The following is a 51,342-nucleotide window of genomic DNA, read 5'->3' as shown; positions in this document are numbered from 1 at the left end:
GGTTGTCCGAGTCCGGTCGCCCTATTCAGAAGAACCCGCCTATGGCGGGTTTTTCGCTTTCTGGGGTGCGGATTCTCCATCGAACTGCGTTCGATTATTCGGCCCAAAGGCCTCACCCTACGGGCCAGCGCTGAAGCGCTGTTCAACGCGGCGCAAGCGCCGGTTGTCCGAGTCCGGGCACCATATTCAGAAGAACCCGCCTATGGCGGGTTTTTCGCTTTCTGGAGTACGGACTCTCCATCGAACTGCGTTCGATTATTCGGCCTGAAGACCTCACCCTGCGGGCCAGCGCTGAAGCGCTGTTCAACACGGCGCCAGCGCCGGTTGTCCGAGTCCGGTCGCCCTATTCAGAAGAACCCGCCTATGGCGGGTTTTTCGCTTTCTGGAGTACGGATTCCCCATCGCTTCATCCGATGGGGTGTAACTTCGCATTACAGGTGGACTCTCTCGAAAGAGCGCCCCCAATCCCCAACTACCCGAACGTCAAACGAACGCGCTCATATTCCGTGTTTATTGAGTGTTTTATTGTCGAACGGTGATGGGATACAGTTACGAACATATAACCGCATCCCATTGTTAAATAATAATATATTGCACAAAAACTAGGAACATTCCGAATAAAAACGACATTACTGTCAATTCATTCATATAGGGCTATGCTGAATTTTACCCATTGATAAGGCATTTTTAACCTATTCCGCTGCCAACACGAAATAATGGAGGATCCGGCGACAATGGCCATTGATATGTATATGAAAGTTGAAGGAATGACGGGCGAGTCCCAAGACAGCAATCATAAAGGATGGACCGACGTACTTTCGTTTAACTGGGGCGCTTCACAGCCAGGAAATATGGCTGTTGGCGGCGGGGGTGGCTCCGGAAAAGTGAATTATCAAGACCTCCGTATTCAAGCCCTTATCGACAAATCTACGCCCGCTATTCTCAAATATTGTTCCAGTGGAAAACATGTCGCGAAAATCGAGCTTTCCGTATGCAAAGCGGGCGGCAACCAGGTGGAGTATTCCAAAATCGTTCTCGAAGACGTTCTGGTGACGCAAACCGATTTTAACGGTGTAGGCCAAAATGATGCGATCGTGGTTGATTACGCCTTCCAGGCGTCAAAAGTCACCATGAGTTACTGGGAACAAGGCAGCAGCGGCACTAAAGGCGCGGAAAGCAAATCTGGTTGGGATATCAAGCAGAATAAAGAGAGCTAAGCGCATTCTGGCACCTAACAATACGTTAATGATCGGGTGATAAAATCATGGCAATGGATATGTTTTTAAAAGTTGAAGGCATTAATGGTGAATCGAAAAATGCGAATCACAAGCAATGGATCGATGTCTTTTCCTTTAACTGGGGCGCGCGACAGCCTGGCAATATGGCCGTTGGCGGCGGCGGCGGTGCGGGTAAAGTGAACTTTCGCGATCTGACCGTACAGGCTCTGATAGATAAAGCGACACCTGCCTTATTGAAATACTGCTCGGCCGGTAAACATCTCGCCAAGGTGCAGTTGTCTCTTTGCAAAGCCGGTGGGCAGGAAGTGGAATATACCCGCATTACCCTGGAAGATGTATTGGTGACTCATACCGACTTCATCGGTGTCGAGCACGGTTCCACGCTAGGCATTGAGTACTCTTTTCAGGCCGGTAAAGTATCGATGGAATACTGGGAGCAAGCGAAGCAAGGTAATAAAGGGGCTTCGGTGCAGATGGGCTGGGATATTAAGCAAAATAAAGAAAGCTAATCACATTACGGTGCATATCGTAATGACGGGGGCATTATGGCATTTCCTAAGTCACATGAAATTTTAGCTCTGACATCGCAACACGAATCGAATAATCGGGTGTCGGCCAACTTTTTGACCCGCGAGATTTTAAATGAGGCGCTGATCCTCGTCAGGTCTCTGTCACCAGAAGAAGTCTTTCGATTAACAAAAACGGAGACCGGCCAGATCGCGTTTACGCTGGGTGAACTCAAAGATGAAAACAACCGCCGGTTGACAGCCAACACTATTGAGTCAGGACAACGACCAGGCGGAAGAATTAATCACCTGGATAACCGAATTAATGTCTCTTTTCCCGGAACCTCATGGCAAATGGGAGCCCGTGTTCAGCATTTTGAGAATATCGCATCGAGTACCGTAGGCGGGGCCGGTCTGGTTTTGATCGCGGGATTATGGACGGGAGCCGGTTCTGGCGTTGGCAGCATTTTAGGCAGAAATGCCGCCCAGCTCGCTGTAGTGACAGGCACTTATTTGGGTAAACGCTTCGTGACCAATAAAACCATGGTCGTGAATCAGATGGCGGCGCATATCAAAAACCTTGCCGATATGTTTAACTCTACCCACAATGCCTTTAATGATTTCAAGTTTGAAAGCGCAGCCAAACGCGCACAATACAGCCCCGATCCTCAAGCAGAGTACCCTATTACATTTGAACAAAAAGTCACGGATAATAATGCAGTTCCTGCTAACTATGCCGAGGCCATTCAGGCCATCGTGCGCCGTTTTGTAACGGGAACCTACGAGCGTGTAGATATCGTCGGCCAGGGCGATATGTTTATAAAAGTTTTTTTCAGCGATGGGGAACTGGACATTTCGAAAGCCCAGTATGACTATCTCAGCAATTTGAAGCTCCCGTGATTGATCAACCTGGCAGGTCTTCACGCTTGTGGCGCAACGGTAGCCATTCAGTCCAGGGGGCAAAAATGCCTCGAGCTGACCAAAAGATTTTTATTGTCGGTAAGAATGGTCAATGATGATGACAAGGCAGATTGCCGGATCGGATTCAACCGTTGCGCCAGCGTGGCCAGGTTTTTCACACTCGCCTCGAGCAAGCGTCCTCTCCGGCCAGCCTTTGCCCGGCATTAATTAAACGAACCCTAACACCGGTAGTTAACGCGAACCATCCGCGCCCATAGGGTGATGCAACTCGGGGTAAAATATTGCCGTTCGGGGGGCAACAAGAAGAGATAAAGGTACAGAAGTGTGCGTATCACCTTAGTGAAAGAGTGTGATGCCCTGCCGCAAAAAAATAAAATAACACATTGAATTTAATGACAAAAACTAAATCACAACGCGCAGATTTCATAATTTCACTTCCGATTTCATCTTTGCAAAAAGCATCCTGCCTCTAATATCACGTTATTTCACCTTCCCCGTGCCTATTTTAAGGCTATTCTAAGCAACGAATACACCGATCCCGGCAATGCAATGGCATAGACACCAGAAAAGCAGATAAGAACTCATACGGTGGGCATCCTCCCTGGTGGCCGTTTTCATGGCTTGATGAATCAGGGAGAGATCGGATTTTTACTTAGGAATATTCATTAAATACACGCGCAAAACCTTCATAGGAATTTTCATGGAAAGAAATACACCCGTAGCCTTTACCTAATGCGCTACCGAATTCTAAACGGGCATTTAAAAGTGCGGTATTTTTGGCCTGCACACCGTTTAATTACATTTAATTCGTGAAGCTTACTTATAAGAAAAAGGCAGCCTGGTTGCTATAAGCCACCCTATCTGCGGCCGTATTTCTGGGTATTATTCTCATTATACTGGAGCTTATTAATGAATCAGCATTTGGATATCATCGGTATTGGCCTTGGCCCGTCGAATCTTAGCCTAGCAGCCTTAGGAAGTGAAATAGAGGGATTTACGGGACAATTCCTTGAACGCAAACCTCATTTCTCCTGGCACCCAGGGATGATCCTGGCGGACTGCAGTATGCAGACCAACTTTTTAAAAGATTTAGTGAGCGCGGTTGCCCCAACCAATCGCTACAGCTTTCTCAACTATCTGGTAAAAAACAGAAAATTTTATCGTTTCCTGACGACGGAGCAGCGCACCGCATCGCGCGAAGAGTTCGCCGATTACCTCACCTGGGCCGCCGCCGGGATGGGATCATTGGCATTCAATCAAGACGTTCAGCGGGTCGAATTTGACGATCGGCAGCGCCAGTTCGTGGTGACAACCTCGAATAAGGTCTTCCACGCCAGGCACGTAAGTATCGGTATTGGCAAGAAAATAAAGCTGCCTGATTGCGTGACAACGCAAAGCGATCGCTGTTTCCACGCCAGCGAAATGATGCTGCGCAACCCCGATCTGACCGGCAAACGCGTGGCGATCGTCGGTGGCGGCCAGAGCGGCGCAGACCTATTCCTCAATATTTTTAAAGGGGAATGGGGGCAACCGGAGCAGCTCGACTGGATATCGCGCCGCAACAACTATAATGCGCTCGATGAAGCGGCCTTTGCCAACGAATACTTCACGCCCGATTACGTCGAGAGCTTTTACTCACTGGATAGCGCGGCCAAACGGCATATGCTGGCCGAACAGAAAATGACCTCAGACGGCATCACCAGTGAGTCGCTGCTAGCGATTTATCGCGCCATGTACCACCGCTTCGACGTCCTGCGCGAGAAATTATGGGTGCGCCTGCTGCCCAGCCGTTCGCTGACGGCCGTGAAACACACGCTGGATAACGCCTACCAACTCGAAACGCGTCATCATCTCGATCACGGCGAAGAAGCCTTCAAGGCGGACGTGGTGATCTTTGCCACCGGTTATCAATCGGCCACGCCAGAGTTCCTTGAACCTTTGGCCCACCGCTTACTAACCACTGCGGAGGGCGAATACCGCATCGCCCCAGACTTTACCTTTGAGTGGGAAGGCCCGGCGGAGAACTGCTTATTCGCCATGAACGCCAGTATGCACAATCACGGCATTGCCGATCCGCAGTTGAGCCTGATGGCGTGGCGGTCGGCTCGCATTCTTAATCGGGCGTTAGACCACAAGCCATTTGATCTGGGAACAACGCCGACAGCCATTCAATGGCGCAGTGAAAGCGCACCACCCGCGTTTTAAATACAAGAACGACTTAATCATTGTCACTACGCTTTGATGGAATTACGTATATGAAAAGACAAGTCATTAAATTTATTACGAAGCAGCTGGCCGTATTGGCCCCCGAATTCAAGGCCAGATTGCTCTACAAAAAAGCATTTGGCAAACCGTTAAACTTGCAGGCGCCGTCCACCTGGAATGAAAAGATCAATCACCTGAAATTGAATGGCTATAGTCACAACGCGTTGGTGAAGCAGTGTGCAGATAAATATGCGGTAAGACAGTACATCAAAGATCAAGGGTGCGAAGAGATCCTTAATGAATTGTACTTTGCCTGTGATTCAGTAAACGATATTCCGTGGGACGCATTGCCGGATAAGTTTGTGATCAAAGGGAATCACGGTTCCGGGTATAACCTGATTTGCCAGAATAAAAAATTGCTGAATATCAAGAGCGCAAAAAAATTGATCGACGCTTGGATGAAAGACGATTATTGGAAAACTTATGTAGAGCTCAACTACAAAGGGATACAAAAAAAGATCATTGGGGAGAAATATATCGAATCGGCCAATGGTCACGGACCTGAAGACTATAAAATCTATTGTTTCCGCGGTGTACCTTACTGCACATTGCTGTGTGTCGGCAGAGAAACCGGGTCGCCGAAGTATTACTTCTTTGACAAAGATTTCAAGTTTCTGTGCTACAGCGATGACTGCCTGGCCTTGAGCCAGGAAGAAATAGACGCCTTCGTGAAGCCAGAAGGCTACGATGAGCTGTTTGAGTACGCCTCACGCTTGTCCGCGCCCTTCGAGTTTGTTCGCGTTGATTTCTACATCTCCAAAGGCCAGATCATTTTCGGCGAATTGACCTTTACCCCATCCGCCGGGCTGGATACGGATATTCTGCCGCCAACCGATGTTTTGCTTGGCGAGATGTTGACGTTGCAACAGCACTGATTTTCACCTGGTCCCACATCCCACAGTGAAGATCGGCTGCGCCTGAGGATAAATACCGGCCGGCCTTTTTGCAGCCCGCGGGCCGGTATTGCCCTGAGGGATATCGGGCCGATGACCTCGCCTGTTCATGCCACCGTTACAGCAAAATCTCTGCTGCCTATCCCTGGCAGCCCACACCCGACCCAAGTGCAATACGCCAGTCAGATCACATAACCATTTGAAAAACAATGGTATTAAATGATTAATAAGAATCACTTACATATTTATAATAAAATGTTCTATATGTATAGGAAGCTATAATATAAGATACAGGAAAGTTTCCCTGGTGTTGTTGTGTGTCTTTGCCCTATTTTATAGGGCTTTTTTCGCTAAAAATCGTTGATAACCGTGTGTTTTTACCTACCTTCACCATTTCCCCCTCCATAAAAACCATAACCATTTCTAATTAATTGTAATCCCTCTTATTCCTGACTTACCAATAATAACAATGAGTTGCTATTAACCTGGCAAAGCAACGGCTGGCAGCGCTTCGCGACCGGAATGCTCGCCCTAAAGGTAGGTTTTTACCGGGCGCGAACGGATGCTACTATCGGCCTTTTTCGAGGATGTTGATCCGCATGTTATTGTCCAACCGGCATTTTATCTCCGCGCTTCTGGCGCTCGCCATCGGCCTTTGGCTGCCGGGCTCCGTGATGGCCAGGCCCGATTTGGAACGCAAGATCGGCACTACCGTAGCCGATAGCGATACTGCGGATTACCGCTTCAGCGATCTGCGATTCACCTCCGCCGATGGCCAACGGCATTATCGTGTTCGCATCGCCCAACCGCGTCAGGCGCCTGTGCCAGACGGCTATCCAACGGTTTATTTCCTCGACGGCAATGCGGTGCTGATGGAGTTGAACGCCGCCTTACTGGCCAAATTGGCAGCAACGAAGCGGCCACCGGTGCTGGTGATGATCGGCTATGACAACGATCTGCGCATCGATGCCGCCGGCCGCACCTACGACTATACGCTCCCTCTGCCGGCAGGCATGAAGAAACCGCCGCGGGCCGTCGGGGGCGCGGATGCGTTCCTGCAATTGATTGAGACCCAGATCAAACCGGCGATCGCCGCCAAACTGGCGGTCGATCCTCAGCGGCAAACGCTGTGGGGGCACTCCTACGGCGGGCTCTTCGTTCTGCATACGTTGTTCACCCATCCCACCGCCTTTCAGCGCTACATCGCCGTGGAACCCTCGCTGTGGTGGGGCGACGGCATGATCCTGCAAGAAGCACAGCAGATGACAGAACGGCGCGCGGCGCCGGCGGCCAGGTTGCAACTGTGGGTTGGCCTGGCAGAACGCGATCGCGCTGCCCCGCCCGGCGTGAAGAGCCCCGCTCTGCCGGCGGACGCAACGCGTTTATTGGCCGAACACCTGGCACAGCTCGACGGTCTCACCGTCGGCTATCGCGAATGGCCTGCCCTGGGACACGGCGCCATGCTGGGTGCGGCCATCGAGCCGGCGCTGGGCAGCGTCATTGCAGAGGACTAAATCAGCGGATCAGAAGCTATCGGCCATATTTTCATCTGCGGCGCATATCTTCTGATAAGAAGAGTGTTTACTATCTGAGACAGAGAATGGCGGGCGCGGGTGGGGGCGTCAAAAAACAAAGTGGCTCCCCCGTCGGCAAGTGAGCTTGCTCTATCCGGTGGAGCCATACAGTACTGCAGTTTTCCCGGTGGGGCCCTGGTGAGGCGCAAGTAGGAAAAGATGGTGTTAGCAGGGCATTTCAGCGTTTTAATACCGCCTGTTTCACTATTTTCTTCTCCCTGTGGCACCTACTATAAGCGGCCTCTCACCTGGCGGAAAAGGGTGAAAACCACCCTTGAAATACATTAATGAAAGTGATATTAGAAGCGGTTAGGGCGAAAGCGCCTAGTTCAGTTTTGAATAATTAAATCAGGGAATTATATTAAAAATGAATATTAATATCACCGACAAACCCAACCCGCAGGATGAAGAGTTCGTTATCGACAGCCTCTGGGCTCACAACCATAAAACCCAGCCCGTAGACATTCACCCACTGTTCCTGACCGTCACTGACGACAACCAGCAGATCGTCGGTGGCCTGGTCGCACGCACCTGGTGGGGCGGCCTGGAAGTGCAGTATCTGTGGGTCGGCGATCAATGTCGCAAAAGCGGTTACGGCCGCCAGCTGATGCAACTGGCCGAAGAAGAAGCCCGCAAGCGCGGTTGCCATATGGCCTATGTCGATACTTTCGATTTCCAGGCCCGAGGCTTCTACGAAAAACTGGGCTACCGGGTCTACGGCGAGCTGGGCGACTACGCGCATCGCCACACCCGCCATTACCTGGCTAAAAGCCTGTAACGCGGCCTGAGCGGCGCAGAGGTAGGTATGGATTCATCGCATAAAAATAATGAATCTTATTTTAAGGGCCTCATCACCATGATGGAGCACCTGAGCGAGCCCTGGGGCATCAAAGACCAGCTGTCCCGCCACCTCTATATGAACCGTGCCGCTTATCTCTATACCAATACGCCGCTGAATTTCGACGTCGCCGGCAAATATGACCACGAATTCCCCGCCGACTGGGCCGACTCCGCCGCCGACTTTATCGAGCATGACAAGATGACCGAAGCAGCGCGCGATCGGGTCACGGTCATAGAAACCCACTACTGGTACGGCAAAGACAGCCTGACGCCGTTTATCAGCGAAAAGCTACCGGTGTACAACGATGACAAACAGGTGATTGGCGTGATCTGGAACGCCAAGCCGATGAACAGCCTGTCACCGCTGAAATACATCAATCAGCAAAAACCCAGCGTGTTGACCACCGAAGTCAATAACGAGCTGTTCACCCGTGCCGAACTCGATGTCATTTTTCTTATGCTGCAACGATTTACGGTAAAAGAGATCGCAAAAATCTATAACGTCAGCAATAAGACCATCGAAAACCGCATTTATAACATTTACCAGAAGGCCAACGTGCATACTCAGCAACAATTTGAGGAATACTGCAAATACGCCAATCTGGATAACTACATTCCCGATCGCCTGATAACCAAAGGCATTCAGTTTATTTGAACCGCAAGGAAGATCTCACCGTGATAAAGATCGAAGATTATCCGCTCACCCGGGTGCCGCAGGATAAAAGAGTCTCGTTTTTAAGCGTGGCCATCGTGCATATGGGCATGTTGACCGCGCTGGACCAGTTCATGCTCGGCGCCGTACTCGGCAACTCCATGACGCTGATTGACGCTTTCACCGCCATTTTCGTCGGCAGCCTGATCTTCGGCGTGGTGACCTACGGCCTGGGGCTGGCGGGCATGCGTGAAGGCATTTCCGGCAGCCTGCTGGCGCGCTGGTGCGGCTTCGGCCGTCTGGGCTCGGTGCTGATCGGCGTGGTGGTGGCCGTCAGCCTGCTGGGATGGTTCGGCATTCAGAACGCCATTTTCGCCAAGTCGCTCGACTTCGCGCTCGGCAATAAGCTGGGCTTTGGCTTGGCCGCCGGGCTCTCGGGCACGCTGTTGACTATCCTGGTGGCATTCGGTTTCAAGGCGCTGCGCATCGCCGCACGTATCGCGGTGCCGATGTTCATCATGCTGGTGGCCTTTATTTCAGTGACCGCGCTTTCCGGGCATAACCTGCAGGAGATCATCCAGCTGGCGCCGCCGGGTGAACCGCTGACCATCAGCGCCGGCATCACCATCGTCGTCGGCGGCGCCATCGTGGCCAGCCTGATGACCCCCGATCTGACCCGTTACTCCAAAAACGGCAAGCACGTGCTCGGCGTCACGCTCTTCACCATCATCGCCGGCGAGTTCGTGGTAAACGGCCTGGCGATCCTGATCGCCAAAACCCTGGGCACCGCGGATGTAGTCACCATCATGTCACAAGCGGCCGGCGGCGCCGGTTTGCTGGTAGTGGTGTTCTCCACCCTGCGCGTCAACGATCTCAACCTGTATTCCTCTTCGCTGGGCATCGTCAACGCGGTGGAAGGCATCACCGGCAAAAAGCTGAAGTACACCTACACCACGTTGGTGATCGGGATTCTGGGCACTACGCTGTCGGTGCTGGGCATTCTCGACCGCTTCGTCGACTTCCTGACGGTGCTTGGCGTGGTCTTCCCGCCGATTATCGGCATCATGTTGGTGGACTATTACCTGCTGCGCAGCCACCGCAAGATCCTGGACGAGAGCCGCCGCACGGGCCAGTTGCCGAACGAAACGCCAACCATCGGCTGGGCGGCGATCGTCGCCAGCATCGCCGGCGGCGCCGTTGGCCTGGCGACCGAATGGGGCGTACCGACCATCAATTCCCTGGTAGCGGCCAGCCTGCTGTATTGGGTGCTTAAACTGGCCTTCAGTCGGGCGCAAAAACCGCTGGCCTCGCAGAAGTCTCTCTGATTTTCGCGCACGCGGTAATGCACTCCTCCGGTATCGGGGGAGTGTTTGACGCTCGAAAAGGGGATTCAATGCAAAAGATGGGGCCGATCGCGCAGACAAACGGCCGTGGTGTTTAGGGTCCCTGGTGTCGGTAGCAAGCTATCCATTTATGCTCAGAGTGTGGCAATGCCCCCTCTGAGCTTTTTATTATAAAAACTGTCGGCTTCCGTATTTTGATCGTAAAGAAAAACTTCAGCTTGCATGAACAGTAGCCCATGAAATCGGCTTTGGTCAACATAAAAGTAAACATAAAACCGGCTTTTGTGTTCACTTTTCTATAAGTAAAACCTAATCAATTGATTTGCACGGCTTTATCTTTCTCGCAGAGGAAGCAGGCTACCCCCGCTGACATCACTGCGCTAAACGGCTGACGGTAAACAATAATTACCGCTAATAATCAGTTCGTTACCCGCTCGTCTGCGCCTTTTTATCTGGACAACGCCAATGCGTAAGATATAGTGAAGCCTGCGTAATGTTTGTAAGGACAGCCAATGAAAACCACCAACGCACAGCGCAAAATCAACATCATTAAAAATATTGAATATCTGATGCGTACCCGCGGTGAAACCAAGGCTTCCTTTTCCAATCGCAGCGGCCTGACGCGCACTACCCTCTACAAAATTCTTGACGGAAGAGTGAACAACGTTCAGCAATCCACCGTGAATCGGATCTCCGACTTCTTCGGTGTCTCCTGTGAAGAGATCGAAGACTACGATCTGGAAAAACTGGAGCTGCTCAACGAAACGCTGTCCACCGAAGGCAACAAGAACCCTTCCGCCATTCCGGTGATCCCCCAGTCGCGCTATCTGGCCGTCTCGCAGCGCAAGATCGGGCAGCTGGTCACCGAGTTTCCTCTGACTTATTTCTTCGGCGATGAGTCGAACATGTTGGCAATGAAAATAGAGACCGAAATTAAAGGGTCATTTATTCCCGGCGAGGTCATCATCATCAAAAGGCCGCCGGTACTGATTTGCGATTCACCTTTGCTGTATCACTCGGGAAAACGCGGCTTCTTTGTGGTTGACGACAAAGACAGCGAAAGCATGGACAAACGCCCTCAGGACACCGTGCAATTCCTGGGTTACATCGTTGGAGAAAGGTTATAAATGGAACCGAATCAGAAGTTCAAGCTGTTGGGCTTCACCCGGCATGGCACCATCGCGGCCAATGTCATGGTATTGGCCACCGGCAAAACCATTACCATGGGGCTGAATGAGCTGGCCGACAGCGAAATATCAGAAGATCTGAGCCGGCACGAGCTGCAGGCGCTGTACCGCAAACTCTATGGCGATAACCAACAAAAAACCGCCTACGAGCTCAGCGATCGCCACGAACGCTCCTGGTACGCCTACCTGATTATTACCGTGGCGCTCAGCGTGATTTATATTTTCTCAACGCTGTGCGGCGTCAAGCCGATCCAAATCCCGGTGCTGAATCTCATCACGCCGCCGGCGATCTTCATCTACCCGCTCACGTTCATTCTGGTGGACATACTTAACGAATTCTATGGGTTGCGGCTGGCTCGGCGCACCATCATCATCTCGTTTATCGCCAACCTGACCTTCGTCCTGGGGGTCTGGGTAACAACGCTGGTGCCGAGTATTCCGCAGTGGGAGTACAGCGAGACCTACAACGGCATCGTGCACAGCATCATGGCGGTGCTGGTGGCCTCGTCGGCGGCCTATCTGATCTCCGAGAACGTCAACTCCTACCTGCTCTGCAAAATCAAAGAGTTGACCAACTCCCGCTACCTGTTTGTGCGCGTGATCACCAGTACCGTAGTGGCGTCGGCCATCGACAGCGTGGTGTTCTGTACGCTGGCGTTCTACAACGTGCTGAGCTGGGACATCATCAAAACCATGATCCTGTCGCAGTTCCTGATCAAGGTGGTTTACGCCCTGCTGGGCGTCGGGCCGATCTACGCCACCCGCAGTCTGTTTAACCGCTACATCAATACCGAACAAGCAAAGGGCAATGAATATGCATATCCAAAAGCAAGATAAGATCACCCATCTTGGCGCGAACTCCGATTATCCGGATCAATATGCACCCGCATTGCTCGAAGCCCTGCCGCGCGCGCGCGGCCGCGATCTGATCGGCGTGGACGAGCAGCAGCTGCCATTCAGCGGCTTCGATCTGTGGACCGCCTTCGAGTTGTCGTGGCTCAACGGCAAGGGCAAACCGGTGGTGGGCATCGGCGAATTTACCTTCCCGCACTCTTCTTCCAACCTGATCGAATCCAAATCGTTCAAGCTGTATCTCAACAGCTTCAACCAAACGCGCTTCGACAGCGTGGAACAGGTGAGCGCCGCCATGCAGAAGGATCTGTCGCAGGCGGCCAATGGCCAGGTCACCGTCAAGCTTTATCCGGGTTTGGAAGGTTACCCCGCGCAGATCGATCGTCTGCCGGGCATCAACATCGACGATCTGGATATCGCGGTCGACGACTTCGCCTTCAAACCGGAATACCTGAGCGGCGCGGCCGATCAAGGGGAGCACGTAGCGGAGACGCTGTCTTCCAATCTGCTGAAATCCAACTGCCTGGTCACCAACCAGCCGGACTGGGGCAGCGTGGTGATCCACTATGAAGGCCGCAAAATCGATCGCGAAAGCCTGCTGCGCTACCTGATCTCCTTCCGCCAGCACAACGAATTCCACGAGCAGTGCGTCGAGCGCATTTTCAACGACATCAAGCAGAGCTGCCGCCCGGAAAAACTCAGCGTGTTCGCGCGTTACACCCGCCGCGGCGGCCTGGACATCAACCCCTTCCGCAGCGATTTCGAAACGGCGCCAGCGCTCGGCCGCCTGATCAGGCAGTAAGCGTTACTCCCCAATGCTCCCGCCAGGGAGCATTGTTTCCTCGCTTTCATCTCCCTGTTATTTTTCGCCATTATCGTCGTCAGCGGCTATCTTCAAAGCACACTGACGGAGATTAACGACGCATGCCTGACCTTTCTCGCAGAGACCTACTGCGGGCCGCCGCCATTGGATCGGCTTTCACGCTGTTGCCCGCCTCGATTCGCAAAGCGCTGGCCATTCCCGCCAATAACCGCACCGGCACCCTGCGCGACGTCGAACACGTGGTGATCCTGATGCAGGAGAATCGCTCTTTCGACCACTACTTCGGCACCCTGCCGGGTGTACGCGGCTTCAGCGATCGCTTTACCATCCCATTGCCCGGCGATCGCCTCGTCTGGCAGCAGCAGGGCGCCGAGCGGCTGGTGCTGCCCTACCATCTGGACAGCAAACGCGGCAACGCCCAGCGCGTCACCGGCACGCCGCACTCGTGGGTGGATGAGCAAGCCGCCTGGGATCACGGCCGCATGAGCGCCTGGCCCACCTACAAAACGCCGGCCTCGATGGGCTACTACCGCCAGCAGGAGCTGCCGTTCCAGTTCGCACTGGCCAACGCCTTTACCCTGTGCGACGCCTATCACTGCGCTATCCACGCCGGCACCAACACCAACCGGCTGTTCCACTGGACCGGCACCAACGGCCCGTCCGCCGCCGACGTGGCGGTGGTGGTCAACGAGTGGGACAGCCCCGGCCCGGCGGAGATCGGCTACCAATGGACAACCTATCCGGAACGGCTGGAGGCGAGCGGCGTCAGCTGGAAGGTGTACCAATTCCTGCCGGACAACTTTACCGACAACCCGCTGGCGGGCTTCCGCCAATACCGCGCCGCCAGCATTCAGGTGGGCAACCCGGCGCGGCCGCCGAAAGGCTTCAACGCCTTCGTGCCTTATCGCGACGAGCTCAACGCGACCGCGCCGCTGTACAAGGGCAACGGCAACACCCTGCCGGCCGCCGACGGCAACGATCTGGACGCCATGCTGGCCGGATTCCGTGCCGACGTGCAGCAGGGCAAACTGCCGCAGGTCAGTTGGATCATCGCGCCGGCGGCCTATTCGGAACATCCCGATCCCTCCAGCCCGGTGCAGGGCAGCTGGTTCACGCAAGAGATCCTCAACGCGCTGACCGATAACCCGGAGGTGTGGAGCAAAACCGTCCTGCTGGTCAACTACGACGAAAACGACGGCTTTTTCGATCATATGCCTTCGCCTTCCGCGCCGTCGCTGCGCGAAGACGGCAGCTTCGCCGGTAAATCGACGGTGCCGTTCGATACCGAGATCTTCCAGCACGTGGCGCCGCCCGGCTCGCAGGATCAGCCGCCGCCGGACGGCCGCATCTACGGCCCCGGCCCGCGGGTGCCGATGCTGGTGCTATCGCCCTGGAGCCGCGGCGGCTGGGTCAATTCGCAGGTCTTCGATCACACCTCGGTGCTGCAATTCCTGGAAAAGCGCTTTCAGGTGCATGAACCCAACATCAGCGCCTGGCGCCGCGCGGTGTGTGGCGATCTCACCTCAGCGTTCAATTTTGTCGACCCTAACGGCGAAGCGCTGCCAAGCCTGCCCGCCACCAGCCGCCACGCCGCCGATGGCCTGCGCCAGCGCCAGGAACAGCTGCCGCAGGTGCCGCTGCCATCGCCCGCCCACCAGCGTTTGCCGCACCAACGCCGCCTGGCGCGCCCTTCCCGCGCACTGCCCTACCAGCTGCACGTCGAGGCCACCGTCGCGACCGAGCAGCGCCGCGTGACGTTGAACCTGTTCAATACCGGCGAGCAGGGAGCGGTATTTCACGTCTACGACCGGCGAGACCTGACGCAAATCCCGCGCCGCTATACCGTCGAGGCCGGCAAGGCGGTCAGCGACGACTGGCAGGCGGACAATGAGTACCATCTATGGCTGCTCGGCCCCAACGGCTTTCATCGCGAGCTGCGCGGCGTCCTGAGTCGGCCGCAGCCGGAAGTGCGTTTGCGCCCAACGGGCCGCAGCCTGCAGCTGCAGTTGAATAATCCGGGCACCGAAGCGATAGCGGTCACCCTCGAACGCTGCCCTTACACTCAGCAAGGCCCGTGGCCTATTACGCTGCCTGCGGGCGGCAGCCACCAGCAAACGTTTGACGCCCGCACCAGCGGCGGCTGGTATGATCTTACGCTGCGAGGCCCCGGCTGGCTGCGTCGCCTGGCGGGGCGGCTGGAGGACGGTGAGCACAGCGTCAGCGACCCGCTGATGGGCCAGGGATGATCTATCGGCATCAAGGGAGTTCAAAAAGCGAAAGGATATCGCTTATCATTGCGTTCTCGTTCTTCGCCGATTACCCAAGGATCTTCATGCCCGCTGTTCTTATCGCTAAAGCCGGCCGCTGGTTGGCCGCCTGTGTGTTGCTGTTGGCCGGCACCGCTCAAGCCGCGCCGATCGTCGTCACCGATGTCGCCGGCCGCCAGGTCACCCTGCCGCAACCGGCCAAACGCGTTATCCTGGCCGATGCCCGTGCGCTGCTGGCGCTGAATATTCTGCATCCGCAGGAGCCGCTGAAAAACATCATCGCCTGGGACAACTCGCTGAAGGTCAAAGCGCCGGATCTGGTGGAGGCCTACGCGAAAAAATTCCCGCAGGTCATGCAGATCCCCACCTTCGACAACCCCTACACCAGTGATTTCAGCGTGGAAAGCGCGGTGGTGCGCCAACCGGATCTGATCATTTTCGACATCGGCCTGCTGAGCAAATTGAAAGACAGCGGCGTGCTGACCCAGCTGGAAAAAGTCGGCATCCCGGTGCTGATCATCGATTTTCGCCAGCAGCCGCTGACCAACACCGTCGCCAGCATGGCGCTGTTGGGAAAAGTGTTTGACGAGCAGCCCAACGCCGATGCTTTTATCCGCCTCTATCAGCAACGCCTCGAACTGGTGCGCCAGCGGGTCGCCACGCTGAAACCGGAGCAGCGCCCCAGCGTCTTCATCGAGCGCAGCGCCGGCATCAAAGGCGAACAGTGCTGCAACACCTTCGGCAAAGGCAGCTTCGGCCAGTTCATCGATACCGCCGGCGGCAACAATATCGGCAGCAAGCTGTTTTCAGACATGGGCGGAGAAGTGAACGTCGAGCAGGTGATCAGCAGCAACCCGGATTTCTATCTGCTGACCGGCGCCGACTGGAGCCGTGGCCATCGCGGCACGCTGGCGGTACCGCTGGGTTACACCACCGATATGGCCACCAGCCAAAAGAAACTGGCGCATCTGCTGGATCGTACCGGTATTAACGTGCTGAAAGCGGTGAAAGAAAAACGCGTGATGGCGATTTATCATCAATTTTACGACACACCGCTCAACTTTATCGCGGTTGAAGCGATCGCCAAATTCCTGCACCCGGCGCTGTTTAAAGATATTGATCCGCAAGCGGATATCGAAATGGTGCACCAGAAATTCACCGCGCTGGATTACAGCGGCGTCTTCTGGCTTACGCCACAATAACCTCCCGCAGGGCCCGCCAGTCGGGTCCTGTTTCCCGCATTCATTATTTAGTTACCCACTTAACTATCCCGTAACAATTCTATTTACTTGCCAATAATTATCATTAAGATTGTCTTTTCTAAAAAAACACATCCGGGTCTGAAACTCTTAAGGCATTATTATGTCACCTCTTTTTCGGCTTTCCCTGCTGACGGCTTCCATCGCCGTCGCATTCCCTGTCCTTGCTACTGATAACTCATCTCAGAACGATACCGACACCGTGACCGTCGTCGGCAACTGGCTGGACAACCCTGATACCAGTTCGGTGCTGCTCAACCATCCGGGCGCGCGTTCCATCGTCACCCAGCAGCAGATGCATGAGCAAGGCGACCAAACCATCGCCGACAGCCTGCGCGGTGTGCCCGGCGTGCAGGTGCGCGACAGCAACGGCACCGGCGGCAGCGATATTTCGCTCAACGTCGGCGTGCGCGGCCTGACATCGCGTCTTTCTCCGCGCTCCACCATTCTGATGGATGGCGTCCCGCTGGCGGTTGCGCCTTACGGCCAGCCGCAGCTGTCGATGGCGCCGCTATCGATCGGTAACCTGCAATCGGTGGACGTGGTGCGCGGCGGCGGTGCGGTGCGCTACGGGCCGCAAAACGTCGGCGGCGTGATCAACTTCGTTACCCGCGACATTCCCAAAACGTTTGGCGGCACCGCCAGCGTACAAACCCAGGGCGCCAGCCACGGCGGCCTGAAGACCCTGACCAGCGCCTCCGTGGGCGGCACCGCAGACAACGGCCTCGGCGCCGAGCTGCTCTATTCCGGCCTGCACGGCCAGGGCTACCGCGACAACAACGACAACACCGACATCGACGATTTCATGCTGAAAACGCGTTATGCGTTCACCGATCGCGACGAACTGCTGGCCAATTTCCACTACTACGACGCCAAAGCCGGCATGCCGGGCGGGCTGAGCAGCGCGCAATACGCGCAGAACCCGTTCCAGTCCACGCGGCCGTGGGATCAGTTCGAAGGCCGCCGCAAGGATATGTCGTTCAAATACAAACATCAGGAAGACGACAAGCAGTTCGAAGTGTTGACCTACTTCACCGACAGCTACCGCGGCAGCAACATCGAATCGGAAGGCACCGGCAAAAACGCGGGCCAGCGGCGCATGGTCTCCTATCCGCGCCACTATTCAACCTGGGCGATCGAACCAAGCTATTCGCAGCTGTTTCGCTTCTGGAATATGGCGCACGAGATCACCCTCGGTTACCGCTACCTGAATGAAACCATGGACGAAAAAGCATCGCGTTCCGCCTGGTATAATCCGGCGAATATCGGCTCGACGCCGGATACCCCGGACTATTACCAGCATACCTCCGGCGGTACCGCAGCCAACGCGTTCTATATCGACGACACCATTAACGTCGGCAACTGGACGGTCACGCCGGGCCTGCGTTATGAAAGCATTCGCACCCACGTGGACGATTCGTTCAACAACATCAGCCGCGAGAAAAGCTACAGCGAGCCGCTGCCGTCATTGAACGTGATGTACCACCTGTCCGACGCCTGGAAACTGTTCGCCAACGCCAACACCTCGTTCGGCAGCATGCAGTATTTCCAACTGACCAAAGGCGGCAACGGCAACCAGCCGGCGCCGGGGCTGACGGCGGAAAAAGCGCGCACCTATGAGTTCGGCACCCGCTACGACGACACCGTGGTCAAGGCCGAGGCCACGCTGTTCTACATCGACTTCGATAACCAGCTGCAGTACATCAGCAACGACGTGGGCTGGACCAACATGGGCGCCACCAAGCACAAAGGCATCGAGCTGGCGCTCAGCTACGATCTCAGCGAGCTGAATCGGGCGCTCGACGGCGCCAGCGTCTACACCAGCTATACCTACACCAAAGCCAGCACCGACAAGGGCGACTTCGCCGGTAAAGATCTGCCGTTCTACTCGCGCCAGGTCTATACCGTCGGCACGCGTTACGCCACCGGCAGCTGGGTATGGAATCTGGACGGTTATGCGCAGTCGAAACAGCATTCGCCGGGCACCGGGCCGGAGTACATCACGCAGGAAAGCGCCGATGGCCAGTTCGGCAACATCGCCGGTTACATGGTGTGGAATATGCGCGGGGAATATAACTTCGGGCCGCAGCTGTCGAACCTGACGCTGGGCGCCGGGGTAAAAAACCTGTTCGATCAGCGCTACTTTACCCGCTCCAACGACAATAACTTCGGCAAGTACGTCGGCGAACCACGCACCTTCTTCGTGCAGGGGTCGATCGCCTTCTGATACCCAGGCCCCCGATGGGGCCTCGGTATCACCGACAATAAAGACGAAACAGGCGCGCCAAGTGCGCGCCCATCGGCGTCAGGGTGGTGTCCTTGCGTTGGATAAGATAAAACGTCGCTTTCGGCAGACTCTCTTCCAGCTCAAGCGGCACCAAATGCTTGCCCAGAATCGGATCCGAAATCACGTCCACCGACAGAATGCTAACAAAATCGCTCTGCGCCACCAGGCTGGTACAGGCCATAAAGGTCTCACAGGTTACGCTGATCGACGGCGCCATGCCCAAGTCCCCGAACAGATCGTGCAATAGCCGGTAATAACTGCCTTTCGGCGTCGGCATGGTCCAGTCGCAGTGCTGCAGCTGTTTCAGCGAGGTTGCCCCCTCCATCGGATGCCCTTTGCGCACCACCACCCGATACTCTTTTTCCATCAGCCGTTCGTACTGCAACTCGTTGTCGAGGCTGCTGGGGTAATAGGTATTGACGGTAAAATCCAGCTCGCCCTGACGCAGTTCAGGGATCATCGACACCAGCTGCCCCTCGACGATGCGCACCTTCACGTTGGGATACTCACGATGAAACTGAGTGACCACCTGCGGCATCACAGTACGCGCAATGCTGCCACCAACGCCGATATTCACCGTGCCGCCCGCCAACCCCAGCCGCTGCTGGATATCTTCCTGCGCCACCCGCAGCTCCTCAAGGATCAGGCTGGCATGCTGGAAAAAGTTATCGCCACAGTCGGTCAATACCACACCCTGGCTACGGCGAATAAACAACTTGGCGCCCAGCACCTCTTCCAGCTCCTGAATGGCTTTGGTCAGTGCAGGCTGGGAAAGGCGTGAGGTACGGCTAGCGGCGCGGATGCTGCCCTGGCGGCTAACGTCCACAAATGCACGTAATTGGTGCAATTTTATCGAGGCTGGCATAGGCGAAAGGCGATAACCGTTATTTATCAATAGCAAGATATTGGCATCTTATTTAGCCAGATTCCATTGTGTACATTCGGAAAAAACATAATAAATAACCAAATTCTTATTTCGCTTAATTAAGCGCATTTTCTGCGCCAATAAGCGCCATTCACGGCAGTTAGTAACCAAATACACCTTTTTATTTGCAAGAGCATCACCGTCTGATTTCAGTTCAGAGCATAACTGCTGCCTGGAGCGATCCAGCGCGCGATAACTTATGAGATATCACTATGACTAATTCGCTTTCGATGTTGGTGGCCGATCTGTACCCGCAATTGCAGGCCTGGCGCCGCGACTTCCACCGCTATGCCGAATCCGGCTGGTTTGAGTTCCGCACCGCCACCCTGGTGGCGGAAGAACTCGATCGGCTGGGTTACCGCCTGCAGCTAGGCCGCGAGGTCATCAAGGCCGAGGCGCGCATGGGACTGCCCTCGTCCGATGAGCTGGAGGCGCAGGAACTGCGCGCCCGCAATCAGGGCGCGTTGGAAAAATGGTTGCCGCATTTTTCCGGCGGCTTCGCCGGCATCGTCGCAACGCTCGATACCGGCCGCCCCGGCCCGACTATCGCCTACCGCGTGGATATGGACGCCCTCGATCTCAACGAATTGCTGGAACCCGAACACCTGCCGTTCAGTGAAGGCTTCGCCTCTTGCAACAGCGGCATGATGCATGCATGCGGTCATGACGGCCATACCACCATCGGCCTGGGGCTGGCGCACGTGTTCAAAAGCCTGGAGTCCCTGCTTAGCGGCACCGTCAAATTGATCTTCCAGCCGGCGGAGGAAGGCACACGCGGCGCAAAATCGATGGTGGAGGCCGGCGTGGTGGACGACGTCGATTTCTTCACCGCGGTGCATATCGGCACCGGCGTGCCGGCCGGTGAGCTGGTATGTGGCAGCGACAGCTTTATGGCCACCAGCAAGCTGGACGTTACCTTCCGCGGCGTCGCCTCCCACGCCGGCGCCAAGCCGGAAGACGGTCGCAACGCACTGCTGGCGGCGGCGCAGGCTGCGCTAGGGCTTTACGCCATCCCGCGCCACAGCGAAGGCAGCTCACGCATCAATGTCGGCGTGCTGCAGGCCGGCACCGGCCGCAACGTGATCGCCGATCGGGCGTTTATGAAGGTGGAGACGCGCGGCGCCACCAATGAGATCAATACGTTCGTCTATCAGCAGGCCCTGAACGCCATCGAAGGCGCCGCCAAAATGCACGGCGTCGCCTGCGACATCGCGCTGATGGGCGCGGCGCAGAGCAGCAAACCGACCCAACCGTGGGTGGATTATATCCGCCGCCAGGCGCAGCAGATAACCGAGCTGACCTCGGTGGTCGATCGCCGCGAACAGGCGGCGGGTTCAGAAGACGCCACCTACATGATGGAACGGGTGAAATCCCGCGGCGGCCAGGCCTCATACGTCATTTTCGGCACCGAGCTGAGCGCCGGGCACCATAACGAGAAATTCGACTTCAACGAACAGGTGATGGCGGTGGCGGTGAAAACGCTGGCGTCGCTGGCGCTGAACCTGCCGACATTCGGGAGCGGAGCATGAGCAACTCAGAACTGCAGGCATTTATCGACGACTACATTGACCAACGTCAACCCCGCTTCAGCACGCTGAGCGACGCGATTTGGGATCACCCGGAAACGCGCTTCAACGAGACCTATTCCGCCACGTTGCTGGCCGATGCGCTGGAACAGGAAGGCTTCTCGGTCGAACGCGGCGTGGGCGACATCGAGACGGCGTTTATCGCCAGCTACGGCAGCGGCCACCCGGTTATCGCGCTGCTGGGCGAGTACGACGCGCTGGCCGGGCTGAGCCAGCAGGCGGGCTGCGCCACGCCGCAGCCGCTGGTGGAAAACGGCAACGGCCATGGCTGCGGCCACAACCTGCTGGGCACCGCGGCGCTGGCGGGCGCCTTCGCCGCCAAGGCGTGGATGCAGCAGAACCGGCTGACCGGCACCCTGCGCTTCTACGGCTGCCCGGGCGAAGAAGGCGGCTCCGGCAAAACCTTTATGGTGCGCGAAGGCCTGTTCGACGACGTCGACGCCGCCCTCACCTGGCACCCGGAAGGCTTCAGCGGCATGTTCAACACCAGCACGCTGGCCAACATTCAGGCGGCGTTTCACTTCAAGGGCGTCGCCGCCCATGCCGCCAACTCGCCACACCTGGGGCGCAGCGCGCTGGACGCGGTGACGCTGATGAATACCGGCGCCAACTTCCTGCGCGAACATATCGTGCAGGAAGCGCGGCTGCACTACGCGGTCACCCACACCGGCGGCAGCTCCCCCAACGTGGTGCAGGCCGACGCCGAGGTGTTGTACCTGATCCGCGCGCCGCAGCTCGACCAGGCGCAGGACATTTACCAACGGGTGATTAACATCGCCAAGGGCGCAGCGCTGATGACTGACACCCAGATGGACGTGCGCTTCGACAAGGCCTGCTCCAACTATGTGCCGAACCGCAGTCTTGAACGCGCGATGTATCAAAACCTGTGTGATTTCGGTCTGCCCGAGTACAGCGACGCCGAACGCCGCTTCGCCGAGGAAATCCGCCAGACGCTGAGCCACGACGATCTGCGCAACGCCAAACTCAACATAGCCCGCACCGGCGGCGCAGCCGGGCGCGAGTGGGTACAACTGCTGGGAGATAAGGTGCTGATGGACGAGGTCGCTCCTTATGTGGAGTCCGACGACCTGCTGTACGGTTCTACCGACGTTGGCGACGTGAGCTGGGTGGCGCCAACCGCCCAATGCTTTAGCCCCTGTTTCGCACTCGGCACTCCTCTGCACACCTGGCAACTGGTGGCGCAGGGCCGCACCGCTATCGCCCATAAGGGCATGTGCCTGGCCGGCAAGGTGATGGCGGCGACCGCCATCGATCTGCTGAGCGACAGCGCCCTGCTGGCGAGCTGCCGCAGCGAGTTTGAGCACCAACGCGCCGAACAGCCGTATCGATGCCCTATCCCACAAGGGGTAAAACCCTCCCCATTGAAATAGCATGAACAGACAGGGCCCGGTTCACCGGGCCACTAAGCATAATTATAAATAAATCAAATAATAACAATCACACAACAGAGCAAACACAGAGGGTAAAATCATGAGTGAGGCCACAACGCCAATCAATAAAAGCCCCGGACGCGTTTTTTACTGGGTGGAACGCATAGGCAATAAGATCCCTAATCCGTTTTTACTGTTCGTCTATTTGATCCTGGTGCTTATGCTGGCCACCGCGCTATTTTCCTGGCTCGACGTGGCGGTGAAAAATCCGGCCACCGGCGAGCTCATCAAGGTGAATAATCTGATGAGCGTGGCGGGCATGCAGTGGATATTTCCCAACATCATCCATAACTTCAGCAGCTTTGCGCCGCTGGGGGCTATTTTGGCGCTGGTGATAGGCGCCGGCCTGGCGGAAAAGGTCGGCCTGCTGCAGGCGCTGATGTACAAAATGGCCTCGCGCGTCAGCGCCCGCTACGCCAGTTATATGGTGCTGTTTATCGCCTTCTTCAGTCATATATCGTCGGACGCCGCGCTGGTGGTGATGCCGCCCCTTGGCGCACTGATGTTCGTGGCGGTGGGCCGCCACCCAATAGCCGGACTGCTGGCGGCGATCGCCGGCGTCGCCTCCGGCTTTACCGCCAACCTGTTGATCGTCACCACCGACGTATTGCTTTCCGGTATCAGTACCGAAGCCACCAAAGCGGTGGATGGCGCGGTTCACGTCAGCGTGATCGACAACTGGTACTTTATGGCCACCTCAGTGGTCGTGCTGACCATCGCAGGCGCGCTGCTCACCGACAAATTTATCGAGCCCCGTCTGCCGAAGTGGCAAGGCAGCGCCGAAGACAAAATCGCAGCGCTGACCCCGCTGCAAAACCGGGGGCTGATGATGAGCGGTATCGCCGCGCTGGTGTTTATCGCCATCATCGCCGCTCTGGTGGTGCCGGAGGCCGCGCCGCTGCGTGACCCAAACACCGGTTCGGTGATCCCTTCCCCGTTCATCAAGGGTATCGTGCCGATCATCATCCTGTTTTTCTTCACCGTCGCCATTACCTATGGCGTAGTCACCAAACAGATCCGTCGGCCGGACGATATTCCCCATCACTTGCTCGATCCGATGAAAAGCATGGCGGGTTTTATCGTGATGGTATTTCCGCTGTCGCAGTTCGTGGCGTTCTTTAACTGGAGCAACATGGGCAAGTTTATGGCCGTCGGCCTGACCGATATGCTGGAAGCCGCCGGCATGAGTGGCGCACCGGCATTTCTCGGCCTGATGTTCCTCTCCGCCTTCCTGTGCATGTTCATCGCCAGCGGCTCGGCGATCTGGTCAATTTTAGCGCCGATCTTCGTGCCGATGTTTATGCTGCTCGGTTTCCACCCGGCGTTCGCCCAGATGATCTTTCGCATCGCCGACTCTGCGGTGCTGCCGCTGGCGCCGATGTCGCCGTTCCTGCCGCTGTTCCTCGGCTTCCTGCAGCGCTACCGCAAAGACGCGCAGCTCGGCACCTATTACGTGCTGATCCTGCCCTATCCTTTGGTGTTCTTCAGCGTGTGGATTTTGCTGCTGCTGGTCTGGTATGCGCTAGGCTTGCCAATCGGTCCCGGCGTCTATCCGAAGCTGGGCTAAACGCTCTGCTATCTCGCCCCGCGCTGGTTCGCGGGGCAGATTCCCTCCCCCCAAGCCCAGTAGAAAGATTGATCTTCCTCACTGCCCAAGCGGCTCTGAGGATTATTTCATTGCCTTGCTAAATCGGTTCTTCTATTTTAGCTAACCATCTGACAACGACAAAAATAGGGATTAAGCATGATGAATCGCGTATGGGTACTGGGCGACGCCGTGATCGACCTGGTGCCGGAAAATGCCAACGGTTATCTCAAATGCCCCGGCGGCGCGCCGGCGAATGTGGCGGTGGGTATCGCCCGGCTCGGTGGCGACAGCGCTTTTATCGGGCGTGTGGGGCAAGACGGCTTCGGCGCCTTTCTGCAGCAGGTACTGAGCGATGAAGGGGTGGATATCGGTCATATGAGACCGGATCCCGACCACCACACTTCCACGGTGGTGGTGGATCTCGATCTGCAGGGTGAGCGCTCATTCACGTTTATGGTGCAGCCCAGCGCCGATCTGTTTTTGCAGCCCGACGATCTGCCGGCTTTCCAACGGGGCGAATGGCTGCACCTCTGCTCCATCGCGCTTTCACAAGAACCCAGCCGCAGCGCGGCCTTTGCGGCGATGGAACGCATTCGGGCGGCCGGTGGCCGGGTCAGTTTCGATCCCAACATCCGCGAAGAGGTCTGGCGCCAGCCGGAAGCGCTGCGCCCCTGCCTGCAAAAGGCGCTGTTGCTGGCGGACGTGGTGAAACTGTCGCGCGAAGAGCTGGCTTTCATCAGCCACCTTGACGATGTAGAGAACGGCATCCGCTGGATGATGCAAACCTACCCGACACGCCTGCTGCTGGTGACGCTGGGCGGCGACGGCGTCTGCGTACACGATGGGCATCGCCTGCGCCATTTCCGCGCGCCGTCGATCGTGCCGGTCGATACCACCGGCGCCGGCGACGCGTTTGTCGCCGGTCTGTTAGCGGCGCTGGCACGCCTTCACGAATTGCCGCAGGAAACGCAGTGGCCGGCGGTTATCGCCCAGGCTCAGGCCTGCGGCGCACTGGCCACCACCGCCAAAGGCGCCATGACCGCCCTGCCCCGCGCCGAAGAGCTCACCGCTTTTCTGCGCTGATCCCCTGCATCCACGGCGATCCCCTGGGCGCCGTGGTCTTTTACTCCCCACGATTTGCGCACTCGATCACAATAGCTGAATCGGGTTAGCAAACTTGATTGCCAGCCCGCTTCTTGATCGTTATCTTTCGCCTTGAAAAACCGGTTTAGCAATTTAGCAAAAAATAATAACAACCCTTACCCGGATGATAGACGATGATGAAAAAACTCAGCTATTTGGCGATAACAACAGGGCTTTTCCTCTCTGCTTCCAATGCAGCGGCCTCGGGCAGCGGCAGCATCGAGGCGCGCCTCAACGCGCTGGAACAGCGCCTGGCGCAGGCGGAACGGCGCGCCGCACAGGCTGAAACCCGCGCGACGGCGGCGGAACGCCGGGCGCAACAGCTGGAGCAGCGCACCGCCAACACGGAACGGCAAACCGCGCAGATTGCGCAGATTGCGCAGCATACCGCCGCGCCGCAAACGCCAATTGCCCCGATCAGCGCACTGAAACTGAATGGATTCAATGATCTGAAACTGTACGGCGACGTGGAGTTCAATCTGGACGGCGCCAGCCGCAGCGGCCAGCTGACGTCGCTGAAAGGCAGCGACCACAAAGACTGGAAGCCTGGCAACAAAGAACGCTGGGATATCAACGGCCGCATTCTGGTCGGGCTGGACGGCTACCGCCGCAATCCGGACGGCAACTTCTCCGGCTTCAGCGTGCAACCGCTGGCAGACATGAGCGGCAAAATGAACCTGGATGACGCCGCCTTCTTCTTCGGCAATGAAAAGAACTGGCAAACCAAAATCGGCCGCTTCGAAGCCTACGACATGTTCCCGCTGAATCAGGACACTTTCATTCAATACTCCGGCAATACCGCCAACGATCTGTACGCCGACGGCTTCGGCTATATCTACATGATGAAAGAAGGCCGCGGCCGCAGCAGCAGCGGCGGCAACCTGATGTTGAGCAAATACGCCGGTGATGTCTATTTCGAGCTGAACACGCTGGTGGAGGACGGCACTTCGCTGTTCCAGGACAGCCGCTATCACGGCAACGCCCTGGACAATAAGAAAAACGTCGCCTATTTGCGCCCGGTGATCGCCTGGAAAAAAGACGCCTTCAGCATCGCGGCGGCAATGGAAAGCAACGTGGTAAATAACGCCTACGGGTATCAGGACAGCCAGGGCCGCTTCGTCGATCAGTCCAAGCGCAACGGTTACGGCATGACGATGAGCTGGAACAACAGCGCCGCCAACCCGGATAACGGCGTGGTGGCCAACCTGAGCACCGCCTATCTGGATGCCTCAGGCGAGCAAGACTTCACCGCCGGCGTGAACGTGCTGTGGCGGCGCTTCGAACTGGGTTATATCTATGCCCATAACAATATCAAAGAGTTCAATACCGCCGGGATCGCCGCCGATATCCACAACCCGCTCAGCGAACCGGGCAACTACGACATCCATACCGTTCACGCGTCGTATCAGATACCTAACATTATGAATATGAAGAATTTCAATCTGTATTTAGGCGCCTATGTGTCGCTGCTGGAAGCCAACGCCGACAACAAGATCGCCAACGGCGACAACGATCAACGTTACGGCATGCGCGCCAGATTCAAGTATTTCTTCTGACATCGATTCACGACGCTGCGTCGCAAACTGCGCGGCGGCATTTTTATTTAGCAAGGGGACAACATGGACATTACCGCAACCGCCAACGCGCTGTTGCCGCTGCTCGGCGGTAAAGAGAACATCGCCAGCGCCGCCCACTGCGCCACGCGCCTGCGTCTGGTGCTGGTGGACGACAGCAAGGTGGACAAAGAGGCCATCGGCAAACTGGACGGCGTCAAAGGCTGCTTCAGCAACGCCGGTCAAATCCAGGTAATCTTCGGCACCGGGCTGGTCAACAAGGTGCATGCGGAATTCATCAAGGCAGCGGGCGTCAGCGAATCCAGCAAGGCCGAAGCCGCCGATATCGCGGCGAAAAAGCTCAACCCGCTGCAGCGCATCGCCCGCCTGCTGTCGAACATCTTCGTGCCAATCATCCCGGCGATCGTCGCTTCCGGCCTGTTGATGGGGCTGCTCGGCATGGTGAAAACCTACGGCTGGGCCGATGCCAACAGCGCGCTGTTCATCATGCTGGATATGTTCAGCTCGGCGGCGTTCATTATCCTGCCGATTCTGATCGGCTTCACCGCCGCACGCGAATTCGGCGGCAATCCCTACCTGGGCGCCACGCTCGGCGGCATTTTGACGCATCCGGCGCTGACCAACGCCTGGGGCGTCGCGGGAGGGTTCCACACCATGAACTTCTTCGGTCTGGACATCGCCATGATCGGCTATCAGGGCACCGTGTTCCCGGTGCTGCTGACGGTGTGGTTCATGAGCCTGTTGGAGAAACGGCTGCGCAAGGTGATCCCCAACGCGCTCGATCTGATCCTGACGCCGTTCCTGACGGTGGTCATCTCAGGCTTTGTCGCCCTGCTGTTTATCGGCCCCGCCGGCCGCGCGCTGGGTGACGGCATCTCCTTCGTGCTCAGCACGCTGATTGCCCATGCGGGGTGGTTCGCCGGGCTGCTGTTCGGCGGCCTCTATTCCGCTATCGTCATCACCGGTATTCACCACAGTTTCCACGCGGTAGAGGCCGGGCTGCTCGGCAACCCCACTATCGGCGTCAACTTCCTGCTGCCGATCTGGTCGATGGCCAACATCGCTCAGGGCGGCGCCTGCCTGGCGGTGTATTTCAAAACCCGCGACGCCAAAATCAAAGCCATCGCGGTGCCTTCCGCCTTTTCCGCCATGCTCGGCATCACTGAGGCTGCGCTGTTTGGTATCAACCTGCGCTTCGTGAAACCCTTCCTGGCAGCGCTGGCGGGCGGTGCGCTCGGCGGCGCCTGGGTGGTGGCCAATCACGTCGGTATGAACGCGGTCGGGCTGACGGCGATCCCTGGCATGGCGATTGTGCAGGCCAGTTCGTTGGTCAGCTATATCATCGGCCTGGCGATCGCGTTTGGCACCGCCTTCATACTCTCCCTCCTGTTGAAATATAAAACGGACGCGCAATGATGGAAGAACTCAGCTTAATCAAACAGGCGATGCAGGCGGTCATGAACGGCCAGCCACGCGCGCTGCGCGATCCGCACCGCCCGGCCTGGCATCTGGCGCCCAGCGTTGGCCTGCTGAACGATCCCAACGGCTTCATCCAGCACAACGGCGTTTATCACCTGTTCTATCAGTGGAATCCGCTGGGCTGCGATCATCGCAACAAGTGCTGGGGACACTGGCAGTCGACCGACTTGCTGCGTTGGGCGCATCAGCCGCTCGCCCTGGCACCAGGTGCCTGTTACGACAGCCACGGCTGTTATTCCGGCTCGGCGGTGGTGGCGGAAGATAAAATCACGCTGATCTACACCGGCAATGTGAAATTCCCCGACGGCTCACGCACTGCCTATCAATGCCTGGCTCAGGAAAGCGAACGGGGCGAATACCGCAAGCTCGGGCCGGTGCTGCCGCTGCCGGACGGCTACAGCGGGCACGTACGCGATCCCAAAGTGTGGCGTCATCAGAATGCGTGGTACATGGTGCTCGGCGCGCGTGACTTGCAGGATCGCGGCAAGGTGCTGCTGCTTCGTTCCAGCGATCTGCGAGGCTGGCAACCGCTGGGCGAAATCGCCGGTTCCGGCCTGCACGACCTGGGTGAATTCGGCTACATGTGGGAGTGCCCAGACCTGTTCTCGCTGGAGGACGCCGACGTGTTGATCTGCTGCCCGCAGGGGCTGGCGCCGCAGCCGGAACGCTATCTCAACCGTTATCAGGCCGGCTATCTGCTCGGCAAGCTGGATTACCTGCAGCCGGCCTTCAGCCACGGCGAATTTCGCGAGCTGGACGCCGGCTTCGAGTTCTACGCGCCCCAGACGACGCTGACGGAAGATGGCCGCCGCCTGCTGTTCGCCTGGATGGGCGTGCCCGAGCAAGATGAAGAAGCCCATCCGACGCGCCGTTATGGCTGGATCCACACCATGACCTGCCCACGCGAGCTGTCGCTGCGGCATGGCCGCCTCCACCAGCGCCCGGCGCGCGAGTTGCAACAGCTGCGCGGCGAGCGAGAAGACTGGCGAGGCCGCGCCGATGACGCCCCCGCCTATGCGCTGGGCGCCGCGGAGCTGCAGCTGACGCCGCAGGGCGCGTTCAGCGCCGCGTTTGGCGAGGCAATGACGCTGAACTGGAACGGCGAAAGGCTGCAGCTGACGCGCGCTTCCCTGGCCGACGGCCAGCCGGAGCACCGTTACTGGCGCGGCCCGGTCACGCATCTGCAGTTGCTGTTCGATCGTTCCAGCGTGGAGATCTTCATCAACCGCGGCGAGGCGGTGATGAGCGCGCGCTACTTCCCGGCCAGCGAGCCGCAACTGCGGCTGTCCGGAAGCGCGCCGCTGGCGTTGGAATACTGGCCGCTGACGCCATGCATGCTAGAATGACGCATCCTCCGATGACTTCAGATGGCGTCAGTGAAAAAAAATAAACGCATTACCATCAGTGACATCGCCACGCTGGCCGGGGTGTCGAAATCGACCGCCAGCCTGGTGCTGAACGGCCGCAGCAAGGAATATCGGGTGTCCGACGACACCCGCGACCGCGTTCTGGCGCTGGCGCACGAACACCATTATCAGCCCAGCATCCACGCTCGTTCTTTGCGCTCCAACCGCAGCCACACGCTGGGGCTGGTGGTGCCGGAGATGACCAACTACGGCTTTGCGGTGATTTCGCGCGAGCTGGAAACGCTGTGCCGCGAAGCCGGTCTGCAGCTGCTGATCGCCTGCACCGATGAAAACCCGGCGCAGGAGATGATGGCGGTGAACAGTCTGGTACAGCGGCAGGTGGATGGCTTGATCGTCGCCTCCAGCCAGTTGAACGATGCAGAATACCAGAAGATCAACGCCGGGCTACCGGTGGTGCAGATGGACCGCCTGATCGCCGGCTCCGAACTGCCGCTGGTGATCACCGACTCGGTTAATGCGACCGCCGACCTGGTGGAAAAGGTCGCGCGCCAACATCCGGATGAGATCTATTTTCTCGGCGGGCAGCCGCGCATTTCGCCGACCCGCGATCGCCTCGCCGGCTTCCAGCTTGGCCTGGAGCGCGCCGGCATCACGTGCAAACCGGAATGGATCATCAACGGCAACTATCACCCCAGCTCAGGTTACGAGATGTTCGCTCAGCTGTGCGCACAGCTGGGGCGTCCGCCCAAAGCGCTGTTTACCGCCGCCTGTGGCCTGCTGGAAGGGGTGTTGCGTTATCTGACGCAGCATCAGCTGATGGAGAGCGACATCCACCTGTGCAGCTTCGACGATCACTACCTGTTCGATTGCATGACGCTGAAGATAGACACGGTCGCGCAAGACTGCCGGGCGCTGGCGCAGCATAGCTTCGACCAGGTGACCGCGCTCATCGACGAGCGGCCGCTGGAACAGCATGCGCTTTATCTGCCGGGCCGCATCCACTGGCGCCATGCCGGTTCCCGGGCGTTGTTAGCCGGGGAGTGATATTTCTGAATCAATAAAAAAAGGGCGCCTGAGCGCCCTTTATCGTTGTGCTACCGCTACTTGGCGGCGCCTTCCATGCCCACCAGCCCCACTTTCAGGTAGCCGGCTTTACGCAGGGTGTCCATCACGCTCATCAGCGTTTCATAGTCCACGCTCTTGTCTGCCTGGAAGAAGATGGTGGTTTCTTTGTTCGCCTGAGTGCGTTGATCCAGCACCGAAGTCAACTGATCGGCATTCACCGGCTGATCGCCGACGTAGAGCTGCTTGTCGGCCTTCACCGACAGGAACACCGGTTTTTCCGGCCGCGGCTGCGGTTTGGCGGAGGAGGCCGGCAGATCGACGCGAATATCTACCGTTGCCAGCGGCGCGGCCACCATAAAGATGATCAACAGCACCAACATGACGTCGATAAACGGCGTCACGTTGATTTCATGCAGTTCGCCGCTGTCGTCCAAATCTTCATTTAAGCGCATCGCCATGACTCACCCCGCCCGCAGTTGGTGTGCGTGTTGTGAGCGCTTGGCTTCCGCCGTTGCGGCCAGATCCAGATCGCGGCCCTGCAGCAGCAAGACCTGCGCCGCCACGTCGCCCACCTGGGCGCGATGGCCGCTGATGACGCGGGCGAAGATGTTGTAGATAACGACCGCAGGGATTGCCGCTACCAGGCCCATCGCGGTCGCCAGCAGCGCCTCTGCGATACCCGGCGCCACGACCGCCAGGTTGGTGGTCTGCGAGTGAGCGATGCCGATAAAGCTGTTCATGATGCCCCAGACGGTACCGAACAGGCCGACGAACGGCGAGATGGCGCCGATGGTGGCGAGGAAGCCGTTGCCGCGGCCCATGTTGCGGCTGTAGGCCGCCACGCGGCGCTCGAGGCGGAAACCGGTACGTTCTTTGATGCCGTTGTTGTCATTGGATTCCGCAGACAACTCCAGCTCATTTTGCGCATCGTTCAGCAGTACCGCACTGACGCTCTCCGGGGAGAAGTTTTGCGCCAGCTCGGAAGCCTCATCCAGCGAACGCGCTTCGGCCAGCGCCAGCTGCTCGCGGCGCAGACGGCGCTTGGCACGCAGCAGTTCGCTGCCTTTGGCGAACAGAATGGTCCAGGTCACGATAGACGCCAGCACCAGGCCGATCATCACCGCTTTCACCACCGCGTCGGCGTGCTGGTACATGCCCCAAATGGACAGGTCCATGCCGCGGGTTTCCGGTGGCTGGATCGTCGGTGCCGGGTTCACCGGCGTGATGCTCTCCGGCGCGGCGGCTGCAGGTGCCGGCGCGGTGGTCGGCGCAACGCTTTCGGTAACGGCCGGATTGGCCGCCGGCGCTGCCTGCGCGCTGCCGGCCAGCCCCACGACCAGCACCATAGAAGCCATCAGGCTGCGGCCAAAGGCCTTGCCCCACTGCGCCCGGCCCTGGCCGAACGATCCTTGATTTAAATTCTTGCCAGCCGTTTTCACGCTGTGCCTCCACCCATTACCGATCAAAATTAAGGAATAATTCAGCGTGCGATCATATCAAACCAACCGGGGATTGATAGTAGTTCTCATTATTATTTACCAAATAAACGCGAAAATTTTAGCCAGCCCCGCGGCAAAGCGCCAATCCGCGCCCGTTCACCGCCAAACGCTCCTTTTATGGGGTTATTTCGTTACTTTTCTCCCACAACGGTGCAACAAGACCACCCTGCCGAACGACGTCTCGACCGATGAATGGGCTTCTCTCTCGCCGCTCGGCAGAAGGATGAGGCGAGAAATGCGCCGCTGACAGCCAATTATAGCCGTTTCTATATCCAGAAGTTAAAACGTCTGGATGGCTATATCAACTCATGCTAACGTAAGGGCTATCGTAAACGGGCACGTGCAGAGCAACCAGAGGTGAGCCAGGTACCATGACGTCAAAACACATCGAAACCACGCTGATCGGCGCCGGCCGCGGCAAACGCTACACCCAGGGCTCCGTCAATCCCGTTACGCAACGCGCCTCCTCTTTGGTCTTCGACTCCGTCGCCGCCAAAAAGCACGCCACTGCGCAACGCGCCCATGGCGAGCTGTTTTACGGCCGACGCGGCACGCTGACCCACTTCGCCCTGCAGGATGCGATGGTCGAGCTGGAGGGCGGCGCCGGCTGCGTGCTGTACCCCTGCGGCGCGGCGGCGGTGGCCAATGCGATCCTGTCGTTCGTCGGCGCCGGCGATCACCTGCTGGTCACCGGTTCGGCGTACGAACCGACTCAGGATTTCTGCACCCACATCCTCGGCCGCATGAACGTCAGCACCACCTATTTCGATCCGCTGATCGGCGCCGACATCGCCACGCTGATCCAACCCAATACCCGCGTGGTGTTCCTGGAATCCCCCGGCTCCATCACCCTGGAAGTGCAGGATATTCCGGCGATGGTGCAGGCCATTCGCGCCGTGGCGCCGGAGGTGGTGATCATGATCGACAATACCTGGGCGGCAGGCGTGCTGTTCAAGGCGTTGGATTTCGACATCGACATTTCCATTCAGGCCGGCACCAAATACCTGATCGGCCATTCCGATTACATGCTCGGCACCGCCGTCGCTAACGCGCGCTGTTGGGATCGGCTGCGCGAATACTCCTATTTGATGGGGCAGATGGTGGATGCCGACACCGCCTACATGGCGAGCCGCGGCCTGCGAACCCTGAGCGTGCGCCTGAAACAGCACGAGCGCAGCAGCATCGAAGTCGCCAACTGGCTGGCGGCACGACCGGAGGTGGCGACGGTCAATCACCCGGCCCTGCCCAGCTGCAAGGGCCACGAGTTCTACCGCCGCGACTTCAGCGGCTGCAACGGGCTGTTCTCCTTTGTGCTGAAAGAGCGGCTGGATGATGCACAGCTGGCCGCTTACCTGGACAACTTCAGCCACTTCAGCATGGCCTACTCCTGGGGCGGCTTCGAGTCGCTGATCCTGGCCAATCAGCCGGAAGAGCTGGAAGCCATCCGTCCGGCGGGCGGGGTCGATTTCTCCGGCACGCTGGTGCGCATACACATCGGCCTGGAGAACGTCGAAGACCTGATCGCCGATCTGGCGGCCGGTTTCGATCGCCTCAACGGCGTGCGCTAAGGCGGATTCCGGTAATTTTCTTCGTCTCGTTTAATGTCGGCTTAAGCTATTAGCGGTACACTAACCGGATAACTGTCAGATACGGTAACCGCCGCATCCTGGAGAACGTGACCCCGGGCGCAACCGGCATGCAACAGGACATAAAATGGATGTATTACGAGAGATTATTCATGCGCTTTGGCAGCAGGACTTTATCGCCCTCGCCGATCCTAGCGTGATTTGGGTGGTTTATGCCGTGCTTTTCACCACCCTGTTTTTGGAAAACGGACTGCTGCCCGCCTCCTTCCTCCCCGGCGACAGCCTGCTGCTGCTGTCGGGTGCGCTGATCGCCAAAGGCGTGATGGGCTTTGCCCCCACCCTGTTGATTCTGACCGCCGCCGCCGGCCTCGGCTGTTGGCTGAGCTATATCCAGGGCCGCTGGCTGGGCCACACCGGCCTGGTGAAAGGCTGGCTGCTGCAATTGCCGGCGCAATATCACCAGCGCGCTCATAACCTGTTCAATCGCCACGGGCTGACGGCGCTGCTGATCGGCCGTTTCCTCGGCTTCGTGCGCACGCTGCTGCCGACCATGGCCGGCATTTCCGGGCTCAACAGTTCGCGCTTCCAGGTGTTCAACTGGCTGAGTGCGGCGATCTGGGTCTGCGCGCTGGTCGGCCTCGGCTACGCGTTCAGCCAAATCCCTCTGGTGAAACGCTACGAAAGCCAGGTGATGACCGGCCTGATGCTGCTGCCGCTGTTGCTGCTGTTCGTCGGCCTGCTGGGCGCCATGCTGGTGATCTGGCGTAAAAAGCGCGCCTCCTCCTCCTGATCCAGGCGCACTACAGCGCCTTCTCAACCAACGCCAGACTGGCGGGCAACTTGCTCACCAGCGTATCCACCGCCAGCCGCACCTTCAGCGGCAGGTGGGGCGTGTGTGGCCATACCGCATGCGCATCAAAGGCGGCGCCGGGCCGATCGCGCAGTAAGCGCACCAGCGCCCCGCTCAACAGCTGCTCACGCACCAGCCAGCACGGCAGCCAGGCGATGCCGAAACCCGCCGTCGCTGCATCCGCAATCGCCTGCAAATCGTCCATCTGCAACCGGTTATTCGGCATCACGTCCTGCGGTTTGCCGTTCTCGTCCAGCACCCGCCAGCTGCGCCGCGCGCCGGCGCGTATATAGGTCACCGCCTCGTGCTGAGCCAGTTGCTCAATGCTGTGCGGTTCGCCGCACCGCTGCAGATAGGCCGGCGAGGCGCACAGCGTCATGCGGTGATCGCCGATACGACGCGCCACCAGCCCGCTGCTGTTGGCCAGCGTGCCGTTACGGATCGCCATATCGAAACCGTCCTCAATCAGATCCACCACCCGATCGCTGAATGACAGCTCCAGCTCCAGGCCAGGGTGCTCACGCGTCAGATCGGTCAGCAACGGCGCAATACACATGCGGCCAAACAGCACCGGCATCGACACCCGCAGCCGGCCGCTGACCTGCCGCTTGCCCGACTCCAGCAACGTTTCCGCGCTGCGGATCTCCTCCAGCGCCCGCAGGCAGCGCTCATAGAACAACGCACCGTCGTCGGTCAGGCTCTGGCTGCGGGTGGTGCGATGAAACAGCCGCACGCCCAGCCGCTGTTCCAGCCGGGCTATGGTTTTCCCTACCGCCGAACGCGACAGGTGCAACCGACTGGCCGCCAACGCAAAACTGCCCGCCTCCACGGCGGTGACGAATACCGAAATGCCGCTCAATCGATCGCTCATGATTTGTCGCCCTGAAAGAAACAATCTGCGTAAATCTTATCGCCACTGGCGAACCTCTATCAACGATATTATCGACAGGTCGTTAATCGCTGACTTTGGAGAACATCATGACCGACACGATGCAACGCTGGACGATGGATACCCTGGGGCGTGAACACCTGCAGCTGACCACCGAAGCGGTTCCGCAGCCGGGGCCACACGAAATCAGAGTGAAAGTGAAGGCGGTAGCGCTCAACTACCGCGACAAAATGATGATTGAAAGCGGCATGGGGCTGACGCTGCCGCAGTCGTTCACCCCCGCCTCTGACATGGCCGGCGAGGTCAACGCCGTCGGGCCCGGCGTCAGCCGGTTCCAACCCGGCGCCCGGGTCATCTCTACCTTCAGCCCCGGCTGGCTCGACGGCCGGCAAAAACCGTACGGCGATGCGCGCCAGGTGCCTTACCACACCCTTGGCGGCTTCTACCAGGGCGTACTGGCGGAATACGTGATTTTGCATGAAGACTGGCTGGTGGCGGCGCCGACGTCGCTGGACGACGCGCAGGCCAGCACCCTGCCGTGCGCCGGGCTGACCGCCTGGTTCGCGCTGGTAGAGCAAGGCAAACTGCATGCCGGCGAGACGGTGCTGGTGCAAGGCACCGGTGGCGTGGCGCTGTTCGCGCTGCAGATCGCCAAAGCGCACGGCGCCGAGGTGTACGTGACCTCCGGCAGCGATGAAAAGCTGGCGCGCGCCCGGGCACTGGGCGCCAGTCACGGCATCAACCGGCTGAATGGCGATTGGGTGGAGGCGGTTTATGCGCTGACGCAGGATCGCGGCATCGACCATGTGATCGACACCGTCGGCGGCCCGAATCTCGGCAACTCAGTACGCGCCGTGGCGGTGGGCGGCCGCATCTCGGTGATCGGCGTGCTGGCGGGCGCCGAGATTTCCGCGCCCGCCGGCCTGCTGCTGCTGAAATCGGCGCAGATCCAGGGCATCGGCGTCGGCCATCGCCGCGCGCTGGAAGATCTGGTGCGCGCCGTGGACGCCGTCAACCTGCAGCCGGTGATCGATCAGGTATACCGCTTCGACCAGCTGCCGCAGGCGTTGGATCATCTCGATCGCGGGCCGTTCGGCAAGATCGTTCTGACCCCGTAAACGCGGCTCAGCCCTCCAGCAGCAGCGGATTGGCATCGCGCAGCCGGGCGACTTCATCGCTCGGCGTCATGCCGAACAGCCGTTTGAATTCACGACTGAACTGCGACGCGCTCTCGTAACCGACGCGGATCGCCGCCGTGCTGGCCTTCAGACCGTCATGCACCATCAACAGGCGCGCCTTATGCAGCCGGTACGATTTCACGTACTGCAGCGGAGAGGTGTTGGTCACCGCCTTGAAGTTATGGTGAAACGCCGACACGCTCATGTTGACCTCGCTGGCCAACTGCTCGACGTTGAGATTGTCGGCATACTGATTTTCTATGCGCCGCAGCGCCTTGGCGATCTGGCTGAAGTGGGTATGTCGATTAACCAGCTCCTGCAGCGACGCACCGCAGGTGCCGCGCAGCACATAGTAGAGGATCTCGCGCACGATCTGCGGCCCCAGCACCCGGGCGTCGAGTGGCTTGGCCATCACGTCCAGCAGGCGTTCAGTGGCACACAGCAGCGCTTCCGTCAGCTCGGCCAGATTTACCCCGTTGCTCTCCGCCCGCGGCTGCATCAGGTAGTCGTCGTCGCCGATGTCGATCAGCAAATCCTGCAGCATTTGGGTATCGATATTGACCGCCAACCCCACCAGCGGCAACTCCGGGCTGGCGAAGGTTTCGCACTCGAACGGCAGCGGCACCGTCATCAGCAGGTAGTTGCGCGGATCGTATTGGAACACCTTGTTGCCGCAATAGCCGACCTTGTGCCCCTGAAAGATGATGACGATCCCCGGTTCGTACATCACCGGTTGGCGCGGGCAGTGGCGATCGACATACAGGATCTTCACCCGCGGCACCGGTGAGGACGTGTAGCCATTGCCGGTGGCGATAGCCATCGCCTGGCGCGCCATGCGGCTGCGCAGCGCATCGATTTCAGTCACGGAAACACCCTCTTACAGTCAGAACGATTCGGCATAAATCATAATTTAAAACTCTCCATTTCTACAGTCAGTTGTAGAAATAGGCAAGAACCAGACAGGAATGTGCATTGTGCGTTGCCGCCAGGTTCCTGACAATACGGGCCAGCAACCTTTGCGCCGCGTTGGCGCCCGCCTGACAGAAAGAGAGAAATCAACCATGCAAAACTTTATTCTGCATACCCCAACCAAAATCCTGTTCGGCAAGGAACAGATTGCCGACGTGGCCGGCCAGATCCCGGCGGACGCACGCATCCTGATCACCTACGGTGGCGGCAGCGTGAAGAAAAACGGCGTGCTGGATCAGGTGTACAGCGCGCTGGCCGGCCGTGACGTGCGGGAGTTCTCCGGCATCGAGCCGAACCCGACCTATGAAACGCTGATGAAAGCGGTCGAAGTGGTGAAGGCGGAAAACATCGATTTCCTGCTGGCGGTCGGCGGCGGTTCGGTGGTTGACGGTACCAAGTTCATCGCCGCCGCGGCCCGTTATACGGCCGACAGCGATGCCTGGCATATTCTGCAGACCGTCGGCAGCCACATCGCCGACGCGGTGCCGATGGGCTGCGTGCTGACGCTGCCGGCCACCGGTTCCGAATCCAACAGCGGCGCGGTGATCACCCGTAAAAGCAGCGGCGACAAGCAGCACTTCTTCTCGCCGCTGGTGCAGCCGCGCTTTGCCGTGCTGGATCCGGTCGTGACCTACTCGCTGCCGCCGCGCCAGGTAGCCAACGGCGTGGTCGACGCCTTCGTACACACCCTGGAGCAGTATCTGACCTACCCGGTCGACGCCAAGGTGCAGGATCGCTTCGCCGAAGGTCTGCTGCTGACCCTGCTGGAAGACGGCCCGCGCGCGCTGGCCGAGCCGGAAAACTATGCGGTGCGCGCCAACGTGATGTGGAGCGCTACCATGGCGCTGAACGGCCTGATCGGCGCCGGGGTGCCGCAGGACTGGGCGACCCACATGCTGGGCCATGAACTGACCGCCATGCACGATCTCGACCACGCACAAACGCTGGCCATCGTGCTACCGGCGCTGCTGCACGAGAAGAAAGCGCAGAAGCGCGAAAAACTGCTGCAGTACGCTGACCGCATCTGGGACCTGCGCGAAGGCAGCGAAGACAGCCGCATCGACGGCGCCATCGCCGCCACCCGCGCCTTCTTCGAACAGATGGGCGTACCGACCCGCATGGCGGATTATCAGCTCGACGGCAGCAGCATTCCGGCGTTGCTCGACAAGCTGCATCAGCACGGCATGACCGCCCTGGGCGAGCATCAGGACATCACCCTGGACGTCAGCCGCCGCATTTATGAAGCGGCGCGTTAATCGCAAAACGGCGATTTTTTGCTAGGCTTTAGTCTCCGTCAGCCATTTTTCGCCGCATCCGGCGCCTGGCCGATCGCCGGGCGCCGTCGGGCGCCTCAGCGCGCCGCCGATCGTTTCGCACCATTCGTCTTACCGCTCATTCGCAGGGAGAGCGGGGAGAGAATCGCCCTCCCGCCACCGCTGAAATTAGGCTGGCAAACCCGGCAACCGCCCATTTTGCCAACTAGAATTTATCTATAGCCGTTTCGGTGCCGCAGGCGCCGCAATCCGTACACAAGGAGATGCGCATGACAACGCAACAACCCATCATCAAACTCCACGATGGTAATCTGATGCCGCAGTTGGGTCTCGGCGTTTGGCAGGCGAGTATTGAAGAGACCACCCACGCGGTCAGCAAAGCACTGGAGATCGGTTACCGCTCCATCGACACCGCCGCGATCTACAAGAACGAGGAAGGCGTCGGCGCCGCGCTGCAGTCCAGCGCGCTGCCGCGCAGCGACCTGTTCATCACCACCAAACTGTGGAACGACGATCAGGGCGATCCGCTGGCGGCGCTGGAAACCAGTCTGGAAAAGCTCAAGCTGGACTATGTGGATCTGTATCTGATCCACTGGCCGCGCCCACAGCAGGATCAATACGTCTCCGCCTGGCGCGAGCTGATCAAACTGCGCGAACAAGGCCTGGTGAAAAGCATCGGCGTATGCAACTTCCATACGCCGCACCTGCAGCGTCTGTTGGATGAAACCAACGTGGCGCCGGTCGTCAACCAGATCGAGCTGCACCCGCTGCTGCAACAGCGCCAACTGCGCGCCTGGAACGCTACGCACCATATCGCCACCGAATCCTGGAGCCCGCTGGCGCAGGGCGGTGAAGGGGTATTCGACCAGCCGCTGATCAAGGCCCTGGCCGAGAAATACGAGAAAACCCCGGCGCAAATCGTGGTGCGCTGGCACCTGGACAGCGGTCTTATCGTGATCCCGAAATCCGTCACGCCGTCGCGCATTCGCGAAAACTTCGAGGTATTTGATTTCAAACTCGATAAGGACGAACTGGGCGAGATCGCCAAGCTGGACGTCGGCAACCGCCTGGGGCCGGATCCGGATACCCTGTAACCCCACGCTCAAGCCCTCTCCCGCCGGAGGGGGCTTTTCCTTCCCACACATTGCTCCTTTGCGCCGCCTGACGTTATGATGACGACGCCGGAGGCTCCGGCCACCGGTTAACGCCGTTAAAAAAACAGACAAGCACGGAGCACCATGAAATTCTCTTTCTCACACGGGTCACGGCTGGGCATGCTTTGCATCATGCTGGTGCTGGCGGGTTGCGCCGGCAAGAAACAGCGCGTCAGCTACGATCGCCACGCCTTCGATAGCGCCATCAAAGACGCCGCCAGCGAATACGGCGTGGACGCCAAGCTGATCACCGCCATGATCCAGGTGGAGTCCGGCTTCAACCCTTCCGCAGTGAGCAGATCCAATGCGATCGGCCTGATGCAGCTGAAAGCCGATACCGCCGGCTGCGATGCCTACCGCTACAAAGGCAAACGCGGCTGCCCGGACGACGATGACCTGCGGGATCCCGACACCAATATCGATCTCGGCGCCGCCTATCTGGCCACCTTGCAAAAACAACAGCTTAAAGGGATCGCCAATCCCGTCACGCTGCGCTACGCCACCATCATCGCCTACGTCAACGGCACCGGCGCGCTGCTGCGCACCTTCTCCAGTAACCGCCAGCAGGCGATCGCGATGATCAACAACCTGTCGCCAGAAGCCTTTAACTGGCACGTGCGCAAATACCATCCCGCACCGCAGGCGCCGCGCCATTTGATGAAAGTGGAAGCCGCTTACGAACGGTTGTAATTAGCTAAAGTAAAAAGGAGAACCCCCGGGTTCTCCTTTTTGTTTGCGCACGCGGCGTGGTCGTTACGGCTTGGCCTTGCGAATCGGCTTGCGCGGCGGCCGGTTGGACGGCGTGCGCTGCCGATTAATATCGGTATGTTTGGTCAGCGCCGGCCGGGTGTGGCGCTGCAGCCGTTTCGCCTCGCGCTGCTCGTCGATGCTCGGCGCCGGCACCAGACACTCGCGGCGGCTGCCGATCAGGTGCTTCAGCCCCATCTCTTCCAGCGCGGTGCGGATCAGCGCCCAGTTGGCCGGATCGTGGTAACGCAGCAGCGCCTTATGCAGGCGACGCTGGCGCTCGCCGCGCGGCACCACCACGTCTTCGCTCTTGTACCCCACCTTGCTCAGCGGGTTTTTGCCGCTGTAATACATGGTGGTGGAGTTGGCCATCGGCGAAGGATAGAAGTTCTGCACCTGATCGAGGCGGAAACGGTTCTTCTTCAGCCACAGCGCCAGGTTCACCATGTCTTCATCGCGGGTGCCCGGGTGCGACGAGATGAAGTACGGGATCAGGTACTGCTCTTTGCCCGCCTGCTTCGAATAGTGATCAAACAGCTGTTTGAAGCGATCGTAGCTGCCCATGCCCGGTTTCATCATTTTCGACAGCGGGCCTTCTTCGGTGTGCTCCGGCGCGATCTTCAGGTAGCCGCCGACGTGGTGGGTCGCCAGTTCCTTGATATAGCGCGGATCTTCCACCGCCAGATCGTAACGTACCCCAGAGGCGATCAGGATCTTCTTGATGCCCTCCAGCGAACGCGCGCGGCGGTAAAGCTTGATGGTCGGCTCGTGGTTAGTGTCCATATAAGTGCAGATCTCCGGATACACGCACGAGGCGCGGCGGCAGGTCTGCTCGGCGCGCGGGTTAGTGCAGCGCAGCATGTACATGTTGGCGGTCGGGCCGCCCAGATCGGAGATCACGCCGGTAAAGCCCGGCACCTTGTCGCGGATCTCTTCGATTTCGCGAACGATCGAATCTTCCGAACGGCTCTGGATGATGCGCCCTTCATGCTCGGTGATCGAACAGAACGAACAGCCGCCGTAGCAACCGCGCATGATGTTCACCGAGAAACGGATCATGTCATAGGCCGGAATGCGATCCTGGCCATAGGACGGGTGCGGCACACGCTGATAAGGCAGGGCAAAGACGCTGTCCATCTCCGGCGTGGTCAGCGGGATCGCCGGCGGGTTGATCCACACGTAGCGGTCACCGTGTTTCTGCATCAGCGCGCGGGCGCAGCCTGGGTTGGTTTCATGGTGCAAAATGCGCGAGGTGTGCGCATACAGCACCTTGTCGCCCTTCACTTTCTCAAAGGACGGCAGCAGCACGTAGGTCTTCTCCCACGGCTTCGGCTTGGCGGCGCGCACCGTGACAGGCTTGGCTTCCGGCTCTTTCGGTTTGGCGCCGTCGGCGCACGGCAGATCCTCGCCGTACGGGTTCGGGATAGGTTCGATGCGGCCCGGCTTGTCGAGGCGGGTGGAATCCACGCCGCTCCAGCCCGGCAGCGCTTCTTTGCGCATCACCGCGGTATTGCGAATATCGTGGATATCGCCGATCTTCTCGCCGGCGGCCAGACGGTGCGCCACTTCTACCAGCGGACGTTCGCCGTTTCCGTAGATCAGCATGTCGGCTTTGGAATCCACCAGCACCGAACGGCGCACGGTATCCGACCAATAATCGTAGTGGGCGATGCGGCGCAGACTGGCTTCGATGCCGCCCAACACGATCGGCACGTCTTTATAGGCTTCTTTGCAGCGCTGGCTGTAGACCAGGGTGGCGCGATCGGGGCGTTTGCCGCCGACGTTGCCGGCGGTGTAAGCGTCGTCGTGGCGCAGTTTGCGATCGGCGGTATAGCGGTTGATCATCGAGTCCATGTTGCCGGCGGTGATGCCGAAGAACAGGTTCGGTTTCCCCAACCGCATGAAGTCTTCTTTGTTGCTCCAGTCCGGCTGCGCGATGATGCCGACGCGGAAGCCCTGCGCTTCCAGCATACGGCCGATGATCGCCATGCCGAAGCTCGGGTGGTCGACATAGGCGTCGCCGCTGATGATGATCACGTCGCAGCTGTCCCAGCCCAGTTGATCCATCTCGGCTCGCGACATCGGTAAAAACGGCGCGGTGCCATAACATTCCGCCCAATAAGGCTTATAGGAAAACAGTTCACGATCGGGTTGGATCAGGCTGGTGGTGCTCATTCTGCCGCTCTTTTTACAGGTTAATTAATCGCCGGGCGGCGATTATACGCACTAGTGACAAAAAGAGCATGGTTATTTCGCTAACCATTCACCTCGAATTCATAAACATCGCTGCGGCACAAGATATCACTGTACTCCAATGCCTCGCCCCGGGCGTTGCGGCTGGTCTGGATGATGTGCAACAACGGCGCGCCGCACGGTACGTTGAGCAGTTCGGCAACCTCGTCGCTGCAGGATACCGCCTTCAACAGAAAGTGTTTATCTTCAGGCACGATGCCGCGCGATTGCCATAGCGCATACAGCGAATGTTCCAGCTGCCCCGGTTCTGGCAGGAAGCGCGGCGGTATATAGGTAGTTTCCAGCGAGACCGGGCTGCCGTTCAGCAAGCGCAACCGCCGCAGTTTAATCACCTCGTCTCCCTCCGCCAGCCCCAGCGCCGCCGCGGCCTTGGCCGGCGCGCCGACCCGGGTGCGCAGCAGCCATCGATTGCTGACGCGGCTGCCGTGGCGCAGCGCCTGAGCGGTGAAACCGCTGTCCTTATCGAGGGAATAACCAATGTGCATCGCCACGCGGGTACCAACGCCCTGCTGCCGCGAAATCAGCCCCTTCTCCTCCAGCAGCTTCATCGCCTTGCTGACGGTGACGCGCGACAGCGCCAGGCCTTCCGCCATCTGCCGTTCCGGCGGCAAAAACGCCTCCGCCGCCAACACCTGCTGCCTGATTGCAGTTTCTATCGCCGTCGCCAGCTGAATATAACGCGGCGCTACCGCCCCCTGCGCCAGATGGCCACGCAGCCAGGCCATAAAATCCGTCATTCGCCCGCCCTCCTGCTTATGCCATTTGTCTGAATTTCATTTTTATCCTATCGCCTGTCCAGCGATAAGCCCCTCACCTTAACTAAAATATCGCTAATGTTTTCAGAGTGGCATCACAATTTTTGCCTAATGGACTTTCATTGGATCTAGATCGCGCGTAATCTGTGCTTATTGATGTTGATACATCAATAGCACCAACACCAGGGACCCACTTTAAAAACAATAAAAAACCCGCTGCCAGCCCTAAAGGATACCCTTGATGGCCGGCAGCGGGCATATACTGCCAGCACAAACGGCCGATAATAAGCAACGGAGCTAATGGATAGCTTGCTCACGGCTCATAGCCGCGTCACAGGATCCTATCGCGTGAGCGAACCGGACTGATGTCGGCAAATAGAAACGTACCCGCTTCGCCAACCCCCGCTGCAGACCCACTCTTTGGCTACACTCATTGGCGCCGTGCGGCCGACGTGCCTCACCCGATAAGGCGGATACCGCCCTCATTTTGACAGACCTGGCGGTCTCAGCCGCTACACACTGCGCGGAATCGGCGTCGTCCCCCAACAACGGGATAGCCGGCCTCAACCGCGCCAACGGAATCGATTTTCAGTCAACTGCGGCGGCCCTCGCGGCCCTGCGCAACAGGGATCATTTGCTATGACCGATATCAATCGCAATGAAGCATGGAAGGTAGAAAGCACCGGTATCGACCGGGTGCCGGACGCGGAGCAGACCGGCAAGCCCATCGAGCTGTTTTGGATCTGGTCGGCGGCCAATATCGGCATCCTCGGCGTGGTGTACGGCGCCATCATCGTCGGCTTCGGCTTATCCTTTCTGCAATCGGTACTCGCCGCGCTGGTCGGCGTCGCCAGCTTCGTGCTGGTCGGCCTCACCAGCTTCGCCGGCAAGCGCGGGCGCACCTCTACGCTGACGCTGTCGCGAGTGATTTTCGGGCTGAAGGGCAACGTGGCGCCCACCCTGTTCAGTTGGATCAATCTGATGGGCTGGGAAGCGGTCAACGTGATCACCGGCACCCTGACGCTGGCGGCGCTGTTCGAGGCCTTCGGACTGGGGAGCAGTCACCTGCTGACCGCGCTCAGCCTGCTGCTGTTCGGCGGGCTCACTGTCGTCGTCAGCCTGCTGGGGCAAAATACCGTGGTCTGGATGCAAAGCTGGTTCAGCCGCATCTTCGGCACCATGACGCTGATCGTGGTGCTCTATATCCTGTTCAACACCGAGTGGAGCCAGGTGTTGGCGCTGCCTTCCGGCAGTTGGTTGACCGGCTTCCTGCCGGCGGTATCGGTGATCGCCGCCGGCACCGGCATCAGTTGGGCGATCGCCGGCGCCGATTACAGCCGCTATCAAAGCCCGAGCTCGTCGAGCAAAGGCATTTTCGCCGCGGTGATGGGCGGTGCCTGTTTGCCGCTAATGCTGCTGATGCTGGCCGGTATTCTGCTTTCCGTGCAGCTGCCCGATCTGGCCAGCGCCGCCAACCCCATCGCGCTGATTGGCTCGGTGCTGCCCGCCTGGATGGCGATCCCTTATCTGCTAGCCGCCACCGCCGGCATCGTCACCATCGCGGTGCTCAGCCTGTATTCCGCCAGCCTTAATCTGCTGACCATCGGCGTGCAGGTCAAACAGTGGTTGGCGGTATCGATCGACGCGGTCGTGGTGCTGGGCATCGCCCTGTATGTGCTGTTCATCTCCGGCGACTTTATGGGGCCGTTCATCTCCTTCCTGGTGTTCTGCGGGGTGTTCCTGGCGGCCTGGGAGGCGATTTTCCTGCTCGATTACCTGTGCCTGCGCCGTCGCCACGGGTATGATGGCAACGCTTTGTACGGCCTGCATGGCCAGAACCGCGGCGTGCGCAAAGCCCCGCTGTTTTGCTGGTTCCTCGGCGCCCTGTGCGGCCTGCTGGTCACTAAAACTGGTTTTATCGACGGCCCGCTGGCCAAAGGCTTGTTTGCCGATTCCAGCCTGGGGCTGTTTGTGTCGTTTGCGGTGAGTCTGATCGCTTACGGTCTGTACCTGACCCAACGCAGAGAACATCAATGAGTGAGTGGGAAGCTGTAACACCTGTCCTGGTGATTGGGGGCGCGGTCGGCGATCTGGTGATGACGCTGCCCCGCCTGCCGACCAGCGGCGAAGATATCGAAGCCCAGCCGCAGGCGCGGCAAATCGGCGGTTGCGCGTTCAACGTGGCGCGCGCGCTGACGCGCCTTGAAGTGCCGGTGATTAACGGCATGCCGGTTGGCAACGGCGAATGGGGCGCGGCTGTCGAAGCCGCCATGGGCGAACTGGGGCTGGAGGTGCTGTTGCGCCACGGCCAGATGGACAACGGCTGGTGCCTGGCGCTGGTGGAGCCGAACGGCGAACGCACCTTCATCACGGTTTCCGGTTGCGAAAGCCAATGGAATAAAGCGCAGCTGGCCACGCTGCCGCTGACGGAACACACCCTGATCTACGCCAGCGGCTACGAGCTGGCGGGCGAAAACGGCGAAGCGCTGCGCGAGTGGCTGACGCGCATGCCGTTCGACCAACCGCGTCTGATCGATCCCGGCCCGCGCATCGCCCAGCTCAGCGAAGATTTCTTCGCCATGCTCAGCGACAGCCACACCCTGCTGACGCTCAACCGCGACGAAGTGGCCGCGCTGTGCGGCGCAGGCGACGCCGTGGAGGCCGCGCAACGCTATGCCGCCGCCCGTAACCTGACGCTGATCTGCCGCCTGGATCGCGACGGCGCGTGGATCTGCGACGGCCGCACACCGCCGCTGCACGTTCTCGCCTATCCGGTGGACGTGGTCGATACCATCGGTGCGGGCGATGCCCACTGCGCCGGTTTGCTGGCGGGGCTGTCCGCCGGCTGGCCGCTGCCGCGGGCGGTCGATCTGGCCAACCGGGTCGCCGCCTGCGTGGTGGCCAGCCTCGGCGCCGCCAATCCGCCGGACCGGCATCACCTGCAACAACGCTTCCCGCAGGCCTGACGTTTCAAGGCGCCGTCACTCGGCGCCTTCTGCCTTAGTGCGCCGCCGCCGCGCTCTCCTGCGGCGAGTGGCGATAGTTGAAGCTCAACGCGAACACAATCCCCAGTACCAGTGTATACAGCGCAAACACCAGCCAGATGCTCTGCCAGTCTTTCACGCCGTCTTGGCTGAAGAAGTCCACCACTTCGCCGCTGGCGAGCGCCCCTACATAGGCGCCCAGGCCGTTGACCATGGTCATGAACAGCCCCTGCGCACTGGCGCGGATGCGGTGGTCGGCCTCTTTCTCAACGAAGATGGCGCCGGAGATATTAAAGAAGTCGAAGGCGCAGCCGTAGACGATCATCGACAACAGCAGCAGCACGAAACCAAAGCCGACCGGCGTGCCGTAAGCCAGAAACAGGAAACGCAGTGTCCAGGCCGCCATGCTGATCAGCATCACCTGCTTGATGCCGTAACGGCGCAGGAAGAAGGGAATGGTGAGGATAAAGAACACTTCGGAGATCTGCGACAGCGACAGCAGCACCGCCGGATACCGGACGCTGAGGCTGTCCTGATACAGCGGGTTGAGCGACAGATCGTGCAGGAACGGGTTGCCGAAGGTATTGGTTATCTGCAGCGCCGCGCCAAGCAACATGGCGAACAGGAAAAACAGCGCCATGCGCCGCTGGCGAAACAGCACCAGCGCATCCAGCCCCAGCACGCTCACCCAGCTCTTCGACTCGGCCGCGCGGTTGGTCGGGCAGCGCGGCAGCGTCAGCGAATAGGCGGACAGCAGCAGCGACGCCGCAGAAGCCAGGTACAGCTGCAGATTGCTGAGCTCAATTTGGCTAAAGCCGACCAGCCACATCGCCAGAATGAACCCCACCGTGCCGTACACCCGCACCGGCGGAAAGTCCCTCACCGTGTCAAAGCCGTGCTTTTCGAGGCAAAAATAGGAAATGGCGTTGGAGAGCGCGATGGTCGGCATATAAACCATGGCGTTGAACAGCATCACCCAGAACATCAGCATCGGTTGCTCGACCTGCGCCGCGCAGTACAGCGCCAGCGCCCCGAACAGGTGGCAAAGCGCATACAGGTAGTTGGCCTTCATCCATCGATCGGCGATGATGCCCGCCAGCCCCGGCATGATCAGCGCGGCGATACCCTTGGCGCTGTAAACCATTCCCACCTGCATACCGCTGAAATGCAGCGTGTTGATCATGTAGGAGCCCAGCGTCACCAGCCAGGCGCCCCAAATAAAGAACTGCAGGAAAATCATGACTTTTAATCGTGTTTTTATCGCCATCGCCATCACCTTGTTATTATGTTTTCAACGATGATTGGTGCAGCAGGCCCCCTGCAGCCCGCCGCCGGTTTGCTTGCGGTCTTACAGCGTTTTGAACAGCTCGCGGATAAGGCGCATGAAATCGTCCGCCGCCAGCGCCGCGCAGCTGAGCGTTTGTTCATGGGAGAGCGGCGTGTCCGACAACCCTTCGGCGTAGTTGGTCATCGCGGACACCACCAACACCTTGAGACCGCAGTGGCGCGCCGCCAGGACTTCCGGCACGATCGACATGCCCACCACGTCGCAGCCCAGGGTCTGCATCATGCGGATCTCCGCCGGCGTTTCGAAATTCGGCCCGGTGTAGGCGGCGAATACCCCTTCCGCCAGCGGGATGCCCGCGCTTTCGGCCACCGCCGCCAATTGGGCGCGCAGATCGCGATCGTAGGCGTTCGCCAGGCTGAAGAAACGCGGTCCGAAGCGCTCGTCGTTGGCGCCGACCAGCGGCGACTCCGGCATGAAGTTGATGTGATCGGTAATGGCCACCAGGCTGCCCGGCGCCACCGAGCGGCGCAGAGAACCGGCGGCGTTGGTCGCCAGCAGGAATTCGCAGCCCAGCAGTTTGAAGGTGCGCACCGCGGTGGTCATCACCTGCATGCCGCGCCCTTCATAGAAATGACCGCGCCCTTTCATGCACAATACCGGCACTCCCTCCAGCTTGCCGGCGACCAGTTGCCCGGCGTGGCCGGCGACGCCGCTCACCGGGAAACCCGGCAGCTCCGCGTAGTCGAGGGTGACGGTTTCGGTCATCACCTCCGCCAAAGCGCCGAGCCCGGAGCCGAGAATCAAGGCCGCTTTCGGCTGGAAGCCCGGCAAACGGGTGCGGACGACATCGGCGCAGGTAAAAGCATCTTCTTGATTAAACATCGTATTCTCTCTTTCAGCGGGGGATAATAATCCCCATAGTAGAGAGCGAGGCGCGGCCGAGACCAATACATTCTTGGCGGCCGATTTATTCCATTTACCTATAAGTTGAGCTGCGTCACAGGAGGCGTTACCCCGGATGAACCCGCCCCAAGCCCTGCCCGATCCCGGCCGGATTAACTTCCGCCTGCTGCACTATTTCCGCGTGGTGGCGGAAGAGATGAACTTCACCCAAGCGGCGCGACGGCTGAATATGTCACAGCCGCCGCTCAGCAAGCACATCAAGGATCTGGAAAGCCAACTCGGGGTGGTGCTGTTCAAACGCACCACCCGCTCCATGACGCTGACGCCGGCCGGCCGCACGCTGCTGCGCAACGTCGAGCGACTGCTGGATCAGGCCGACAGCGCGCTGCATCAGGTGCAACAGATGGGGCGTGGCGAAGGCGGCCATATGGTGGTCGGTATGGTCGGCACCTCGGCCTGGGGCGGGCTGATCGCGGCGCTGCGGCGATTCAGCGAGCGGAGCGCCGGCGTCACCTGGTCGTTGAACGAGCTGACGCCCAGCCAGCAAATCATCGCGCTGCAAAAGCGGCATATCGACATCGGGGTCTGGCGAGAGGCACAGCAACAGACGCTGCCGGGGTTGACCTGCCAACGGTTGGCAAGCGAAAGCATCGCCGTGGTGCTGCCGCTTGATCATCCGCTGGCGCAGCAGGAAAACATTCCGCTGGCGGCGCTGCAGAACGATAGCTTCATCGTGCTGCCGCCGCATGAGGCCAGCCTGGGGCTGTATCTGCACAATCTGTGCCTGCAGCAGGGATTTTTGCCGGACGTCGCTTATCAGGTTAACGAGCCGCAAACCCTGCTGGCGCTGGTGGCGGAAGGCTGCGGCATTACGCTGCTGCCGGACAGCTACGGCCGCATTCCGTGGCCCGGCGTACGCTTTTGCTCGCTGCAACAGGCGCCGCCGGCGGATCTGTACGCGGTTTACCGCGCAGACAGCGTCACGCCGGTGGTGCAGGCCTTCCTGGAGATGCTGCGGGCGCCCTAAGCGGCCCGCAGAGCGGGTTACATTGTCGGCTGCACCATCAGCTGGCCGGCGGTGCCGCGATCGGCCATCTCCAGCGTCTGGCTGTAATACAGGAACGGGAAGTGTTCGGAGGTAGGTTGGTTGAAATACACCAACAGCTCGACGTCGCCATCGACCCAGACGGTGTCCTTCCAGCCGCGATCTTCCGCCATCGGCTGCGCGCCGTTGACGCGTTTGATCAGGAACTGCACGCCCTGAATATGGAACGACTGCGGCGTATCCGCATGAATGTTCCAACGTTCCCAGGTGCCTTGCTGTGCCTGTACGTCGATGCGGTTCATGTCCCAAATCGCGCCGTTGATGCCGGCGCCGCCGTCGCCCAGGCGGAAATCGCGGGTGCGGCTGGCGCTGCCGTCCAACAGCTGATCCGCCAGCAGGCGCATCGGCAGGTTGTCGGTCACCAGCGGCAGCAGGCCGGTCGGGCGCAGCGTCAGCACCTGGGTGGACACCAGAATGCTCGACGGCTCGAACAGGCCGCGCAGGCGATCCATGATGCCCGCCGCTTCACCGGCGGTGATGGTCACCTCCTCGCCCTTCGACATGTCGATCAGCACTTCCCGGCGTTCGCCCGGCGCCAGCGAAAGCTGTTGCACCGCGACCGGCGCAGGCAAGAAGCCCTGATCGCTGGCGATCACGTTGAACGGCCGCCCGTCGCTGAGCTGCAGGGTATAACGCCGCGCGTTGGAGGCATTTAGAAGGCGCAAACGCACCCAGCCGCGCGATACGTCGACATACGGGTTTTGCACGCCGTTAACCAACAGCGTATCGCCGACGAAGCCGCCCTGCGACGGCGCGTCGTATTGTGGCGTGCCGAAGTTATCGAAGCGTTTGTCTTGAATGATCAACGGGAAATCGTCGACGC

General features: G+C 59.0%; 42 protein-coding genes (1 of these 42 only partly in view). 32 read left to right on the top strand and 10 right to left on the bottom strand.

Annotated elements, in window-relative coordinates; translation table 11 throughout:
- Positions 1 to 734: 734 nt before the first annotated feature.
- The 15 genes from QMZ29_RS21030 to QMZ29_RS20960 all read left to right on the top strand — a co-directional run bounded on the left by QMZ29_RS21030 (position 735) and on the right by QMZ29_RS20960 (position 18,847).
- Complete coding sequence (locus tag QMZ29_RS21030) at positions 735 to 1,217, top strand: Hcp family type VI secretion system effector (protein ID WP_025304260.1); 483 nt, start codon at positions 735 to 737, stop codon at positions 1,215 to 1,217.
- Positions 1,218 to 1,264: 47 nt separating this feature from the next.
- Positions 1,265 to 1,747 (top strand): Hcp family type VI secretion system effector, encoded by a 483-nt coding sequence (locus QMZ29_RS21025; protein WP_025304261.1) that lies wholly within the window; start codon positions 1,265 to 1,267, stop codon positions 1,745 to 1,747.
- 36 nt (positions 1,748 to 1,783) lie between these two features.
- A complete protein-coding gene (locus QMZ29_RS21020; RefSeq protein WP_230201426.1) occupies positions 1,784 to 2,644 on the top strand; it encodes a hypothetical protein in 861 nt (286 codons plus the stop codon).
- Positions 2,645 to 3,574: 930 nt separating this feature from the next.
- The gene (locus QMZ29_RS21015) at positions 3,575 to 4,870 is read left to right on the top strand and encodes a lysine N(6)-hydroxylase/L-ornithine N(5)-oxygenase family protein (protein WP_025304263.1); all 1,296 of its coding nucleotides are present in this window, start codon (positions 3,575 to 3,577) and stop codon (positions 4,868 to 4,870) included.
- Positions 4,871 to 4,920: 50 nt separating this feature from the next.
- Positions 4,921 to 5,805, top strand: a complete 885-nt coding sequence (locus tag QMZ29_RS21010; protein ID WP_025304264.1) for an ATP-grasp fold amidoligase family protein — start codon at positions 4,921 to 4,923, stop codon at positions 5,803 to 5,805.
- Between the two features lie 617 nt (positions 5,806 to 6,422).
- A complete protein-coding gene (locus QMZ29_RS21005) occupies positions 6,423 to 7,337 on the top strand; it encodes an alpha/beta hydrolase (protein WP_025304265.1) in 915 nt (304 codons plus the stop codon).
- Between the two features lie 427 nt (positions 7,338 to 7,764).
- Positions 7,765 to 8,175 (top strand): GNAT family N-acetyltransferase, encoded by a 411-nt coding sequence (locus QMZ29_RS21000; RefSeq protein ID WP_019453029.1) that lies wholly within the window; start codon positions 7,765 to 7,767, stop codon positions 8,173 to 8,175.
- A 27-nt stretch (positions 8,176 to 8,202) separates the two neighbouring features.
- Positions 8,203 to 8,892, top strand: a complete 690-nt coding sequence (locus tag QMZ29_RS20995) for a helix-turn-helix transcriptional regulator (RefSeq protein WP_025304266.1) — start codon at positions 8,203 to 8,205, stop codon at positions 8,890 to 8,892.
- A gap of 20 nt (positions 8,893 to 8,912) precedes the next feature.
- Positions 8,913 to 10,214 carry a cytosine permease gene (locus tag QMZ29_RS20990; protein ID WP_025304267.1) on the top strand — a complete coding sequence of 434 codons (1,302 nt, stop codon included), beginning with the start codon at positions 8,913 to 8,915 and terminating at the stop codon, positions 10,212 to 10,214.
- Positions 10,215 to 10,744: 530 nt separating this feature from the next.
- Positions 10,745 to 11,359, top strand: a complete 615-nt coding sequence (locus QMZ29_RS20985; protein ID WP_025304268.1) for a helix-turn-helix domain-containing protein — start codon at positions 10,745 to 10,747, stop codon at positions 11,357 to 11,359.
- Positions 11,360 to 12,256: a queuosine precursor transporter gene (locus QMZ29_RS20980; RefSeq protein WP_004937338.1), complete on the top strand. Its 897-nt coding sequence runs from the start codon at positions 11,360 to 11,362 to the stop codon at positions 12,254 to 12,256. It abuts the gene before it with no gap.
- Complete coding sequence (queF, locus tag QMZ29_RS20975; RefSeq protein ID WP_049204446.1) at positions 12,234 to 13,073, top strand: NADPH-dependent 7-cyano-7-deazaguanine reductase QueF; 840 nt, start codon at positions 12,234 to 12,236, stop codon at positions 13,071 to 13,073. The genes QMZ29_RS20980 and queF overlap by 23 nt, the downstream gene beginning before the upstream one ends.
- Positions 13,074 to 13,195: 122 nt before the next feature.
- On the top strand, positions 13,196 to 15,340 hold the full coding sequence (locus tag QMZ29_RS20970) for a phosphocholine-specific phospholipase C (RefSeq protein ID WP_197769511.1): 2,145 nt from the start codon (positions 13,196 to 13,198) through the stop codon (positions 15,338 to 15,340).
- Positions 15,341 to 15,426: 86 nt separating this feature from the next.
- Entirely contained in the window at positions 15,427 to 16,563 is a 1,137-nt protein-coding gene (locus QMZ29_RS20965) for an ABC transporter substrate-binding protein (RefSeq protein WP_025304271.1), read from the top strand.
- Between the two features lie 160 nt (positions 16,564 to 16,723).
- On the top strand, positions 16,724 to 18,847 hold the full coding sequence (locus tag QMZ29_RS20960) for a TonB-dependent receptor family protein (RefSeq protein ID WP_043142139.1): 2,124 nt from the start codon (positions 16,724 to 16,726) through the stop codon (positions 18,845 to 18,847).
- A gap of 28 nt (positions 18,848 to 18,875) precedes the next feature.
- Here QMZ29_RS20960 and QMZ29_RS20955 read toward each other — a convergent pair whose 3' ends face one another.
- Positions 18,876 to 19,772: a LysR family transcriptional regulator gene (locus QMZ29_RS20955; protein ID WP_025304273.1), complete on the bottom strand. Its 897-nt coding sequence runs from the start codon at positions 19,770 to 19,772 to the stop codon at positions 18,876 to 18,878.
- 272 nt (positions 19,773 to 20,044) lie between these two features.
- Here QMZ29_RS20955 and QMZ29_RS20950 point away from each other — a divergent pair, with 272 nt between their 5' ends.
- The 8 genes from QMZ29_RS20950 to QMZ29_RS20915 all read left to right on the top strand — a co-directional run bounded on the left by QMZ29_RS20950 (position 20,045) and on the right by QMZ29_RS20915 (position 31,064).
- Positions 20,045 to 21,361 (top strand): M20 family metallo-hydrolase, encoded by a 1,317-nt coding sequence (locus QMZ29_RS20950; protein WP_060434562.1) that lies wholly within the window; start codon positions 20,045 to 20,047, stop codon positions 21,359 to 21,361.
- Positions 21,358 to 22,809 (top strand): M20 family metallopeptidase, encoded by a 1,452-nt coding sequence (locus tag QMZ29_RS20945; protein ID WP_197836180.1) that lies wholly within the window; start codon positions 21,358 to 21,360, stop codon positions 22,807 to 22,809. Before QMZ29_RS20950 ends, QMZ29_RS20945 begins: the two co-directional genes overlap by 4 nt.
- Positions 22,810 to 22,909: 100 nt before the next feature.
- Entirely contained in the window at positions 22,910 to 24,436 is a 1,527-nt protein-coding gene (gene abgT / locus QMZ29_RS20940; protein ID WP_025304276.1) for a p-aminobenzoyl-glutamate transporter, read from the top strand.
- A 177-nt stretch (positions 24,437 to 24,613) separates the two neighbouring features.
- Positions 24,614 to 25,540, top strand: a complete 927-nt coding sequence (cscK, locus tag QMZ29_RS20935; protein WP_025304277.1) for a fructokinase — start codon at positions 24,614 to 24,616, stop codon at positions 25,538 to 25,540.
- A 197-nt stretch (positions 25,541 to 25,737) separates the two neighbouring features.
- Positions 25,738 to 27,156, top strand: a complete 1,419-nt coding sequence (locus tag QMZ29_RS20930) for a carbohydrate porin (RefSeq protein WP_282980694.1) — start codon at positions 25,738 to 25,740, stop codon at positions 27,154 to 27,156.
- 63 nt (positions 27,157 to 27,219) lie between these two features.
- On the top strand, positions 27,220 to 28,590 hold the full coding sequence (locus tag QMZ29_RS20925) for a sucrose-specific PTS transporter subunit IIBC (RefSeq protein WP_043142125.1): 1,371 nt from the start codon (positions 27,220 to 27,222) through the stop codon (positions 28,588 to 28,590).
- Positions 28,590 to 29,999, top strand: coding sequence for a glycoside hydrolase family 32 protein (locus QMZ29_RS20920; RefSeq protein WP_261425179.1), 1,410 nt, complete (start codon positions 28,590 to 28,592; stop codon positions 29,997 to 29,999). The genes QMZ29_RS20925 and QMZ29_RS20920 overlap by 1 nt, the downstream gene beginning before the upstream one ends.
- A gap of 21 nt (positions 30,000 to 30,020) precedes the next feature.
- Positions 30,021 to 31,064, top strand: a complete 1,044-nt coding sequence (locus QMZ29_RS20915; RefSeq protein ID WP_060434570.1) for a LacI family DNA-binding transcriptional regulator — start codon at positions 30,021 to 30,023, stop codon at positions 31,062 to 31,064.
- A 56-nt stretch (positions 31,065 to 31,120) separates the two neighbouring features.
- On the opposite strand, the gene exbD is transcribed toward QMZ29_RS20915, so the two are convergent.
- Positions 31,121 to 31,543: a TonB system transport protein ExbD gene (gene exbD / locus QMZ29_RS20910; protein ID WP_004937307.1), complete on the bottom strand. Its 423-nt coding sequence runs from the start codon at positions 31,541 to 31,543 to the stop codon at positions 31,121 to 31,123.
- Between the two features lie 3 nt (positions 31,544 to 31,546).
- Complete coding sequence (gene exbB, locus QMZ29_RS20905) at positions 31,547 to 32,524, bottom strand: tol-pal system-associated acyl-CoA thioesterase (protein WP_072269874.1); 978 nt, start codon at positions 32,522 to 32,524, stop codon at positions 31,547 to 31,549.
- Between the two features lie 431 nt (positions 32,525 to 32,955).
- On the opposite strand from exbB, the gene metC reads away from it, so the two are divergent.
- Both metC and QMZ29_RS20895 read left to right on the top strand, forming a co-directional pair.
- Positions 32,956 to 34,152, top strand: a complete 1,197-nt coding sequence (metC, locus tag QMZ29_RS20900) for a cystathionine beta-lyase (protein WP_060434572.1) — start codon at positions 32,956 to 32,958, stop codon at positions 34,150 to 34,152.
- Between the two features lie 145 nt (positions 34,153 to 34,297).
- A complete protein-coding gene (locus QMZ29_RS20895) occupies positions 34,298 to 34,960 on the top strand; it encodes a DedA family protein (RefSeq protein ID WP_025304285.1) in 663 nt (220 codons plus the stop codon).
- Between the two features lie 10 nt (positions 34,961 to 34,970).
- Here QMZ29_RS20895 and QMZ29_RS20890 read toward each other — a convergent pair whose 3' ends face one another.
- Positions 34,971 to 35,891: a LysR family transcriptional regulator gene (locus QMZ29_RS20890; protein ID WP_049208379.1), complete on the bottom strand. Its 921-nt coding sequence runs from the start codon at positions 35,889 to 35,891 to the stop codon at positions 34,971 to 34,973.
- A gap of 107 nt (positions 35,892 to 35,998) precedes the next feature.
- On the opposite strand from QMZ29_RS20890, the gene QMZ29_RS20885 reads away from it, so the two are divergent.
- A complete protein-coding gene (locus QMZ29_RS20885) occupies positions 35,999 to 37,027 on the top strand; it encodes a zinc-dependent alcohol dehydrogenase family protein (RefSeq protein ID WP_169540468.1) in 1,029 nt (342 codons plus the stop codon).
- A 7-nt stretch (positions 37,028 to 37,034) separates the two neighbouring features.
- Here QMZ29_RS20885 and QMZ29_RS20880 read toward each other — a convergent pair whose 3' ends face one another.
- Positions 37,035 to 37,922 (bottom strand): AraC family transcriptional regulator, encoded by an 888-nt coding sequence (locus QMZ29_RS20880; protein WP_212637121.1) that lies wholly within the window; start codon positions 37,920 to 37,922, stop codon positions 37,035 to 37,037.
- Between the two features lie 226 nt (positions 37,923 to 38,148).
- Here QMZ29_RS20880 and yqhD point away from each other — a divergent pair, with 226 nt between their 5' ends.
- The 3 genes from yqhD to QMZ29_RS20865 all read left to right on the top strand — a co-directional run bounded on the left by yqhD (position 38,149) and on the right by QMZ29_RS20865 (position 41,174).
- Complete coding sequence (gene yqhD, locus QMZ29_RS20875; protein WP_197780847.1) at positions 38,149 to 39,312, top strand: alcohol dehydrogenase; 1,164 nt, start codon at positions 38,149 to 38,151, stop codon at positions 39,310 to 39,312.
- A 287-nt stretch (positions 39,313 to 39,599) separates the two neighbouring features.
- Positions 39,600 to 40,424 (top strand): 2,5-didehydrogluconate reductase DkgA, encoded by an 825-nt coding sequence (gene dkgA, locus QMZ29_RS20870; RefSeq protein WP_046687817.1) that lies wholly within the window; start codon positions 39,600 to 39,602, stop codon positions 40,422 to 40,424.
- A 144-nt stretch (positions 40,425 to 40,568) separates the two neighbouring features.
- Complete coding sequence (locus QMZ29_RS20865) at positions 40,569 to 41,174, top strand: transglycosylase SLT domain-containing protein (RefSeq protein WP_025304291.1); 606 nt, start codon at positions 40,569 to 40,571, stop codon at positions 41,172 to 41,174.
- A gap of 63 nt (positions 41,175 to 41,237) precedes the next feature.
- Here the strand turns inward: QMZ29_RS20865 and QMZ29_RS20860 are convergent, their stop codons facing one another.
- Positions 41,238 to 43,406 carry a YgiQ family radical SAM protein gene (locus QMZ29_RS20860; RefSeq protein WP_025304292.1) on the bottom strand — a complete coding sequence of 723 codons (2,169 nt, stop codon included), beginning with the start codon at positions 43,404 to 43,406 and terminating at the stop codon, positions 41,238 to 41,240.
- A gap of 80 nt (positions 43,407 to 43,486) precedes the next feature.
- Entirely contained in the window at positions 43,487 to 44,221 is a 735-nt protein-coding gene (locus QMZ29_RS20855; protein WP_043142111.1) for a GntR family transcriptional regulator, read from the bottom strand.
- Positions 44,222 to 44,878: 657 nt separating this feature from the next.
- Here QMZ29_RS20855 and QMZ29_RS20850 point away from each other — a divergent pair.
- Both QMZ29_RS20850 and QMZ29_RS20845 read left to right on the top strand, forming a co-directional pair.
- Positions 44,879 to 46,276, top strand: a complete 1,398-nt coding sequence (locus QMZ29_RS20850; RefSeq protein WP_147823214.1) for a purine-cytosine permease family protein — start codon at positions 44,879 to 44,881, stop codon at positions 46,274 to 46,276.
- The gene (locus tag QMZ29_RS20845) at positions 46,273 to 47,205 is read left to right on the top strand and encodes a PfkB family carbohydrate kinase (RefSeq protein WP_141998979.1); all 933 of its coding nucleotides are present in this window, start codon (positions 46,273 to 46,275) and stop codon (positions 47,203 to 47,205) included. The genes QMZ29_RS20850 and QMZ29_RS20845 overlap by 4 nt, the downstream gene beginning before the upstream one ends.
- Positions 47,206 to 47,239: 34 nt before the next feature.
- On the opposite strand, the gene QMZ29_RS20840 is transcribed toward QMZ29_RS20845, so the two are convergent.
- A complete protein-coding gene (locus QMZ29_RS20840) occupies positions 47,240 to 48,490 on the bottom strand; it encodes a nucleoside permease (RefSeq protein ID WP_261425141.1) in 1,251 nt (416 codons plus the stop codon).
- A gap of 81 nt (positions 48,491 to 48,571) precedes the next feature.
- Positions 48,572 to 49,393 (bottom strand): xanthosine phosphorylase, encoded by an 822-nt coding sequence (gene xapA / locus QMZ29_RS20835; RefSeq protein WP_049204424.1) that lies wholly within the window; start codon positions 49,391 to 49,393, stop codon positions 48,572 to 48,574.
- A gap of 136 nt (positions 49,394 to 49,529) precedes the next feature.
- Between xapA and QMZ29_RS20830 the strand changes: the two genes are divergently transcribed.
- Positions 49,530 to 50,441, top strand: a complete 912-nt coding sequence (locus QMZ29_RS20830) for a LysR family transcriptional regulator (protein ID WP_043142098.1) — start codon at positions 49,530 to 49,532, stop codon at positions 50,439 to 50,441.
- 17 nt (positions 50,442 to 50,458) lie between these two features.
- Here the strand turns inward: QMZ29_RS20830 and ftsP are convergent, their stop codons facing one another.
- On the bottom strand, positions 50,459 to 51,342 hold the 3' portion of the coding sequence (gene ftsP, locus QMZ29_RS20825) for a cell division protein FtsP (protein ID WP_173888582.1). It continues 532 nt past the right edge of the window; the window shows 884 of its 1,416 coding nt (coding positions 533–1,416); its start codon lies beyond the right edge, outside the window; the stop codon is at positions 50,459 to 50,461.

The organism is Serratia sp. PF-27 (assembly GCF_030053255.1).
Taxonomy (GTDB): Bacteria; Pseudomonadota; Gammaproteobacteria; order Enterobacterales; family Enterobacteriaceae; genus Serratia; species Serratia bockelmannii.
The sequence above is the reverse complement of the archived record's forward strand: the minus strand, read 5'-3'. Positions and strand labels throughout refer to the sequence as shown.

Excerpts from the sequence above, each read along its gene's own strand:
- QMZ29_RS20840 (WP_261425141.1), bottom strand. The coding sequence starts at position 48,490 with ATGGCGATAAAAACACGATTAAAAGTCATGATTTTCCTGCAGTTCTTT.
- QMZ29_RS20850 (WP_147823214.1), top strand. The coding sequence starts at position 44,879 with ATGACCGATATCAATCGCAATGAAGCATGGAAGGTAGAAAGCACCGGT.
- QMZ29_RS21005 (WP_025304265.1), top strand. The coding sequence starts at position 6,423 with ATGTTATTGTCCAACCGGCATTTTATCTCCGCGCTTCTGGCGCTCGCC.
- QMZ29_RS20865 (WP_025304291.1), top strand. The coding sequence starts at position 40,569 with ATGAAATTCTCTTTCTCACACGGGTCACGGCTGGGCATGCTTTGCATC.
- QMZ29_RS20860 (WP_025304292.1), bottom strand. The coding sequence starts at position 43,406 with ATGAGCACCACCAGCCTGATCCAACCCGATCGTGAACTGTTTTCCTAT.
- QMZ29_RS20925 (WP_043142125.1), top strand. The coding sequence starts at position 27,220 with ATGGACATTACCGCAACCGCCAACGCGCTGTTGCCGCTGCTCGGCGGT.
- QMZ29_RS20945 (WP_197836180.1), top strand. The coding sequence starts at position 21,358 with ATGAGCAACTCAGAACTGCAGGCATTTATCGACGACTACATTGACCAA.
- QMZ29_RS20980 (WP_004937338.1), top strand. The coding sequence starts at position 11,360 with ATGGAACCGAATCAGAAGTTCAAGCTGTTGGGCTTCACCCGGCATGGC.
- yqhD (WP_197780847.1), top strand. The coding sequence starts at position 38,149 with ATGCAAAACTTTATTCTGCATACCCCAACCAAAATCCTGTTCGGCAAG.
- QMZ29_RS20985 (WP_025304268.1), top strand. The coding sequence starts at position 10,745 with ATGAAAACCACCAACGCACAGCGCAAAATCAACATCATTAAAAATATT.
- QMZ29_RS21020 (WP_230201426.1), top strand. The coding sequence starts at position 1,784 with ATGGCATTTCCTAAGTCACATGAAATTTTAGCTCTGACATCGCAACAC.
- QMZ29_RS20885 (WP_169540468.1), top strand. The coding sequence starts at position 35,999 with ATGACCGACACGATGCAACGCTGGACGATGGATACCCTGGGGCGTGAA.
- QMZ29_RS20890 (WP_049208379.1), bottom strand. The coding sequence starts at position 35,891 with ATGAGCGATCGATTGAGCGGCATTTCGGTATTCGTCACCGCCGTGGAG.
- QMZ29_RS20880 (WP_212637121.1), bottom strand. The coding sequence starts at position 37,922 with ATGGCGCGCCAGGCGATGGCTATCGCCACCGGCAATGGCTACACGTCC.
- QMZ29_RS20995 (WP_025304266.1), top strand. The coding sequence starts at position 8,203 with ATGGATTCATCGCATAAAAATAATGAATCTTATTTTAAGGGCCTCATC.
- metC (WP_060434572.1), top strand. The coding sequence starts at position 32,956 with ATGACGTCAAAACACATCGAAACCACGCTGATCGGCGCCGGCCGCGGC.
- QMZ29_RS21015 (WP_025304263.1), top strand. The coding sequence starts at position 3,575 with ATGAATCAGCATTTGGATATCATCGGTATTGGCCTTGGCCCGTCGAAT.
- QMZ29_RS20930 (WP_282980694.1), top strand. The coding sequence starts at position 25,738 with ATGAAAAAACTCAGCTATTTGGCGATAACAACAGGGCTTTTCCTCTCT.
- abgT (WP_025304276.1), top strand. The coding sequence starts at position 22,910 with ATGAGTGAGGCCACAACGCCAATCAATAAAAGCCCCGGACGCGTTTTT.
- cscK (WP_025304277.1), top strand. The coding sequence starts at position 24,614 with ATGATGAATCGCGTATGGGTACTGGGCGACGCCGTGATCGACCTGGTG.
- QMZ29_RS20845 (WP_141998979.1), top strand. The coding sequence starts at position 46,273 with ATGAGTGAGTGGGAAGCTGTAACACCTGTCCTGGTGATTGGGGGCGCG.
- QMZ29_RS20915 (WP_060434570.1), top strand. The coding sequence starts at position 30,021 with ATGGCGTCAGTGAAAAAAAATAAACGCATTACCATCAGTGACATCGCC.
- QMZ29_RS21025 (WP_025304261.1), top strand. The coding sequence starts at position 1,265 with ATGGCAATGGATATGTTTTTAAAAGTTGAAGGCATTAATGGTGAATCG.
- QMZ29_RS20920 (WP_261425179.1), top strand. The coding sequence starts at position 28,590 with ATGGAAGAACTCAGCTTAATCAAACAGGCGATGCAGGCGGTCATGAAC.
- xapA (WP_049204424.1), bottom strand. The coding sequence starts at position 49,393 with ATGTTTAATCAAGAAGATGCTTTTACCTGCGCCGATGTCGTCCGCACC.
- QMZ29_RS20855 (WP_043142111.1), bottom strand. The coding sequence starts at position 44,221 with ATGACGGATTTTATGGCCTGGCTGCGTGGCCATCTGGCGCAGGGGGCG.
- QMZ29_RS20960 (WP_043142139.1), top strand. The coding sequence starts at position 16,724 with ATGTCACCTCTTTTTCGGCTTTCCCTGCTGACGGCTTCCATCGCCGTC.
- QMZ29_RS20895 (WP_025304285.1), top strand. The coding sequence starts at position 34,298 with ATGGATGTATTACGAGAGATTATTCATGCGCTTTGGCAGCAGGACTTT.
- QMZ29_RS20970 (WP_197769511.1), top strand. The coding sequence starts at position 13,196 with ATGCCTGACCTTTCTCGCAGAGACCTACTGCGGGCCGCCGCCATTGGA.
- dkgA (WP_046687817.1), top strand. The coding sequence starts at position 39,600 with ATGACAACGCAACAACCCATCATCAAACTCCACGATGGTAATCTGATG.
- QMZ29_RS21030 (WP_025304260.1), top strand. The coding sequence starts at position 735 with ATGGCCATTGATATGTATATGAAAGTTGAAGGAATGACGGGCGAGTCC.
- QMZ29_RS20955 (WP_025304273.1), bottom strand. The coding sequence starts at position 19,772 with ATGCCAGCCTCGATAAAATTGCACCAATTACGTGCATTTGTGGACGTT.
- QMZ29_RS20965 (WP_025304271.1), top strand. The coding sequence starts at position 15,427 with ATGCCCGCTGTTCTTATCGCTAAAGCCGGCCGCTGGTTGGCCGCCTGT.
- QMZ29_RS21000 (WP_019453029.1), top strand. The coding sequence starts at position 7,765 with ATGAATATTAATATCACCGACAAACCCAACCCGCAGGATGAAGAGTTC.
- QMZ29_RS20830 (WP_043142098.1), top strand. The coding sequence starts at position 49,530 with ATGAACCCGCCCCAAGCCCTGCCCGATCCCGGCCGGATTAACTTCCGC.
- QMZ29_RS21010 (WP_025304264.1), top strand. The coding sequence starts at position 4,921 with ATGAAAAGACAAGTCATTAAATTTATTACGAAGCAGCTGGCCGTATTG.
- QMZ29_RS20950 (WP_060434562.1), top strand. The coding sequence starts at position 20,045 with ATGACTAATTCGCTTTCGATGTTGGTGGCCGATCTGTACCCGCAATTG.
- queF (WP_049204446.1), top strand. The coding sequence starts at position 12,234 with ATGCATATCCAAAAGCAAGATAAGATCACCCATCTTGGCGCGAACTCC.
- exbD (WP_004937307.1), bottom strand. The coding sequence starts at position 31,543 with ATGGCGATGCGCTTAAATGAAGATTTGGACGACAGCGGCGAACTGCAT.